Annotated in this window: 58 protein-coding genes, 6 tRNA genes and 3 rRNA genes (2 of these 67 running past the window's edge); 7 read left to right on the plus strand and 60 right to left on the minus strand. The window is 59.3% G+C overall.

Translation table 11 applies throughout. The features are described 5' to 3' along the window. Positions 1-84: the 5' portion of a single-stranded DNA-binding protein gene (gene ssb, locus AC2T4A_RS01355; RefSeq protein ID WP_081517086.1), read on the minus strand. Its footprint begins 417 nt before the window's first position; 84 of the gene's 501 nt are visible here — the first part of the coding sequence; its start codon is at positions 82-84; the stop codon falls past the left edge of the window. Positions 85-102: 18 nt separating this feature from the next. Further along, positions 103-1,491: an MFS transporter gene (locus AC2T4A_RS01360; RefSeq protein WP_416746395.1), complete on the minus strand. Its 1,389-nt coding sequence runs from the start codon at positions 1,489-1,491 to the stop codon at positions 103-105. Positions 1,492-1,705: 214 nt separating this feature from the next. Here AC2T4A_RS01360 and uvrA point away from each other — a divergent pair, with 214 nt between their 5' ends. Continuing rightward, positions 1,706-4,540: an excinuclease ABC subunit UvrA gene (uvrA, locus tag AC2T4A_RS01365; RefSeq protein ID WP_416746397.1), complete on the plus strand. Its 2,835-nt coding sequence runs from the start codon at positions 1,706-1,708 to the stop codon at positions 4,538-4,540. 220 nt (positions 4,541-4,760) lie between these two features. Here uvrA and bfr read toward each other — a convergent pair whose 3' ends face one another. The 56 genes from bfr to tyrS all read right to left on the minus strand — a co-directional run bounded on the left by bfr (position 4,761) and on the right by tyrS (position 48,507). Continuing rightward, positions 4,761-5,225 carry a bacterioferritin gene (gene bfr, locus AC2T4A_RS01370; protein ID WP_233299876.1) on the minus strand — a complete coding sequence of 155 codons (465 nt, stop codon included), beginning with the start codon at positions 5,223-5,225 and terminating at the stop codon, positions 4,761-4,763. A gap of 134 nt (positions 5,226-5,359) precedes the next feature. Then, entirely contained in the window at positions 5,360-6,808 is a 1,449-nt protein-coding gene (gene katA / locus AC2T4A_RS01375; protein ID WP_486742595.1) for a catalase KatA, read from the minus strand. A gap of 272 nt (positions 6,809-7,080) precedes the next feature. Beyond that, the gene (rplQ, locus tag AC2T4A_RS01380; RefSeq protein ID WP_169942325.1) at positions 7,081-7,470 is read right to left on the minus strand and encodes a 50S ribosomal protein L17; all 390 of its coding nucleotides are present in this window, start codon (positions 7,468-7,470) and stop codon (positions 7,081-7,083) included. A gap of 43 nt (positions 7,471-7,513) precedes the next feature. Continuing rightward, on the minus strand, positions 7,514-8,515 hold the full coding sequence (locus AC2T4A_RS01385) for a DNA-directed RNA polymerase subunit alpha (protein ID WP_009617182.1): 1,002 nt from the start codon (positions 8,513-8,515) through the stop codon (positions 7,514-7,516). A 22-nt stretch (positions 8,516-8,537) separates the two neighbouring features. Beyond that, positions 8,538-9,158, minus strand: coding sequence for a 30S ribosomal protein S4 (gene rpsD, locus AC2T4A_RS01390; protein ID WP_416746402.1), 621 nt, complete (start codon positions 9,156-9,158; stop codon positions 8,538-8,540). Positions 9,159-9,174: 16 nt separating this feature from the next. Beyond that, positions 9,175-9,564: a 30S ribosomal protein S11 gene (rpsK, locus tag AC2T4A_RS01395; protein ID WP_003093689.1), complete on the minus strand. Its 390-nt coding sequence runs from the start codon at positions 9,562-9,564 to the stop codon at positions 9,175-9,177. Positions 9,565-9,582: 18 nt separating this feature from the next. Further along, the gene (gene rpsM / locus AC2T4A_RS01400) at positions 9,583-9,939 is read right to left on the minus strand and encodes a 30S ribosomal protein S13 (RefSeq protein ID WP_024767079.1); all 357 of its coding nucleotides are present in this window, start codon (positions 9,937-9,939) and stop codon (positions 9,583-9,585) included. A 130-nt stretch (positions 9,940-10,069) separates the two neighbouring features. Further along, positions 10,070-10,186, minus strand: a complete 117-nt coding sequence (rpmJ, locus tag AC2T4A_RS01405; protein ID WP_045215308.1) for a 50S ribosomal protein L36 — start codon at positions 10,184-10,186, stop codon at positions 10,070-10,072. 24 nt (positions 10,187-10,210) lie between these two features. Beyond that, complete coding sequence (gene secY, locus AC2T4A_RS01410) at positions 10,211-11,542, minus strand: preprotein translocase subunit SecY (RefSeq protein WP_017521895.1); 1,332 nt, start codon at positions 11,540-11,542, stop codon at positions 10,211-10,213. Further along, complete coding sequence (rplO, locus tag AC2T4A_RS01415) at positions 11,543-11,977, minus strand: 50S ribosomal protein L15 (RefSeq protein WP_017521896.1); 435 nt, start codon at positions 11,975-11,977, stop codon at positions 11,543-11,545. A gap of 3 nt (positions 11,978-11,980) precedes the next feature. Beyond that, positions 11,981-12,157, minus strand: a complete 177-nt coding sequence (rpmD, locus tag AC2T4A_RS01420) for a 50S ribosomal protein L30 (RefSeq protein WP_009617174.1) — start codon at positions 12,155-12,157, stop codon at positions 11,981-11,983. A gap of 2 nt (positions 12,158-12,159) precedes the next feature. After that, entirely contained in the window at positions 12,160-12,660 is a 501-nt protein-coding gene (gene rpsE / locus AC2T4A_RS01425) for a 30S ribosomal protein S5 (protein WP_009617173.1), read from the minus strand. A 3-nt stretch (positions 12,661-12,663) separates the two neighbouring features. Next, entirely contained in the window at positions 12,664-13,014 is a 351-nt protein-coding gene (gene rplR / locus AC2T4A_RS01430) for a 50S ribosomal protein L18 (RefSeq protein ID WP_017521897.1), read from the minus strand. Positions 13,015-13,024: 10 nt separating this feature from the next. After that, positions 13,025-13,558: a 50S ribosomal protein L6 gene (gene rplF, locus AC2T4A_RS01435; RefSeq protein ID WP_015475332.1), complete on the minus strand. Its 534-nt coding sequence runs from the start codon at positions 13,556-13,558 to the stop codon at positions 13,025-13,027. A gap of 11 nt (positions 13,559-13,569) precedes the next feature. Continuing rightward, the gene (gene rpsH, locus AC2T4A_RS01440; RefSeq protein WP_015475331.1) at positions 13,570-13,962 is read right to left on the minus strand and encodes a 30S ribosomal protein S8; all 393 of its coding nucleotides are present in this window, start codon (positions 13,960-13,962) and stop codon (positions 13,570-13,572) included. 189 nt (positions 13,963-14,151) lie between these two features. After that, a complete protein-coding gene (rpsN, locus tag AC2T4A_RS01445) occupies positions 14,152-14,457 on the minus strand; it encodes a 30S ribosomal protein S14 (protein ID WP_024767384.1) in 306 nt (101 codons plus the stop codon). A 13-nt stretch (positions 14,458-14,470) separates the two neighbouring features. After that, the gene (rplE, locus tag AC2T4A_RS01450; protein ID WP_017521899.1) at positions 14,471-15,010 is read right to left on the minus strand and encodes a 50S ribosomal protein L5; all 540 of its coding nucleotides are present in this window, start codon (positions 15,008-15,010) and stop codon (positions 14,471-14,473) included. A gap of 19 nt (positions 15,011-15,029) precedes the next feature. After that, entirely contained in the window at positions 15,030-15,344 is a 315-nt protein-coding gene (gene rplX / locus AC2T4A_RS01455; RefSeq protein ID WP_045215317.1) for a 50S ribosomal protein L24, read from the minus strand. Between the two features lie 12 nt (positions 15,345-15,356). Next, positions 15,357-15,725: a 50S ribosomal protein L14 gene (rplN, locus tag AC2T4A_RS01460; protein WP_017521901.1), complete on the minus strand. Its 369-nt coding sequence runs from the start codon at positions 15,723-15,725 to the stop codon at positions 15,357-15,359. Between the two features lie 16 nt (positions 15,726-15,741). Continuing rightward, positions 15,742-16,008 carry a 30S ribosomal protein S17 gene (gene rpsQ, locus AC2T4A_RS01465; RefSeq protein WP_024767386.1) on the minus strand — a complete coding sequence of 89 codons (267 nt, stop codon included), beginning with the start codon at positions 16,006-16,008 and terminating at the stop codon, positions 15,742-15,744. Between the two features lie 2 nt (positions 16,009-16,010). After that, a complete protein-coding gene (gene rpmC / locus AC2T4A_RS01470; RefSeq protein ID WP_003093720.1) occupies positions 16,011-16,202 on the minus strand; it encodes a 50S ribosomal protein L29 in 192 nt (63 codons plus the stop codon). Beyond that, positions 16,202-16,615 (minus strand): 50S ribosomal protein L16, encoded by a 414-nt coding sequence (rplP, locus tag AC2T4A_RS01475; protein ID WP_009617163.1) that lies wholly within the window; start codon positions 16,613-16,615, stop codon positions 16,202-16,204. The genes rpmC and rplP overlap by 1 nt, the downstream gene beginning before the upstream one ends. A gap of 11 nt (positions 16,616-16,626) precedes the next feature. Further along, a complete protein-coding gene (gene rpsC / locus AC2T4A_RS01480) occupies positions 16,627-17,313 on the minus strand; it encodes a 30S ribosomal protein S3 (protein ID WP_024767387.1) in 687 nt (228 codons plus the stop codon). A gap of 13 nt (positions 17,314-17,326) precedes the next feature. After that, entirely contained in the window at positions 17,327-17,659 is a 333-nt protein-coding gene (gene rplV, locus AC2T4A_RS01485; protein ID WP_015475325.1) for a 50S ribosomal protein L22, read from the minus strand. 12 nt (positions 17,660-17,671) lie between these two features. Beyond that, positions 17,672-17,947, minus strand: coding sequence for a 30S ribosomal protein S19 (rpsS, locus tag AC2T4A_RS01490; protein WP_015475324.1), 276 nt, complete (start codon positions 17,945-17,947; stop codon positions 17,672-17,674). A 16-nt stretch (positions 17,948-17,963) separates the two neighbouring features. Next, entirely contained in the window at positions 17,964-18,785 is an 822-nt protein-coding gene (gene rplB / locus AC2T4A_RS01495; protein ID WP_024767388.1) for a 50S ribosomal protein L2, read from the minus strand. Between the two features lie 11 nt (positions 18,786-18,796). After that, the gene (rplW, locus tag AC2T4A_RS01500; RefSeq protein WP_015475322.1) at positions 18,797-19,096 is read right to left on the minus strand and encodes a 50S ribosomal protein L23; all 300 of its coding nucleotides are present in this window, start codon (positions 19,094-19,096) and stop codon (positions 18,797-18,799) included. Further along, positions 19,093-19,695, minus strand: a complete 603-nt coding sequence (gene rplD, locus AC2T4A_RS01505) for a 50S ribosomal protein L4 (RefSeq protein ID WP_017521904.1) — start codon at positions 19,693-19,695, stop codon at positions 19,093-19,095. Before rplD ends, rplW begins: the two co-directional genes overlap by 4 nt. A 14-nt stretch (positions 19,696-19,709) precedes the next feature. After that, positions 19,710-20,345: a 50S ribosomal protein L3 gene (gene rplC, locus AC2T4A_RS01510; RefSeq protein ID WP_024767389.1), complete on the minus strand. Its 636-nt coding sequence runs from the start codon at positions 20,343-20,345 to the stop codon at positions 19,710-19,712. 82 nt (positions 20,346-20,427) lie between these two features. Continuing rightward, the gene (rpsJ, locus tag AC2T4A_RS01515) at positions 20,428-20,739 is read right to left on the minus strand and encodes a 30S ribosomal protein S10 (protein ID WP_003243886.1); all 312 of its coding nucleotides are present in this window, start codon (positions 20,737-20,739) and stop codon (positions 20,428-20,430) included. A 155-nt stretch (positions 20,740-20,894) separates the two neighbouring features. Then, positions 20,895-22,088, minus strand: a complete 1,194-nt coding sequence (gene tuf, locus AC2T4A_RS01520; protein ID WP_054910987.1) for an elongation factor Tu — start codon at positions 22,086-22,088, stop codon at positions 20,895-20,897. Between the two features lie 28 nt (positions 22,089-22,116). After that, positions 22,117-24,252, minus strand: a complete 2,136-nt coding sequence (gene fusA, locus AC2T4A_RS01525; protein WP_045217356.1) for an elongation factor G — start codon at positions 24,250-24,252, stop codon at positions 22,117-22,119. 30 nt (positions 24,253-24,282) lie between these two features. Beyond that, a complete protein-coding gene (gene rpsG, locus AC2T4A_RS01530) occupies positions 24,283-24,753 on the minus strand; it encodes a 30S ribosomal protein S7 (RefSeq protein ID WP_024767125.1) in 471 nt (156 codons plus the stop codon). Positions 24,754-24,838: 85 nt separating this feature from the next. Next, the gene (gene rpsL, locus AC2T4A_RS01535; RefSeq protein WP_015475317.1) at positions 24,839-25,210 is read right to left on the minus strand and encodes a 30S ribosomal protein S12; all 372 of its coding nucleotides are present in this window, start codon (positions 25,208-25,210) and stop codon (positions 24,839-24,841) included. 154 nt (positions 25,211-25,364) lie between these two features. Then, entirely contained in the window at positions 25,365-29,564 is a 4,200-nt protein-coding gene (gene rpoC, locus AC2T4A_RS01540) for a DNA-directed RNA polymerase subunit beta' (RefSeq protein ID WP_045217354.1), read from the minus strand. Between the two features lie 65 nt (positions 29,565-29,629). Next, positions 29,630-33,703, minus strand: a complete 4,074-nt coding sequence (rpoB, locus tag AC2T4A_RS01545) for a DNA-directed RNA polymerase subunit beta (RefSeq protein WP_416746420.1) — start codon at positions 33,701-33,703, stop codon at positions 29,630-29,632. 223 nt (positions 33,704-33,926) lie between these two features. Further along, positions 33,927-34,295 carry a 50S ribosomal protein L7/L12 gene (gene rplL / locus AC2T4A_RS01550; protein ID WP_017516430.1) on the minus strand — a complete coding sequence of 123 codons (369 nt, stop codon included), beginning with the start codon at positions 34,293-34,295 and terminating at the stop codon, positions 33,927-33,929. A 76-nt stretch (positions 34,296-34,371) separates the two neighbouring features. Continuing rightward, positions 34,372-34,872, minus strand: a complete 501-nt coding sequence (gene rplJ / locus AC2T4A_RS01555; protein ID WP_416746423.1) for a 50S ribosomal protein L10 — start codon at positions 34,870-34,872, stop codon at positions 34,372-34,374. Between the two features lie 202 nt (positions 34,873-35,074). Next, positions 35,075-35,770 (minus strand): 50S ribosomal protein L1, encoded by a 696-nt coding sequence (gene rplA / locus AC2T4A_RS01560; RefSeq protein WP_015475312.1) that lies wholly within the window; start codon positions 35,768-35,770, stop codon positions 35,075-35,077. Then, entirely contained in the window at positions 35,770-36,201 is a 432-nt protein-coding gene (gene rplK / locus AC2T4A_RS01565) for a 50S ribosomal protein L11 (RefSeq protein WP_024767122.1), read from the minus strand. Before rplK ends, rplA begins: the two co-directional genes overlap by 1 nt. A 120-nt stretch (positions 36,202-36,321) precedes the next feature. Continuing rightward, positions 36,322-36,855 carry a transcription termination/antitermination protein NusG gene (nusG, locus tag AC2T4A_RS01570; protein ID WP_015475310.1) on the minus strand — a complete coding sequence of 178 codons (534 nt, stop codon included), beginning with the start codon at positions 36,853-36,855 and terminating at the stop codon, positions 36,322-36,324. A gap of 9 nt (positions 36,856-36,864) precedes the next feature. Next, positions 36,865-37,233 (minus strand): preprotein translocase subunit SecE, encoded by a 369-nt coding sequence (gene secE, locus AC2T4A_RS01575; protein ID WP_045217345.1) that lies wholly within the window; start codon positions 37,231-37,233, stop codon positions 36,865-36,867. A 44-nt stretch (positions 37,234-37,277) separates the two neighbouring features. After that, positions 37,278-37,353, minus strand: a tRNA-Trp gene (locus tag AC2T4A_RS01580). Positions 37,354-37,406: 53 nt separating this feature from the next. Next, positions 37,407-38,600, minus strand: a complete 1,194-nt coding sequence (gene tuf / locus AC2T4A_RS01585; RefSeq protein WP_054910987.1) for an elongation factor Tu — start codon at positions 38,598-38,600, stop codon at positions 37,407-37,409. A gap of 83 nt (positions 38,601-38,683) precedes the next feature. Further along, a tRNA-Thr gene (locus tag AC2T4A_RS01590) sits at positions 38,684-38,759 on the minus strand. Between the two features lie 19 nt (positions 38,760-38,778). Beyond that, a tRNA-Gly gene (locus AC2T4A_RS01595) sits at positions 38,779-38,852 on the minus strand. A gap of 25 nt (positions 38,853-38,877) precedes the next feature. Then, a tRNA-Tyr gene (locus tag AC2T4A_RS01600) sits at positions 38,878-38,962 on the minus strand. A gap of 141 nt (positions 38,963-39,103) precedes the next feature. Next, positions 39,104-39,784: an SPOR domain-containing protein gene (locus AC2T4A_RS01605; protein ID WP_478379922.1), complete on the minus strand. Its 681-nt coding sequence runs from the start codon at positions 39,782-39,784 to the stop codon at positions 39,104-39,106. A gap of 9 nt (positions 39,785-39,793) precedes the next feature. Then, complete coding sequence (locus tag AC2T4A_RS01610) at positions 39,794-40,543, minus strand: pantothenate kinase (protein ID WP_486742596.1); 750 nt, start codon at positions 40,541-40,543, stop codon at positions 39,794-39,796. Then, on the minus strand, positions 40,533-41,477 hold the full coding sequence (gene birA, locus AC2T4A_RS01615) for a bifunctional biotin--[acetyl-CoA-carboxylase] ligase/biotin operon repressor BirA (protein WP_416746430.1): 945 nt from the start codon (positions 41,475-41,477) through the stop codon (positions 40,533-40,535). Before birA ends, AC2T4A_RS01610 begins: the two co-directional genes overlap by 11 nt. 135 nt (positions 41,478-41,612) lie before the next feature. Next, positions 41,613-41,728, minus strand: a 5S ribosomal RNA gene (gene rrf / locus AC2T4A_RS01620). Positions 41,729-41,862: 134 nt separating this feature from the next. After that, positions 41,863-44,753, minus strand: a 23S ribosomal RNA gene (locus tag AC2T4A_RS01625). 229 nt (positions 44,754-44,982) lie between these two features. Next, a tRNA-Ala gene (locus AC2T4A_RS01630) sits at positions 44,983-45,058 on the minus strand. Between the two features lie 27 nt (positions 45,059-45,085). After that, positions 45,086-45,162 (minus strand) — tRNA-Ile (locus AC2T4A_RS01635). A 64-nt stretch (positions 45,163-45,226) separates the two neighbouring features. Beyond that, positions 45,227-46,763, minus strand: a 16S ribosomal RNA gene (locus AC2T4A_RS01640). The 16S, 23S and 5S rRNA genes sit together here with 2 tRNA genes alongside, the layout of an rRNA operon. Before the next feature lie 544 nt (positions 46,764-47,307). Then, positions 47,308-48,507, minus strand: a complete 1,200-nt coding sequence (gene tyrS, locus AC2T4A_RS01645; RefSeq protein WP_478378221.1) for a tyrosine--tRNA ligase — start codon at positions 48,505-48,507, stop codon at positions 47,308-47,310. A gap of 182 nt (positions 48,508-48,689) precedes the next feature. On the opposite strand from tyrS, the gene AC2T4A_RS01650 reads away from it, so the two are divergent. Together AC2T4A_RS01650 and AC2T4A_RS01655 are read left to right on the plus strand one after the other, a co-directional pair. Next, on the plus strand, positions 48,690-50,135 hold the full coding sequence (locus AC2T4A_RS01650) for a peptidoglycan DD-metalloendopeptidase family protein (RefSeq protein WP_416743318.1): 1,446 nt from the start codon (positions 48,690-48,692) through the stop codon (positions 50,133-50,135). 3 nt (positions 50,136-50,138) lie between these two features. After that, on the plus strand, positions 50,139-51,230 hold the full coding sequence (locus AC2T4A_RS01655; RefSeq protein ID WP_486742597.1) for an anhydro-N-acetylmuramic acid kinase: 1,092 nt from the start codon (positions 50,139-50,141) through the stop codon (positions 51,228-51,230). A 57-nt stretch (positions 51,231-51,287) separates the two neighbouring features. On the opposite strand, the gene erpA is transcribed toward AC2T4A_RS01655, so the two are convergent. After that, positions 51,288-51,638, minus strand: a complete 351-nt coding sequence (gene erpA, locus AC2T4A_RS01660; RefSeq protein WP_045212604.1) for an iron-sulfur cluster insertion protein ErpA — start codon at positions 51,636-51,638, stop codon at positions 51,288-51,290. 135 nt (positions 51,639-51,773) lie between these two features. Then, on the minus strand, positions 51,774-52,808 hold the full coding sequence (gene argC / locus AC2T4A_RS01665) for an N-acetyl-gamma-glutamyl-phosphate reductase (protein WP_478378223.1): 1,035 nt from the start codon (positions 52,806-52,808) through the stop codon (positions 51,774-51,776). Between the two features lie 259 nt (positions 52,809-53,067). Here argC and hemJ point away from each other — a divergent pair, with 259 nt between their 5' ends. The 4 genes from hemJ to AC2T4A_RS01685 all read left to right on the plus strand — a co-directional run. Continuing rightward, on the plus strand, positions 53,068-53,493 hold the full coding sequence (gene hemJ / locus AC2T4A_RS01670) for a protoporphyrinogen oxidase HemJ (RefSeq protein ID WP_416743323.1): 426 nt from the start codon (positions 53,068-53,070) through the stop codon (positions 53,491-53,493). A 19-nt stretch (positions 53,494-53,512) separates the two neighbouring features. Further along, positions 53,513-54,481 (plus strand): NAD(P)H-dependent flavin oxidoreductase, encoded by a 969-nt coding sequence (locus AC2T4A_RS01675; protein WP_486742599.1) that lies wholly within the window; start codon positions 53,513-53,515, stop codon positions 54,479-54,481. 105 nt (positions 54,482-54,586) lie between these two features. After that, on the plus strand, positions 54,587-55,687 hold the full coding sequence (locus AC2T4A_RS01680) for a DUF805 domain-containing protein (protein WP_416743327.1): 1,101 nt from the start codon (positions 54,587-54,589) through the stop codon (positions 55,685-55,687). A 55-nt stretch (positions 55,688-55,742) separates the two neighbouring features. Further along, positions 55,743-56,073 carry the beginning of an SDR family NAD(P)-dependent oxidoreductase gene (locus AC2T4A_RS01685; RefSeq protein WP_478378225.1) on the plus strand. It continues 458 nt past the right edge of the window, so the window shows 331 of its 789 coding nt (coding positions 1-331); it begins with the start codon at positions 55,743-55,745; the stop codon falls past the right edge of the window.

A 56,073-nucleotide genomic window follows, 5' to 3' on the forward strand; every position in this document is an offset into this window, starting at 1 on the left:
CGCGTTGCCGTTGGGCATGTAACGGGTTTCCGGATCGCCACCGACGTTACCCACCAGAATGACTTTGTTAACCCCACGGGCCATGACGCTCTCCTAAAGGCTTCAGCACGTCGCCTGCTCGGCGCCGGCGAGGCGCTCGAGGGACGTGCGATCAACTTGTTGGGAATCTACTTTGACATAAGCGGCCGCTTCTTCAACGACCACCATCACATCGCTCACACCGGGCAATGCCTTGAAACGCTCAGCCAACGAAGCATCGCGCAGGGCCTCATCGGAGAGAGGCAGGCGAATACTCGTTACATAAGGCGGTTCACGCATGGTAACAGCAATCGCCAGCCAGATGGCAGCCAGCACCGCGCAGCCGATGAACACCCCGTCGAGCCCACCATGCTGGAACATCCAGCCCCCCAGGATGCCGCCCACGGCGGCGCCGAGGAACTGGCTGGTGGAGTACACGCCCATTGCCGTGCCCTTGCCGCCCGCCGGCGACACCTTGCTTACCAGCGACGGCAGCGAGGCCTCCAGCAGGTTGAACGCGGTGAAGTAGACGACGATGCCGAACACCAGTTCCTTGAGGCTGTTGCCGAATTCCCAGAAGAACAGCTCGCAGAGCATCAGGGTCGCCACTGCGCCAGCCAGCACGCGTTTCATCTGGCGCTTCTTCTCGGCGTAGATGATGAACGGGACCATGGCGAAGAAGCCGATCAGCAGTGCGGTCAGATACACCCACCAGTGCTGCTCCTTGGGCAGCCCGGCGCGTTCCACCAGCGCCAGCGGCAGCGCAACGAAGCTCGCCATGAGAATCGCGTGCAGTACCAGGATGCCGACGTCCAGGCGCAGCAGATCGCCATTCTTCAAGGTTGGGATCAGCGACTGCTTGGCGACGCTGGACTCACGATGCTGCATGCGGTGATCGGGCACCGGCACCATGAAGAGAATGATCAGGATACCCACCAGCGCCATGCCCGAGGTGAACCAGAACAGCCCGTGCAAGCCGAACCAGTGGGTCAGCACGGGGCCGGCGACCATCGAGGCGGCGAAGGAGACACCGATACTCATGCCGATGATGGCCATGGCCTTGGTCCTGTGCTGCTCGCGGGTCAGGTCCGAAAGCAGCGCCATGACCACCGCGGAAATCGCCCCGGCGCCCTGGATCACCCGACCCGCTATGACGCCCCAGATAGTGTCGGAACTGGCGGCTACACCGGCGCCGATGGCGAATACCAGCAGGCCGACGACGATGATCGCGCGGCGACCGATTCGGTCGGACAGCGTGCCCAGCGGAATCTGCAGTACCGCCTGGGTCAGGCCGTAGGCGCCCATGGCGAAGCCGATCAGGGCCGGCGTCGCGTCGGCCAGTTCCATACCGTAGGTCATCATGACCGGCAGCAGCATGAACATGCCAAGCATACGGAAGGCATAGAGCAGGGCCAGGCCGGAGGTCGCCCGGAGTTCTGTGCCACTCATGCGCTCAGTGTGGGAATCGTGCATAGGCCCCTCGTGGGAAGACGGATGTCGGGAATGCGCTCAACAGTTCCCGTGACGGCGCGGCCTTCCAAGCCGCAAAGGGCCGGCTGTCGCCAGCGCCGAAAAATAGCCGCGCATTCTACCAGCCCAACGGTCCAAGGGCACACACGCGCTACTTTGCCGCGTGCCGGAAACGCCCCGTATAATCGATAGTTTTCGCCCGCCATGCGAGGCTGCAGTGGACAAGATCCTCATCCGTGGGGCACGTACCCACAACCTGAAGAACATCGACCTGACCCTGCCACGCGACAAGCTGATCGTGATCACCGGCCTGTCCGGTTCCGGCAAGTCTTCCCTGGCCTTCGACACGCTCTACGCCGAGGGCCAGCGCCGCTATGTGGAATCCCTGTCGGCTTATGCCCGGCAGTTCCTCTCGATGATGGAAAAGCCCGACGTCGACACCATCGAGGGTCTGTCGCCGGCGATCTCCATCGAGCAGAAATCCACTTCCCACAACCCGCGTTCCACCGTGGGCACCATCACCGAGATCTACGACTACCTGCGCCTGCTCTATGCGCGCGTCGGTATTCCGCGCTGCCCGGATCACGACATCCCGCTGGAAGCGCAGACCGTCAGCCAGATGGTCGACCAGGTGCTGGCGTTGCCCGAAGGCCGCCGGCTGATGCTGCTGGCCCCGGTGATCCGCGAGCGCAAGGGCGAGCACCTGGCGGTGTTCGACGAGATGCGCGCCCAGGGTTTCGTCCGCGCCCGCGTCAACGGCAAGCTCTACGAGCTGGACGAAGTGCCGAAGCTGGACAAGAAGCTCAAGCACTCCATCGACGTGGTGGTGGACCGCTTCAAGGTGCGCGGCGACCTGCAGCAGCGCCTGGCCGAGTCCTTCGAGACGGCGATCAACCTGGCGGATGGCATCGCCCTCGTCGCGCCCATGGACGATGAAGAGGGCGAGGAAATCATCTTCTCCGCGCGCTTCGCCTGTCCGATCTGCGGCCACTCGATCAGCGAGCTGGAACCCAAGCTGTTCTCCTTCAACAACCCGGCCGGCGCCTGTCCGACCTGTGACGGCCTGGGCGTGAAGCAGTTCTTCGATGCACGCCGAGTGGTCAACGGCGAGCTGACCCTGGCCGAAGGCGCAATCCGCGGCTGGGACCGGCGCAACGTCTACTACTTCCAGATGCTCGGCTCGCTGGCCGGACATTTCGGCTTCAGCCTGGAAGAGCCCTTCCAGAATCTCGATCCGGAGCACCAGAAGTTCATCCTCAACGGCTCGGGCCGCGAGAACGTCGAGTTCCGCTACCTCAACGACCGGGGAGACATCGTCAAGCGCGCGCACCCGTTCGAAGGCATCCTGCCGAACCTGGAACGTCGCTACCGCGAAACCGAGTCGGCCACCGTGCGCGAAGAGCTGGCCAAGTTCCTCAGCACCCAGCCCTGCCCGGACTGCCACGGCACCCGCCTGCGCCGCGAAGCGCGCCACGTATGGGTCGGCGACAAGACCCTGCCGGCGATCACCGCAATGCCGGTCGGCACCGCCTGTGACTATGCAGAAAGCCTGACCCTGACCGGTCGCCGCGGCGAGATCGCCTCGAAGATCCTCAAGGAGATCCGCGAGCGCCTGCAGTTCCTGGTCAACGTCGGTCTTGACTACCTGACCCTGGACCGTAGCGCCGACACCCTCTCCGGCGGCGAGGCCCAGCGCATTCGCCTGGCCAGCCAGATCGGTGCCGGCCTGGTGGGCGTCATGTACATCCTCGACGAGCCCTCCATCGGCCTGCACCAGCGCGACAACGAGCGCTTGCTGGGCACCCTTACCCACCTGCGCAACCTCGGCAATACGGTGATCGTCGTCGAGCACGACGAGGACGCCATCCGTCTCGCCGACTACGTCGTGGACATTGGCCCCGGTGCCGGCGTGCACGGCGGACAGATTGTCGCCGAGGGCACGCCGCAGCAGGTCATGGATCATCCGGACTCGGTCACCGGTGCCTACCTGTCTGGCCGCACCAAGATCGTCGTGCCGGCCGAGCGCACCCCGCGCAACAAGAAGCAGTTGCTCAAGCTCAAGGGCGCGCGCGGCAACAACCTGCAGAACGTCAACCTGGAAATCCCGGTCGGCCTGTTCACCTGCATTACCGGCGTTTCCGGTTCGGGCAAGTCGACGCTGATCAACAACACCCTGTTCCCGATCACCGCCACCGCGCTCAACGGCGCTACCACGCTGGAGGTCGCACCCTACGACTCGTTCGACGGCCTACAGCACCTGGACAAGGTGGTGGACATCGACCAGAGCCCGATCGGCCGCACCCCGCGCTCCAACCCGGCGACTTACACCGGGCTGTTCACACCGATCCGCGAGCTGTTCGCCGGCGTGCCGGAAGCCCGCTCGCGCGGCTATGGCCCCGGGCGCTTCTCGTTCAACGTCAAGGGCGGCCGCTGCGAGGCCTGCCAGGGCGACGGCGTGATCAAGGTGGAGATGCACTTCCTGCCGGACATCTATGTCCCCTGCGACGTCTGCAAGGGCAAGCGCTACAACCGCGAGACCCTGGAAGTCCGCTACAAGGGCAAGAGCATCACCGAGGTGCTGGACATGACCATCGAGGACGCTCGCACGTTCTTCGACGCCGTGCCGGCTATCGCTCGCAAGCTGCAGACACTGATGGACGTCGGCCTGTCGTATATCAAGCTGGGCCAGAGCGCGACCACGCTGTCCGGTGGTGAAGCACAGCGGGTGAAGCTGTCTCGCGAGCTGTCCAAGCGTGATACCGGCAAGACCCTGTACATCCTCGACGAGCCGACCACCGGCCTGCACTTCGCGGATATCCAGCAACTGCTCGACGTGCTGCATCGCCTGCGCGACCACGGTAATACCGTGGTGGTAATCGAGCACAACCTGGACGTGATCAAGACAGCCGACTGGCTGGTCGACCTCGGCCCCGAGGGCGGCTCCAAGGGCGGCCAGATCATCGCCACCGGTACGCCGGAGCAGGTTGCGGAGATGGCGGTGTCGCACACCGGGCACTTCCTCAAGCCACTGCTGGAGCGTGACCGGGCCTGATCCGCAACGGCGGGAAAAAAGCCCCTGTCGCCGATCGGCGCAGGGGCTTTTTCTTGTGCTCTTCGTAGGAGCGAGCTTGCTCGCGAACAGCGTCGCCGGGCGACTCCGCGGCTGGGCGGTTCGCGAGCAAGCTCGCTCCTACGAAAACAGTGGCCGCGCGCGCAATTGAAAAAGCCCCCGACGCGTTGGCGCCGAGGGCTTTTTCAGACCGAGCCGCAACTCAGATCTGCGACTGCAGATAATTCTCCAGGCCCATCTTGGCGATCAGGCCCAGCTGCTGCTCCAGCCAGTAGGCATGGTCTTCCTCGGTATCGGTGAGCTGCACACGCAGGATGTCGCGGGTGACGAAGTCCTTGTGCTTCTCGCACAAGGCGATGCCCTTGGCCAGCGCGGCGCGTACGTGGCGCTCCAGCTTCAGATCGGCTTCCAGCATCTCCGGCACGGTCTTGCCCGGGTGGATGTCGTCCGGGCGCATGCGCGGCGTCCCTTCAAGCAGCAGGATGCGGCGCAGCAGCGCGTCGGCGTGCTGGGTTTCCTCTTCCATCTCGTGGTTGAGACGCTCGTAGAGCTTGGTGAAGCCCCAGTCCTCGTACATGCGCGAATGGATGAAGTACTGGTCGCGAGCGGCCAGCTCACCGGTCAGCAGCGTGTTGAGATAATCGATAACCTCGGCGTGGCCTTGCATCAGCCTTCTCCCTGGGACGTGACAGCAAATTAAACGGCGCAACGGTCGCGACTGGCCATGACCGGGGTCAAGTCCGCAATGCCCCATAAATGCAACCGCCCTCCGAAGAGGGCGGTTGGTGGAACGCTTTGAGTTTAGTCCAGCTTCAGGCCCAGAGCCTTGGCGACCCCTTCGCCATATGCCGGGTCGATCTTGAAGAACAGCGCCAGCTGGCGACGCTGGATGGCTTCCGGCACGCCCGCCATATCGCCGGCAATGTTCTCGTACAGACGTTGCCGCTGAGCTTGGTCGAACAGGCGGAACAGCGCAGCCGGCTGGCTGTAGTAGTCATCGTCGGCGCGGTGGTTCCAGTGGTCGGCGCTGCCTTCCAGAGTCAGCGGCGGCTCGGAATAGTCCGGCTGTTCCTGCCACTGGTTGAAGCTGTTCGGCTCGTAGGTGACAGTCATGTCGCCGTTGTTGCCGTCCACCCGCATGGCGCCGTCGCGGTGATAGATACGCGGATTGTTGCGCGCGGCGTTCACCGGGATCTGGTGGTGGTTCACACCCAGGCGGTAGCGGTGCGCATCACCGTAGGAGAACAGGCGCCCCTGGAGCATCTTGTCCGGCGAGAAGCCGATTCCGGGGACGATGTTCGCCGGGGAGAAGGCGGACTGCTCGACCTCAGCGAAGTAATTCGCCGGGTTGCGATTCAGCTCGAAGTAGCCCACCTCGATCAGCGGGTAGTCGCCGTGTGGCCAGACCTTGGTCAGGTCGAACGGGTTGTATCGGTAAGTCGCCGCGTCCTTCTCCGGCATCACCTGCACGTACATCTTCCAACGCGGGAAGTCGCCCCGATCGATGGCGTCGTACAGGTCGCGCTGCGAGCTTTCGCGGTCTGCGCCCACCAGCTTGGCCGCCTCCTCGTTGCTCAGGTTTTCGATACCCTGCTGGGTCTTGAAGTGGAACTTCACCCAGAAGCGCTCATTGCTGGCGTTGATGAAGCTGAAGGTATGGCTGCCGAAGCCATGCACGTGACGGTAGCTGCGCGGCAGGCCGCGATCACCAAAGTCGATGGTCAGTTGGTGCAGCGCTTCAGGCAGATGCGAGAAGAAGTCCCACTTCATCGTGGCGTTGCGCAGGTTGGTGCGCGGATCACGCTTCACCACATGGTTCAGGTCGGGGAATTTCAGCGGATCGCGGAAGTAGAAGACCGGGGTGTTGTTGCCCACCAGATCCCAATTACCTTCCTCGGTGTAAAACTTCAGGGCAAAGCCACGGATATCTCGCTCGGCATCCGCCGCACCACGCTCGCCGGCAACGGTGGAGAAACGCAGGAACAGCGGGGTCTGCTTGCCCACCAGGGAGAACAGCTTCGCGCGGCTATAGCGCGTGATGTCGTGGGTGACGGTGAAGGTGCCGTAGGCGGCGGAGCCCTTGGCGTGCATGCGACGCTCGGGGATCACCTCACGGTCGAAGTGCGCCAGCTTCTCCAGGAACCAGACGTCCTGCAGCAGCATCGGGCCCCGCGGGCCGGCGGTCTGGACGTTCTGGTTATCGGCGACCGGCGCTCCGGCAGCGGTCGTCAGGCGGGTGTTGTCACTCATCGTTACTCTCCTCAACGGCGGGGTGTTCGTTAGCCGGCGAATCACGAAGGCTGTGAGCGCGGCCCGACATCCCAATCGGACAATTAAGCGCCTCCACCGGCGTTCTGGCTGTTGATCCAGCTCAGCAAGCAGTAGAAGTCGGCGTCGTTAAGGATCGGTGACAACGGTATTGATCAGCCAATTTATTGATTCGAGCCGATCGATAGAGAAAAACTTTTCTTCAGACGATAAAAAACCGGGCACAGGGCCCGGTTTCTTATAAGGCGTAAACCTTACTCTGCAGCTTCTACTGCTTGGCCGCCAACAGCGCGGTCAATCAGTTCGACGTATGCCATGGGGGCATTGTCGCCGGCGCGGAAGCCGCACTTCAGGATGCGCAGGTAGCCGCCCGGACGGTTGGCGTAGCGCTTGCCCAGCTCGTTGAACAGCTTGCCTACGGCTTCTTTCGAACGGGTACGGTCGAAAGCGAGACGACGGTTGGCAACGCTATCCACTTTAGCCAGGGTGATCAGCGGCTCGGCAACGCGACGCAGTTCCTTGGCCTTGGGCAGGGTGGTTTTAATCAGCTCGTGCTCGAACAGCGACACAGCCATGTTTTGGAACATGGCCTTGCGGTGCGAGCTGGTACGGCTCAGGTGACGACCACTTTTACGATGGCGCATGGTTCAATTCCTTTCCAAACTTTACGTTCGGTAGCTACGACGATCAGGCAGTAGCCTTGTCGTCTTTCTTAAGACTTGCCGGCGGCCAGTTGTCAAGGCGCATACCGAGGGACAGACCGCGAGAAGCCAGAACGTCCTTGATTTCGGTCAGGGACTTCTTACCCAGGTTCGGCGTTTTGAGCAGCTCTACTTCGGTGCGCTGAATCAGGTCACCGATGTAGTAGATGTTCTCTGCCTTCAGGCAGTTGGCCGAACGGACGGTCAGCTCAAGATCATCGACCGGACGCAGCAGGATCGGATCGATCTCGTCTTCCTGCTCTTCAACGACGGGTTCGCTGTCACCTTTGAGGTCCACGAACGCTGCCAGCTGCTGTTGCAGGATGGTAGCGGCGCGACGGATGGCCTCTTCAGGATCCAGGGTGCCGTTGGTTTCCAGATCAAGGACCAGCTTGTCCAGGTTGGTACGCTGTTCGACACGGGCGTTCTCGACCACGTAGGCAACACGACGTACGGGGCTGAACGAGGCATCGAGCTGAAGACGGCCAATACTGCGGCTTTCGTCTTCATCACTCGAGCGGGCATCAGCCGGCTCGTAGCCACGGCCACGAGCGACTTTCAGCTTCATGTTCAGCGCGCCGTTATCGGCCAGGTGGGCGATAACATGGTCACCGTTGACGATCTCGACATCATGATCCAGCTGAATATCGGCAGCGGTCACCACACCCGAGCCCTTTTTCGCCAGGGTCAGCGTCACTTCGTCACGGCCGTGCAGCTTGATGGCCAGGCCTTTCAGGTTGAGCAGGATCTCGATGACGTCTTCCTGCACACCTTCGATGGCGGAGTACTCGTGGAGAACACCGTCGATCTCGGCCTCGACTACTGCACAGCCAGGCATGGAGGACAACAGGATGCGACGCAGCGCGTTGCCCAGGGTATGGCCGAAACCACGCTCGAGGGGCTCGAGGGTGATCTTGGCGCGGGTTTGGCTGACCACCTGCACATCGATGTGGCGGGGGGTCAGGAACTCATTTACCGAACTCTGCATGGATGCACCTATTTTCTAGCCCTTACTTGGAGTAGAGCTCGACAATCAGGTTTTCGTTGATGTCGGCGGACAGATCGGCACGAGCCGGGACACTTTTGAAGGTGCCAGCTTTCTTCTCCGAGTCCACGTCGACCCACTCAACGCGACCGCGCTGGGCGCACAGGTCCAGAGCTTGAGCGATACGCAGCTGGTTCTTCGATTTCTCGCGAACAGCAACGACGTCGCCAACTTTGACCTGGTAGGACGGTACGTTTACGGTCTGACCGTTGACGCTGATGGTCTTGTGGGACACCAGCTGACGGGATTCGGAACGAGTGGAACCGAAGCCCATACGGTAGACGACGTTGTCCAGACGGCACTCAAGCAGCTGCAGCAGGTTTTCACCTGTGGAGCCCTTGCGGCGGGACGCTTCCTGATAGTAGCCACGGAATTGACGTTCCAGAACGCCGTAGATGCGGCGAACTTTTTGCTTCTCGCGCAGCTGCAGGCCGTAGTCGGACAGGCGACCACGACGCTGGCCATGCTGGCCGGGAACTTGTTCTGCCTTGCACTTCGAGTCGAGGGCACGAACGCCGCTCTTCAGGAAGAGGTCAGTGCCTTCGCGGCGGGACAGTTTGCACTTGGGACCAATGTAACGAGCCATTTCTCACTGTCTCCTATTACACGCGACGCTTTTTCGGCGGACGGCAGCCGTTATGCGGGATCGGGGTTACGTCGGTGATGCTGGCGATCTTGTAACCGCAGGCATTCAGCGCACGAACAGCCGACTCGCGGCCCGGGCCCGGGCCCTTGACGTTTACGTCAAGGTTCTTCAGACCGTATTCCAGAGCAGCCTGGCCGGCACGCTCGGCCGCTACCTGGGCAGCGAACGGAGTGCTCTTACGCGAGCCGCGGAAACCCGAACCACCGGAAGTGGCCCAGGACAGAGCGTTGCCCTGACGGTCGGTGATGGTAACGATGGTGTTGTTGAAGGACGCGTGGATATGCGCGATCCCGTCAACCACCGTCTTTTTGACTTTCTTGCGAGGACGAGCAGCAGGTTTTGCCATGACTATATTCCTAAGCGATTACTTGCGGATCGGCTTACGCGGGCCCTTACGGGTACGCGCGTTGGTCTTGGTACGCTGACCGCGAACCGGCAGACCACGACGATGACGCAGACCGCGGTAGCAACCGAGGTCCATCAGACGCTTGATATTCATGTTGATTTCGCGACGCAGGTCACCTTCGGTGGTCAGTTTGGCCACTTCGGTACGCAGCGAATCGATCTGCTCTTCGCTCAGCTCTTTGATCTTTACAGCCGGGCTGATGCCGGTGGCTGCACAGATGCTCTGTGCGGTAGTGCGACCAACACCATAGATGTAGGTCAGCGAGATAACAGTGTGCTTGTTATCCGGAATGTTTACGCCTGCAATACGGGCCATTCAGAAAAACTCCAATTGACAGCTACCCGGCGCCCAGGGAGCCAAGAAAGGGCGCGGATATTAGCGCTGTAAAAACAAATAATCAACCCGGCAGCACACTAGCTGCCGGGCTATCACGCGTGAATCACACTCAGCCTTGGCGCTGTTTGTGACGCGGCTCCGAGCTGCAGATCACGCGTACGACGCCTTCGCGACGGACGATCTTGCAGTTACGGCACAGCTTCTTAACCGATGCACGAACTTTCATCAGTGACTCCTCGAACCTTACGGGTCAGCGCAGCAGACCGCTGCCATAGCCCTTCAGGTTGGCTTTCTTCATGAGGGATTCGTACTGGTGAGAAACGAGGTGCGATTGTACTTGGGCCATAAAGTCCATCACAACCACGACCACGATCAGCAACGAGGTCCCGCCAAGGTAGAACGGTACGTGAGCAGCTACGACCAGGAACTGGGGCAGCAGGCACACAGCCGTCATGTACAGGGCACCGAACATGGTCAAACGGGTCAGTACGCCATCGATATAGCGAGCCGACTGTTCGCCCGGACGAATACCCGGAATAAATGCACCGGACTTCTTGAGGTTTTCCGCCACGTCCTTCGGGTTGAACATCAGCGCCGTGTAGAAGAAGCAGAAGAAAACGATCCCTGCACTAAACAGCAGAATGTTCAGCGGCTGCCCCGGAGCGATCGCTTGCGCGACGTCCTGCAGCCAACCCAGGCCTTCCGACTGACCGAACCAGGCACCCAGGGATGCCGGGAACAGCAGAATGCTGCTGGCGAAGATCGCGGGAATCACACCCGCCATGTTCACTTTCAGCGGCAGATGGCTCGTTTGGGCAGCAAACACCTTGCGACCTTGCTGGCGCTTGGCGTAATGCACGGCAATACGACGCTGACCACGCTCGATGAACACCACGAACGCGATGATGGCCACGGCCAGCAGGCCGATGGCGATCAGGGCGAAGATGTTGATGTCACCTTGACGCGCGGACTCGAAGGACTGGCCGATTGCTCGGGGCAGACCCGCGACGATACCGGAGAAGATCAACATGGAGATGCCGTTGCCGACACCCCGCTCGGTGATCTGCTCACCCAGCCACATCATGAACAGTGCACCCGCCACGAAGGTGGTGACCGACACGAAGTAGAAGCCGAAGTCGTTGGAGAAGGCCACACCCTGACTACCCAGACCAATGGACATGCCAATGGCCTGGACGAGTGCCAGGGCGAGAGTTGCGTAGCGGGTGTACTGGCTGATCTTGCGACGCCCAGACTCACCCTCTTTCTTCAACTGCTCCAGCTGCGGGCTGATAGCGGTCATGAGCTGCATGATGATCGACGCCGAGATGTACGGCATGATCCCCAGTGCAAAGATACTCATGCGCTCCAGCGCGCCGCCGGAAAACATGTTGAAGAGGCTAAGAATGGTCCCCTCGTTCTGCCGGAACAGTGCCGCCAAGCGATCGGGGTTGATGCCCGGGACTGGGATATGCGCGCCGATCCGATAGACGATGATCGCCAGGAACAGGAAACGCAGACGTGCCCAGAGCTCGGACAAACCACCACCGTTGCTCAGCGCAGAGAGAGCACCTTGCTTAGCCATTTAGTCCTCGATTTTGCCGCCAGCTGCTTCGATAGCCGCACGAGCGCCCTTGGTGGCGCCGATGCCTTTCAGAGTGACCGCGCGAGTAACGTCGCCCGACAGCATGACTTTCACACGCTGTACGTTCTGGTTAATCACGTTGGCATCCTTCAGGGCCTGCACGGTTACGACATCACCCTCAACCTTGGCCAGTTCGGAAGTGCGCACTTCTGCGCGATCCATGGCTTTCAGCGAGTTGAAGCCGAACTTCGGCAGACGACGGTGCAGCGGCTGCTGACCACCCTCGAAGCCCGGAGCAATGGAGCCACCGGAGCGGGAGGTTTGACCTTTGTGACCACGGCCACCGGTCTTGCCCAGACCGCTACCGATGCCACGGCCCGGACGGTGCTTTTCGCGACGGGCACCCGGCGCGGAACGCAGATCGTTCAGTTGCATGGATTAACCCTCCACACGCAGCAGGTAGTAGGCCTTGTTAATCATGCCGCGGTTTTCAGGAGTGTCCTGAACTTCGACGGTGTGATTAATGCGACGCAGGCCGAGGCCTTTGACGCAAGCCTTGTGATTGGCCAGACGGCCGTTCAGGCTCTTGATCAGGGTAACTTTGACAGTTGCCATGGTTAGAGAATCTCCTCGACGCTCTTGCCACGCTTGGCCGCTACCGACTCAGGGGACTGCATGTTCTTCAGGCCCTTGAAGGTTGCGTAGACCACGTTCACCGGATTGGTGGAGCCGTAGCACTTCGCCAGAACGTTCTGCACACCAGCAACTTCCAGGACAGCGCGCATGGCGCCGCCGGCGATGATGCCGGTACCTTCGGAAGCCGGCTGCATGTACACCTTGGAGGCGCCATGGGCGGACTTGGTCGGGTACTGCAGGGTGGTGCCGTTCAGATCAACCTGGATCATGTTGCGGCGAGCAGCTTCCATTGCCTTCTGGATAGCGGCCGGCACTTCACGCGCCTTGCCACGACCGAAGCCAACACGGCCCTTGCCATCGCCAACCACGGTCAGCGCGGTGAAGGCGAAGATACGGCCACCTTTTACGGTTTTGGCGACGCGGTTCACTTGAACCAGCTTCTCGATGTAGCCTTCGTCGCGCTTTTGATCGTTGTTTGCCATAACTTAGAACTCCAGACCGCCTTCACGAGCGGCATCAGCCAGGGCCTTGATACGACCGTGGTACTTGAAGCCAGAACGGTCGAACGCCACCTGAGTGACGCCGGCAGCCTTGGCGCGTTCCGCGACCAGTTGACCAACTTTCTTGGCTGCGTCGACGTTGCCAGTGGCAGCTTCGCGCAGTTCTTTGTCCAGGGTCGAGGCGCTGGCCAGGACCTTGCCGCCGTCGGCTGCAATGACCTGGGCGTAGATGTGCTGGGAGGAGCGGTACACGCAGAGGCGTACGGCTTCCAGTTCGCGCATCTTCAGGCGAGCCTTGCGAGCGCGGCGCAGACGGGTTTCTTTCTTGACGCTCATTTGCTATGCCCTACTTCTTCTTGGCTTCTTTACGAAGGACGACTTCGTCGGCGTAACGCACGCCCTTGCCTTTGTACGGCTCCGGCGGACGGAAGTCGCGGATTTCCGCGGCAACCTGGCCAACCAGCTGCTTGTCGATACCCTTGATCAGGATGTCGGTCTGGCTGGGGGTTTCCGCGACGATGCCGGCAGGCAGTTCGTAATCAACCGGGTGGGAGAAGCCGAGAGCCAGGGACAGCACTTGGCCTTTGGCCTGCGCTTTGTAACCAACACCAACCAGCTGGAGCTTGCGCTCGAAGCCCTGGCTGACGCCGATTACCATGTTGTTGACCAGAGCGCGGGTGGTACCGGCCATGGCACGGGTCTGCTGGTCGCCGTTACGCGCAGCGAAACGCAGCTCACCGTTGTCCTGAATGACTTCGACGGACGGATGTACTTTCAGCTCGAGAGCGCCTTTGGCACCCTTGATCGAAAGTTCCTGACCAGCCAGCTTGATTTCAACGCCGGCGGGCAGAATGACGGGGTTCTTAGCAACGCGAGACATGCTGATTCCCCTTAGAACACAGTGCAGAGCACTTCGCCACCGACGCCAGCGGCACGGGCAGCACGGTCAGTCATCACACCTTTGTTGGTGGAGACGATCGAAACGCCCAGGCCGCCGCGAACTTTCGGCAGCTGGTCTACGGATTTGTACTGGCGCAGGCCAGGACGGCTGATTCGCTTCACTTCCTCGATGACAGGCTTGCCTTCGAAGTACTTCAGCTCGATCGACAGCAGAGGCTTGGCCTCGGCGGTGACTTGGAAATCCGCAATATAGCCTTCGTCCTTGAGGACTTTGGCGACTGCCGCTTTCAGCTTGGAAGACGGCATGCTCACGACGGTCTTCTCAGCCATCTGGGCATTACGGATGCGAGTTAGCATGTCTGCTAACGGGTCCTGCATACTCATGGGCTTAATGCTCCTGATACAAAAGATAAGCCTTCAACTTCATAACTCGCCCTCAAAACGCCAGGCGAGATAAAACCCGGGCTCGGGGGAGCCGGGTATTCTAGAGATCGCTCAAAAACGAATCAAGCCCCACAAGGGGGCTTGCTTCGCAAAGCGATCAACGGAGCCGTTACCGACTCCGCCTATCACTTACCAGCTGGCTTTCACCAGGCCCGGTACGTCACCGCGCATAGCCGCTTCACGCAGCTTGTTACGGCTCAGGCCGAACTTGCGGTAGTAACCGTGCGGACGACCGGTCAGACGGCAACGGTTACGCAGGCGGCTGGCGCTCGCGTCACGCGGTTGCTTCTGCAGGGCGACCTGGGCGTTCCAACGATCTTCCGCAGTGGTGCTCGGATTAACGATGATCGCTTTCAGCTCGGCACGCTTTTTGGCGTACTTGGCTACCGTGCGCTGACGCTTCAGCTCACGGTTCTTCATGCTCTCTTTAGCCATGGTCCTACTCCAATCAGTTGCGGAACGGGAATTTGAAGGCGCGCAGCAGCGCACGACCTTCATCATCCGAACGCGCGGTAGTGGTCAGAGTGATATCCATACCGCGGAGGGCATCGATCTTGTCGTAATCGATTTCCGGGAAGATGATCTGCTCTTTGACGCCCATGCTGTAGTTGCCACGGCCGTCGAAGGACTTGGCATTCAGACCGCGGAAGTCACGAACGCGCGGCAGGGAGATCGACAGCAGACGGTCCAGGAACTCGTACATGCGATCGCCACGCAGGGTGACTTTAACGCCGATCGGCCAGCCTTCACGAATCTTGAAGCCAGCGATTGACTTACGAGCGTAAGTCACGACCGGCTTCTGACCCGCGATCTTTTCCAGATCAGCTACGGCGCTCTCGATGACTTTTTTGTCGCCGACAGCTTCGCCAAGACCCATGTTCAGGGTGATTTTGGTAACGCGCGGAACTTCCATCACGTTCGCCAGCTGAAGCTCTTGCTTCAGCTTGGGAGCGATTTCCTTCCGATAAATTTCTTTCAATCGTGCCATGGTGATCTACCTAGCTCCCTCAAGCCTGAACCGGTTTCTGGGTCGACTTGAAGACACGAATCTTCTTACCGTCTTCGACTTTGAAACCAACGCGGTCAGCCTTGTTGGTTTCAGCGTTGAAGATGGCGACGTTGGAGACGTGCAGAGGCGCCTCCTTCTCGACGATCCCGCCTTGCTGGTTGAGCATGGGGTTGGGCTTGGTGTGGCGCTTGACCAGGTTCACACCGCCAACAACCAGACGGTCATCAGCCAGAACCTTGATCACTTTGCCACGCTTGCCCTTGTCCTTGCCGGCAATGACGATGACTTCGTCGTCACGACGAATTTTTTGCATGACGGCTACTCCTTACAGCACTTCAGGGGCAAGGGAGACGATCTTCATGAACTTCTCAGTACGAAGTTCACGAGTCACCGGCCCGAAGATACGGGTGCCGATCGGCTCCTGCTTGTTGTTCAGCAGGACGGCGGCGTTGCCGTCGAAGCGAATGATGGAACCGTCGGTACGACGTACGCCGTGCTTGGTGCGAACGACCACGGCAGTCATTACCTGGCCCTTCTTCACCTTGCCACGCGGAATTGCTTCCTTGACGGTGACCTTGATGATGTCGCCAATGCCGGCGTAACGGCGGTGGGAACCGCCGAGCACCTTGATGCACATTACGCGACGCGCGCCGCTGTTATCAGCGACTTCGAGCATGGATTGAGTCTGAATCATCTTCTATCTCCGACCCTTAGACTTCAACCGCGCGCTCAACGACATCAACCAGGGTCCAGGCCTTGGTCTTGGCCAGCGGACGAGTCTCGCGAATGGTGACCAGGTCACCAATGCGGCACTGATTGGTTTCGTCGTGTGCGTGCAGTTTGGTCGAACGCTTCACGTATTTGCCGTAGATCGGGTGCTTAACGCGGCGCTCGATCAGAACGGTGACGGTCTTGTCCATCTTGTCGCTGACGACGCGGCCAGTCAGCGTACGGACGGTTTTCTGAGCTTCAGCCATGATTACTTACCTGCTTGCTGGTTGAGCACAGTTTTCACGCGAGCGATGTCGCGCTTAACCTGCGAGAGCAGGTGAGACTGCCCCAACTGGCCAGTTGCTTTCTGCATGCGCAGATTGAACTGGTCGCGCAGCAGGCCGAGCAGTTGCTCGTTCAGCTGCTCAACGGATTTTTCACGAAGTTCATTCGCTTTCATCACATCACCGTCCGCTTAACAAAGGAGGTGGCGAGCGGCAGCTTTGCAGCAGCCAGGGCGAATGCCTCACGCGCCAGCTCTTCGGATACACCCTCGATCTCGTACAGGACCTTGCCCGGTTGAATCTGGGCTACCCAGTACTCGACGCCGCCCTTACCTTTACCCATACGTACTTCCAGGGGCTTCTTGGTAACAGGCTTGTCGGGGAATACGCGAATCCAGATCTTGCCGCCACGTTTAACGTGACGGGTCAGCGCACGACGTGCGGACTCGATCTGACGCGCGGTGAGACGGCCACGGCTGGTTGCCTTGAGGGCAAACTCGCCGAAGCTGACTTTAGAACCGCGATGAGCCAGGCCACGGTTGTGACCGGTCATTTGCTTGCGGAACTTCGTACGCTTGGGTTGCAGCATTTGCGTACTCCTTACTTAGCAGCTTTTTTACGAGGAGCGGGCGCTTGGGGCTTCAGCTCTTCCTGGCGGCCACCAATGACCTCGCCTTTGAAGATCCAAACCTTCACACCGATCACACCGTAGGTGGTGTGCGCTTCGTAGGTTGCGTAGTCGATGTCGGCACGCAGGGTGTGCAGGGGCACACGACCTTCGCGATACCACTCGGTACGAGCGATTTCAGCGCCGCCCAGACGACCGCTTACCTGGATCTTGATGCCTTTGGCACCAATGCGCATGGCGTTCTGTACAGCGCGCTTCATGGCGCGACGGAACATAACGCGACGCTCCAGCTGCTGAGCTACGCTTTGCGCAACCAGCATACCGTCGAGTTCCGGCTTGCGGATCTCTTCGATGTTGATGTGCACCGGCACACCCATTTGCTTGGTCAGGTCCTGACGCAGCTTCTCAACATCTTCACCTTTCTTGCCGATCACGATGCCGGGACGAGCGGTGTGGATGGTGATACGTGCAGTCTGAGCCGGACGATGGATATCGATACGGCTTACGGACGCGCTTTTTAGTTTGTCTTGGAGATACTCACGTACCTTCAGGTCGGCGAACAGATAATCGGCGTAAGTGCGCTTATCTGCGTACCAAACGGAGGTGTGCTCCTTGACGATACCCAGGCGGATGCCATTGGGATGTACTTTCTGACCCATCTGATCGACTCCGTTACTTGTCCGCAACCTTGACAGTGATATGGCAAGACCGCTTGACGATGCGATCAGCACGGCCTTTGGCACGCGGCATGATGCGCTTGAGCGAACGACCTTCGTTGACGAAGACGGTGGAGACTTTGAGATCGTCTACATCGGCGCCTTCGTTGTGCTCGGCGTTGGCAACGGCCGACTCCAGCACTTTCTTCATGATCTCGGCGGCTTTCTTGTTGCTGAAAGCCAGGAGGTTGAGCGCATCGCCCACCTTCTTCCCGCGGATCTGGTCGGCGACCAAGCGGGCTTTCTGGGCGGAGATACGAGCGCCCGAGAGCTTAGCGGCTACTTCCATCTTCCTTACCCCTTAACGCTTGGCTTTCTTGTCCGCAGCGTGCCCACGATAAGTGCGGGTAGCAGCGAACTCGCCGAGTTTGTGACCGACCATGTCTTCGTTGACCAGGACCGGCACGTGTTGACGGCCGTTGTGGACAGCGATGGTCAGACCAACCATGTGCGGCAGAATCATCGAACGGCGCGACCAGGTCTTGATCGGCTTGCGGTCGTTCTTTTCCACCGCCACTTCGATCTTCTTCAGCAGGTGAAGATCGATAAAAGGACCTTTTTTCAGAGAACGTGGCACTGTCGTATCCCTCTATTTACTTGCGGCGACGGACGATCATGTTGTCGGTACGCTTGTTCGCGCGAGTCTTCTTACCCTTGGTCTGAAGACCCCACGGCGATACCGGATGACGACCAGCAGAGGTACGACCTTCACCACCACCATGCGGGTGGTCGACCGGGTTCATGGCAACACCACGAACGGTCGGGCGAACGCCACGCCAGCGTTTGGCACCGGCTTTACCCAGCGAACGCAGGCTGTGCTCGGAGTTCGAGACTTCGCCCAGGGTCGCACGGCAGTCAGCCAGGACTTTACGCATCTCACCGGAACGCAGACGTACGGTTACGTATGCACCTTCACGGGCAACCAGCTGAGCCGAAGCGCCAGCGGAGCGAGCGATCTGAGCGCCTTTGCCAGGCTTCAGTTCGATACCGTGGATGGTGCTACCAACCGGGATGTTGCGCAGCGGCATGTTGTTGCCGGCCTTGATCGGAGCGCCGATACCGGAGATCAGTTGATCGCCAGCCACCACGCCTTTGGGGGCGATGATGTAACGACGCTCGCCGTCCGCGTATTTCAGCAGAGCGATGTGAGCAGTACGGTTCGGATCGTATTCGACGCGTTCAACGATGGCAGGGATGCCATCCTTGTTGCGACGGAAGTCGACCAGACGATAGTGCTGCTTGTGGCCACCACCGATATGACGGGTGGTGATACGACCGTTGTTGTTACGGCCGCCCGACTTGGACTTCTTCTCGAGCAGGGGAGCGAACGGAGCACCTTTGTGCAGGTCCTGGTTCACTACCTTGACGACGAAACGACGACCAGCGGAAGTCGGTTTGCATTTAACGATTGCCATGATGCACCCCTTTACTCAGCGCCAGCTGCGAAATCGAGATCCTGGCCCGGCTGGAGAGCGATGTACGCTTTTTTCCAGTCGTTACGCTTGCCCAGGCCGCGAACGGTACGCTTGGTCTTGCCCTGAACGTTCAGGGTGGTGACGCGACGTACTTTCACGCCGAACAGGCTTTCTACGGCCTTCTTGATTTCCAGCTTGGTTGCATCAGTGGCAACCTTGAAAACGAATTGGCTGTTGCCGTCCGCCAGGCCAGTGGCCTTCTCGGAGATATGCGGGCCCAGCAGCACTTTGAATACGCGTTCCTGGTTCATGCCAGCAGCTCCTCGAACTTCTTCACGGCGGACACGGTGACCAGCACCTTGTCGTAGGCGATGAGGCTGACCGGATCGGAAGCCTGGACGTCACGCACATCGACGTGGGCCAGGTTGCGAGCTGCCAGGTACAGGTTCTCATCGACGCCTTCGGTGACGATCAGTACATCTTTCAGGCCCAGGCCTTCCAGCTTGCTGACCAGACCTTTGGTCTTCGGTGCATCGACAGCGAAGTCGGCAACGACAACCAGACGGTCCAGACGAACCAGCTCAGAGAGGATGGAGCGCAGAGCAGCGCGGTACATCTTCTTGTTGAGCTTCTGGGAGTGATCCTGGGGCTTGGCCGCGAAGGTCGCGCCGCCGCCACGCCAGATGGGGCTACGAATGGTGCCAGCACGAGCACGACCAGTGCCCTTCTGACGCCACGGCTTCTTGCCACCACCGGAGACTTCGGAACGAGTTTTCTGAGCCTTGGTGCCCTGACGGCCGCCAGCCATGTAGGCTACGACTGCCTGGTGAACCAGGGTCTCGTTGAATTCGCTACCAAAAGTACGCTCGGAAACTTCGATCGCCTGAGCGCCATTTACATTCAGTTGCATCTCAGCTTCCTCTCTTAACCGCGAGCCTTGGCTGCCGGACGCACCAGCACATCACCACCGGTAGCGCCGGGAACGGCACCTTTGACCAGCAGCAGATTGCGCTCTGCATCGACACGCACGACCTCAAGGGATTGAACGGTTACACGCTCAGCACCCATGTGGCCCGACATTTTTTTGCCCTTGAACACTCGACCAGGAGTCTGGCACTGGCCGATGGAACCCGGGACGCGGTGGGAAACGGAGTTACCGTGGGTGTTATCTTGACCACGGAAGTTCCAGCGCTTGATGGTACCGGCGAAGCCTTTACCCTTGGACTCGCCAGTAACGTCTACCAGCTGACCGGCCTGGAACAGGTCGACAGAAATGGAATCGCCTGCCTTGAACTCCTCTTCACCCAGACGGAATTCCCACACGCCGCGACCGGCGGCGACATTCGCCTTGGCAAAGTGACCGGCTTGCGCCTTGGTCACGCGAGAAGCACGACGCTCGCCAGCAGTTACCTGCACAGCGCGATAGCCATCGCTTTCTTCGTTTTTGAACTGGGTGACGCGATTCGGCTCGACCTCAATGACCGTGACCGGAATAGAGACACCATCTTCGGTGAAGATGCGGGTCATGCCGCACTTACGACCGACAACACCAATTGTCATCTTTAGAACCTCTTTAGTGTACGGGGCTTTCACCCGCTATGGCCGCCCATTTCAGAGCGTTACACGACCAATGCCGAAGGCATTAGCCGAGGCTGATCTGTACTTCGACGCCAGCAGCAAGGTCGAGCTTCATCAGCGCGTCGACGGTTTTGTCGGTCGGCTGAACGATGTCGAGAACACGCTTGTGGGTACGAATTTCGTACTGGTCACGAGCGTCCTTGTTGACGTGCGGGGAAATCAGCACGGTGTAACGTTCCTTGCGGGTCGGCAGAGGAATCGGACCACGCACCTGAGCGCCAGTACGTTTCGCGGTTTCCACGATTTCCTGGGTAGATTGGTCGATCAGGCGGTGATCAAAAGCCTTCAACCGAATACGGATTTGTTGATTTTGCATTTGACCTCAGACTCCAAGTTGCCATTCCCAACGGACGGACTCCGCCCGTTAAAAGGAGGCGCAATTGTACGGATGCGCCTGGAGGGTGTCAATATTTAACCAACTCAACGAAAAAGGGACCCCGAAGGGTCCCTTTTTCTGGAGCAGATCAGCGATTACTCGATGATCTTGGCAACCACGCCGGCGCCAACGGTACGGCCGCCTTCGCGAATCGCGAAGCGCAGACCATCTTCCATGGCGATCGGAGCGATCAGGGTGACAACCATTTTCACGTTGTCGCCCGGCATTACCATTTCAACGCCTTCCGGCAGTTCGCAGTTGCCGGTTACGTCGGTGGTACGGAAGTAGAACTGCGGACGGTAGCCTTTGAAGAACGGGGTGTGACGACCACCTTCTTCTTTGGACAGCACGTACACTTCGCACTCGAACTTGGTGTGCGGCTTGATGGTGCCCGGCTTGGCCAGAACCTGGCCACGCTCTACGTCTTCACGCTTGGTACCACGCAGCAGGACGCCAACGTTCTCACCAGCACGACCTTCGTCGAGCAGCTTGCGGAACATTTCAACGCCGGTGCAGGTAGTTTTGGTGGTCGCCTTGATACCAACGATTTCCACTTCTTCCTGGATCTTGACGATGCCACGCTCAACACGGCCAGTTACCACGGTGCCACGACCGGAGATCGAGAATACGTCTTCGATCGGCATCAGGAACGGCTTGTCGATGGCGCGCTCGGGCTCAGGGATGTACGAGTCCAGGGTTTCTACCAGCTTGCGCACGGCGGAAACGCCCATCTCGTTGTCGTCCTGGCCGTTCAGGGCCATCAGAGCGGAACCGATCACGATCGGAGTGTCGTCGCCCGGGAAGTCGTAGGTGTTCAGCAGATCGCGAACTTCCATTTCGACCAGTTCCAGCAGCTCGGCGTCGTCAACCATGTCGGCCTTGTTCAGGAACACGACGATGTAAGGAACGCCTACCTGGCGGGACAGCAGGATGTGCTCGCGGGTCTGCGGCATGGGGCCGTCAGCAGCCGAGCAAACCAGGATCGCGCCGTCCATCTGGGCAGCACCGGTGATCATGTTCTTCACGTAGTCGGCGTGGCCCGGGCAGTCTACGTGAGCGTAGTGGCGTACCGGCGAGTCGTATTCAACGTGAGAGGTGTTGATGGTGATACCACGAGCCTTCTCTTCCGGCGCGTTGTCGATCTGGTCGAAAGCGCGAGCGGAGCCACCCCAGGTCTCGGAGCAGACCTTGGTCAGAGCAGCGGTCAGAGTGGTTTTTCCGTGGTCAACGTGACCGATGGTGCCGACGTTGACGTGCGGTTTGTTACGTTCAAATTTTTCTTTAGCCACGAGAGTAACCTCTACTAAAAGAGCTGAATCAAGCTTGTTTTTTAGCCAGAGCTTCGACGACGTTCGCCGGAGCTTCAGCGTACTTGGAGAATTCCATGGAGTAGCTAGCGCGACCCTGGGACATGGAACGCACGTCGGTTGCGTAACCGAACATCTCGCCCAGCGGAACCTCGGCACGGATAACCTTACCGGAAACCGAGTCTTCCATCCCCTGAATCAGACCACGACGACGGTTCAGGTCACCCATCACGTCACCCATGTAGTCCTCAGGAGTCACCACTTCCACTTTCATGATCGGCTCCAGAACCTTGCCGCCGCCCTTCTGGGCCAGCTGCTTGGTCGCCATGGAGGCGGCGATCTTGAACGCCATCTCGTTGGAGTCGACGTCGTGGTAGGAACCATCGAAGACGGTCGCCTTCAGGCCGATCAGCGGATAACCGGCGACAACGCCGTTCTTCATCTGCTCTTCGATGCCTTTCTGGATGGCCGGGATGTATTCCTTCGGAACCACACCGCCCACGACTTCGTTGGTGAAGACCAGGCCTTCGGTGATGTTGCCCTTGTCGTCCACATCCGGAGTCGAGAAACGAATCCAGCAGTGACCGAACTGACCACGACCACCGGACTGACGAACGAACTTGCCTTCGATCTCGATGTTGTCCTTCGAGATGGTTTCGCGGTACGAAACCTGCGGCTTGCCGATGTTCGCCTCAACGCCGAATTCACGCTTCATGCGGTCGACGAGGATGTCCAGGTGCAGCTCACCCATACCGGAGATGATGGTCTGGCCGGTTTCTTCGTCGGTCTTCACGCGGAACGACGGGTCTTCCTGAGCCAGCTTGCCGAGGGCGATACCCATCTTCTCCTGGTCAGCCTTGGTCTTCGGCTCAACAGCTACCGAGATTACCGGCTCCGGGAAGTCCATACGCTCGAGGATGATCGGCTTCTCGATGTCGCACAGGGTGTCACCAGTGGTGACGTCCTTCATGCCGATCAGAGCAGCGATGTCGCCAGCGCGTACTTCTTTGATCTCGTCACGCTGGTTGGCGTGCATCTGCACCATACGACCAACGCGCTCTTTCTTGCCTTTCACGGAGTTGATAACCGAGTTACCAGACTCCAGAACGCCCGAGTAGACGCGAACGAAGGTCAGAGTACCTACGAACGGGTCAGTGGCGATCTTGAATGCCAGAGCCGAGAACGGAGCATTGTCGTCAGCAGGACGATCGTCCTTCGGAGCTTCGTCGCCGTCGTCAATGTGATCCGGGTGGATACCCTGGATTGCAGGGATCTCGGTCGGAGCAGGCAGGAAGTCGATCACGGCGTCGAGAACCAGGGGCACGCCCTTGTTCTTGAATGACGAGCCGCAGACAGCCGGTACGATTTCGCAGGCGATAGTACGCAGACGCAGGCCAGCCTTGATCTCTTCGATCGACAGCTCACCCTCTTCCAGGTACTTGTTCATCAGCTCTTCGTTGGCTTCGGCAGCAGCCTCGACCATGTTGTTGCGCCACTCGGTGGCCAGCTCAACCATATCCGCAGGAATTTCTTCCTCGCGGTAGGAAGTGCCTTTGTCGTCTTCGTTCCAGTAGATGGCCTTCATCTTCAGCAGGTCAACCTGACCCTGGAAGTCATCTTCTGCACCGATAGCCAGCTGAACCGGGACCGGGGTGTGACCCAGGCGATTCTTGATCTGACCGACGACGCGCAGGAAGTTGGCGCCGGCGCGGTCCATCTTGTTCACGTAAACGATACGCGGAACACCGTATTTGTTGGCTTGACGCCATACGGTTTCGGACTGCGGCTCAACGCCGGAGGTGCCGCAGAACACAACGACAGCGCCGTCCAGTACGCGCAGGGAGCGCTCAACTTCAATGGTGAAGTCTACGTGGCCGGGGGTGTCGATGACGTTTACGCGGTACTTGTCGTACTGGCCGCGCGAACCTTCCCAGAAGGTCGTGATCGCAGCGGAGGTGATGGTGATACCACGCTCCTGCTCCTGCACCATCCAGTCGGTGGTAGCAGCGCCGTCGTGCACCTCACCCATCTTGTGGCTGAGACCTGTGTAGAACAGGATCCGCTCGGTAGTGGTGGTCTTGCCCGCGTCAACGTGGGCACAGATACCAATGTTCCGGTAGCGGTTGATTGCTGTGTTACGAGCCATAAAGCCCTCGCAGAAGTGTTGTTGCCGTAATTAGAAGCGGTAGTGCGAGAACGCTTTGTTGGCCTCGGCCATACGGTGCACGTCTTCGCGCTTCTTGACAGCAGCGCCTTTGCCTTCAGCGGCATCCAGCAGCTCGCCAGCGAGGCGCAGAGCCATGGACTTCTCGCCACGCTTGCGGGCGAAGTCCACCAGCCAGCGCATGGCCAGTGCATTACGACGGGACGGACGTACTTCGACCGGAACCTGGTAAGTAGCACCGCCGACACGGCGGGACTTCACTTCGACCAGCGGAGCGATGGCGTCGAGTGCTTTTTCGAAGATTTCCAGGGGGTCGCCTTTACCGCGCTCTTTGACCTTGTCCAGAGCACCGTAAACGATACGCTCGGCAACGGCTTTCTTGCCGCTTTCCATCACGTGGTTCATGAACTTCGCCAGAATCTGGCTTCCGTATTTCGGATCGGCCAGGATCTCACGTTTGGCCGCTACACGACGTCTTGGCATTGATAAGCCCTCAAACGGTCTTCAGGTAATCCGGGACTTGATGCCCGACCTTACTCTTATCGACTCAGCAAATAGGAAAACAAAATTACTTCGGACGCTTCGCGCCGTACTTCGAACGACCCTGCTTACGGTCTTTGACACCGGAGGTGTCCAGCGAACCGCGCACGGTGTGGTAGCGAACACCCGGAAGGTCCTTTACACGACCGCCACGGATCAGCACTACGCTGTGCTCTTGCAGGTTGTGACCTTCACCGCCGATGTACGAGGAAACCTCGAAACCGTTGGTCAGGCGAACACGGCACACTTTACGCAGTGCGGAGTTCGGCTTCTTCGGGGTGGTGGTGTATACGCGGGTGCATACGCCGCGACGCTGAGGGCAGTTCTGCAGGGCAGGAACGCCGCTCTTGTCGACCAGGCGCTTGCGCGGCTTGCGCACCAGCTGGTTGATAGTTGCCATCTATAGCTCCACTGATTGTCTTACGACACTTAAAAACGAAAATGGACAGAGCAAGCGCCCTGCCAATTTTCGGGGTACAAGATACTAAAGAGCTTACGGATTCCAGTCAAGACAAAGCCCCGGTTGTCAAGACAACCGGGGCTTCGTTTGAGGCTTAGTTACCGCTCAGATTGAGCGCTTCGGCCAATGCTGCTTCGGCCTCGCTCGCGCTCACACGCTGCGGTTTGCCGAGTTCACGCTGACGCTTGCGCTCGCTGTGGTAAGCCAGACCGGTACCTGCCGGGATCAGACGACCCACGACCACGTTTTCCTTCAGGCCGCGCAGGAAGTCGCGCTTGCCGGTGACCGCTGCCTCGGTGAGGACGCGAGTGGTCTCCTGGAAGGATGCCGCCGAGATGAACGACTCGGTGGACAGCGAGGCCTTGGTGATACCCAGCAGAACGCGCTCGTACTTGGCCGGGAACTTGTCCTGGGTACCCAGTACTTCGTTCTCTTCCAGCACGTGAACCAGTTCGACCTGGTCGCCCTTGATGAAGGACGAATCGCCCGACTCGGCCACTTCGACCTTGCGCAGCATCTGGCGCAGGATGGTCTCGATGTGCTTGTCGTTGATCTTCACGCCCTGCAGACGGTAAACGTCCTGGATCTCGTTGACGATGTACTTGGCCAGCGAGCTCACGCCCAGCAGACGGAGGATGTCGTGCGGGTTGCTCGGGCCGTCGGAGATCACTTCACCACGGCTTACCTGTTCACCTTCGAACACGTTCAGGTGACGCCACTTCGGAATCAGCTCCTCGTACGGATCGCTACCGTCGGTGGGAGTGATGACCAGGCGGCGCTTGCCCTTGGTTTCCTTGCCGAAGGAGATGGTGCCGCTGATTTCCGCCAGGATCGAAGGCTCTTTCGGACGACGAGCTTCGAACAGGTCGGCAACGCGCGGCAGACCACCGGTAATGTCGCGGGTCTTCGAGGTTTCCTGCGGGATACGCGCGATAACGTCACCGATTCGCACTTTCGCGCCATCGTTGAGGTTGACCAGGGCGTTCGCCGGCAGGAAGTACTGGGCCGGTACGTCGGTACCCGGCAGCAGCAGATCCTTGCCTGCGGCGTCGATCAGCTTCACGGCCGGACGAATGTCCTTGCCGGCAGCCGGACGATCCTTCGGATCCATCACTTCAATGTTGGTCAGACCGGTCAGTTCGTCGGTCTGGCGCTTGATGGTGATGCCCTCTTCCATGCCCACGAAGGCCACGGTGCCGTCCATCTCGGTGACGATCGGGTGGGTGTGCGGGTCCCACTTGGCGACGATGGCGCCCGGGTCGACCTTGTCACCTTCCTTCACGGAAATCACCGCACCGTACGGCAGCTTGTAGCGCTCGCGCTCACGACCGAAGTCGTCGGCTACCGCCAGCTCGCCGGAACGGGAAACCGCTACCAGGGCGCCGTCTGCACGCTCTACGTGCTTCAGGTTGTGCAGGCGGATGGTGCCACCGTTCTTGACCTGTACGTTGTCCACGGCAGAAGTACGGCTCGCCGCACCACCGATGTGGAAGGTACGCATGGTCAGCTGGGTACCCGGTTCACCGATCGACTGGGCAGCGATAACGCCGACAGCCTCACCGATGTTCACGCGGTGACCACGAGCCAGATCGCGGCCGTAGCACATGGCGCAGATGCCGTGACGGGTTTCGCAGGTGATCGGCGAACGTACAACGACTTCGTCGACGCTCATCTGCTCGAGGAAATCGACCCACTTCTCGTCGATCAGGGTACCGGCTTCGACGATCACGTCGTCGCTGCCCGGCTTGAACACGTCGCGAGCAATTACGCGGCCGAGGACGCGCTCACCCAGCGGCTCTACCACGTCGCCGCCTTCGATGTGCGGGGACATGACCAGGCCATGCTCGGTACCGCAGTCGATCTCGGTGACGACCAGGTCCTGGGCCACGTCGACGAGACGACGGGTCAGGTAACCGGAGTTCGCGGTCTTCAGTGCGGTATCCGCCAGACCTTTACGAGCACCGTGAGTGGAGATGAAGTACTGGAGTACGTTCAGGCCTTCACGGAAGTTCGCGGTGATCGGGGTCTCGATGATGGAGCCGTCCGGCTTGGCCATCAGGCCACGCATACCGGCCAGCTGACGGATCTGGGCCGCGGAACCCCGCGCACCGGAGTCCGCCATCATGTACATGGAGTTGAAGGACTCCTGGTCGACCTGTTTGCCTTCGCGATCGGTCACCTTCTCTTTCGAGAGGTTGGCCATCATCGCCTTGGACACTTCGTCGTTGGCCTTGGACCAGAGGTCGATCACCTTGTTGTACTTCTCGCCCTGGGTTACCAGGCCGGAGGCGTACTGGCTCTCGATCTCCTTCACTTCCTCGGTGGCGGCATCGATGATGCGAGCCTTTTCGTCCGGGATGACGAAGTCGTTCACGCCGATCGACACACCGGAGATGGTCGAGTAGGCGAAGCCGGTGTACATCAGTTGGTCAGCGAAGATGACGGTGTCCTTCAGACCCACCACGCGGTAGCAATGGTTGATCAGCTTGGAGATCGCCTTCTTCTTCATCGACTGGTTGACCACGTCGAAGGGCAGGCCGGCCGGGACAACCTGGAACAGCAGCGCACGGCCGACGGTGGAGTCGACGATACGGGTGTTGGCGGTCAGGGAGCCGTCTTCGTTCTTGATCTTCTCGTTGATGCGCACTTTTACGCGGGCGTGCAGGGACACTTGGCCGCTGCGGTACGCGCGGTCAACTTCCTGCAGGTCTGCGAAAGCCATGCCCTCGCCCTTCGCGTTGATCGCTTCACGGGTCATGTAGTACAGACCCATTACCACGTCCTGCGACGGAACGATGATCGGCTCGCCGTTGGCGGGCGACAGAATGTTGTTGGTGGACATCATCAGCGCGCGCGCTTCCAGCTGAGCCTCGAGGGTCAGCGGAACGTGCACGGCCATCTGGTCACCGTCGAAGTCGGCGTTGTACGCGGCGCAGACCAGCGGGTGCAGCTGGATGGCTTTACCTTCGATCAGTACCGGCTCGAACGCCTGGATGCCCAGACGGTGCAGGGTCGGCGCTCGGTTCAGCAGTACGGGGTGTTCGCGGATGACTTCAGCGAGAACGTCCCATACTTCCGGCAGCTCGCGCTCGACCATCTTCTTGGCGGCCTTGATGGTGGTGGCCATGCCACGACCTTCCAGCTTGCCGAAGATGAACGGCTTGAACAGCTCCAGGGCCATTTTCTTCGGCAGACCGCACTGGTGCAGACGCAGGGTCGGACCTACAGTAATTACCGAACGACCGGAGTAGTCCACGCGCTTGCCGAGCAGGTTCTGACGGAAGCGACCTTGCTTGCCCTTGATCATGTCGGCCAGGGACTTCAGCGGGCGCTTGTTCGAGCCAGTGATGGCACGGCCGCGACGACCGTTGTCCAGCAGGGCGTCGACGGCTTCCTGCAGCATGCGCTTTTCGTTACGCACGATGATGTCCGGAGCTGCCAGGTCGAGCAGGCGCTTCAGACGGTTGTTACGGTTGATCACGCGGCGATACAGATCGTTCAGATCCGAGGTCGCGAAGCGGCCGCCATCCAGCGGAACCAGCGGACGCAGGTCCGGCGGCAGCACCGGCAGGACGGTCAGCACCATCCACTCGGGATGGTTGCCGGAGCCCTGGAAGGCTTCCATCAGCTTCAGGCGCTTGGACAGCTTCTTGATCTTGGTTTCCGAGTTGGTCTGCGGAATCTCTTCGCGCAGGCGGCCAATCTCGTGTTCCAGATCGATAGCGTTGAGCAGCTCGCGAACGGCTTCTGCACCCATGCGGGCGTCGAAGTCGTCACCGAACTCTTCGAGGGCTTCGAAGTACTGCTCGTCGTTCAGCAGCTGGCCCTTCTCCAGGGTGGTCATGCCCGGATCGATTACCACGTAGCTCTCGAAGTAGAGCACGCGCTCGATGTCACGCAGGGTCATGTCCAGCAGCAGGCCGATACGGGACGGCAGGGACTTCAGGAACCAGATGTGGGCGACCGGCGAGGCCAGCTCGATGTGGCCCATGCGCTCACGACGCACCTTGGCCAGCGCGACTTCCACGCCGCACTTCTCGCAGATCACACCGCGGTGTTTCAGGCGCTTGTACTTACCGCACAGGCACTCGTAGTCCTTCACCGGGCCGAAGATCTTGGCGCAGAACAGGCCATCGCGCTCCGGCTTGAAGGTACGGTAGTTGATGGTCTCCGGCTTCTTGACTTCACCGAAGGACCAGGAACGGATCATCTCGGGCGAGGCCAGACCAATACGGATGGCATCGAACTCTTCGATCTGACCCTGGTTTTTCAACAGATTAAGCAAGTCTTTCAAGGCCTTTCCTCCTCACGGACCCGGTGCGACCGGCCTTGACCAGCCGCACCGTTTGACGTCACGTGTTATTCGGTTTCCAGTTCGATATCGATGCCGAGCGAGCGGATCTCTTTGATCAACACGTTGAAGGACTCGGGCATGCCGGCCTCCATGCGGTGATCCCCGTCCACGATGTTCTTGTACATCTTGGTACGGCCGTTCACGTCGTCCGACTTCACGGTCAGCATTTCCTGCAGGGTGTAGGCGGCACCGTAGGCTTCCAGCGCCCAGACCTCCATCTCCCCGAAACGCTGGCCACCGAACTGCGCCTTACCACCCAGCGGCTGCTGGGTAACCAGGCTGTAGGAGCCGGTGGAACGTGCGTGCATCTTGTCATCGACCAGGTGGTTCAGCTTGAGCATGTACATGTAACCAACAGTGGTCGTACGCTCGAACTGGTTGCCGGTGCGGCCATCGAACAGACGCATCTGACCGCTCTCCGGCAGATCGGCCAGCTTCAGCATGGCCTTGATCTCGCGCTCCTTGGCACCGTCGAACACCGGGGTCGCCATGGGCACGCCGCCCTTGAGGTTGTTGGCCAGAGCGAGGATCTCGTTATCGTTCAGCTCGTCCAGGCTTTCCTGGCGGCCGCCGATTTCGTTGTAGATCTCGTTCAGGAACACACGCAGCTCGGCGATCTTGCGCTGCTCTTCGAGCATGCGGTTGATCTTCTCGCCCAGACCCTTGGCCGCGAGGCCCAGGTGGGTTTCGAGAATCTGGCCAACGTTCATACGCGACGGTACGCCCAGCGGGTTCAGAACGATGTCGACCGGAGTGCCATGCACGTCATGCGGCATGTCTTCGACCGGCATGATCACCGAGACCACACCCTTGTTACCGTGGCGGCCTGCCATCTTGTCGCCCGGCTGGATGCGGCGCTTGATAGCGAGGTAGACCTTGACGATCTTCAGTACGCCCGGAGCCAGGTCGTCGCCCTGCTGCAGCTTGCGCTTCTTGTCTTCGAACTTGTCGTCCAGCATCTGACGGCGATCGCTGATATAGGCCTGGGCCTTCTCCAGCTGCTCGTTCAGAGCATCTTCCGCCATGCGCAGCTTGAACCACTGGCCGCGCTCGAGGCCGTCCAGGTACTCGTCGGTGATCTCTGCGCCTTTCTTCAGGGCAGGACCGCCGTCGGCCTTGGCACCGACCAGAGCGGAACGCAGACGCTCGAAGGTTGCGCCTTCGACGATGCGGAACTCTTCGTTCAGATCCTTGCGGATCTCGTCCAGCTGCATCTTCTCGATGGACAGGGCACGGCTGTCGCGCTCTACGCCATCACGGGTGAAGACCTGTACGTCGATGACGGTGCCCTTGGTGCCGGTCGGCACACGCAGGGAGGTGTCCTTCACGTCGGACGCCTTCTCACCGAAGATCGCGCGCAGCAGCTTCTCTTCCGGAGTCAGCTGGGTCTCGCCTTTCGGGGTGACCTTGCCGACCAGGATGTCGCCGGCCTGTACTTCGGCGCCGACGTAGACGATGCCCGCTTCGTCCAGCTTGTTCAGCGCAGCCTCACCCACGTTCGGGATGTCCGCGGTGATTTCTTCTGGGCCGAGCTTGGTATCACGGGCAACGCAGGTCAGTTCCTGGATGTGGATCGTGGTGAAACGATCTTCCTGGACCACGCGCTCGGACAGGCAGATGGAGTCTTCGAAGTTGAAGCCGTTCCAGGGCATGAACGCTACGCGCATGTTCTGACCCAGAGCCAGTTCACCCATGTCGGTGGACGGGCCGTCGGCCAGGATGTCGCTGCGCGAGACCTGATCACCCTTCTGCACCAGCGGACGCTGGTTGATGCAGGTGTTCTGGTTGGAACGGGTGTATTTGGTCAGGTTGTAGATGTCGACACCGGCTTCGCCAGTCTCGACTTCGTCGTCGTTCACGCGAACCACGATACGGCTGGCGTCAACCGAGTCGATCACGCCGCCTCGACGGGCAACCACGCAGACGCCGGAGTCACGGGCGACGTTGCGCTCCATGCCGGTACCTACCAGCGGCTTGTCGGCGCGCAGGGTCGGTACAGCCTGACGCTGCATGTTCGAACCCATGAGTGCACGGTTGGCGTCGTCGTGCTCGAGGAACGGAATCAGCGAGGCAGCGACGGAAACGACCTGCTTCGGCGAAACGTCCATGAGAGTGACGTCTTCCGGCGCCTTCACGGTGAATTCGTTCAGGTGACGTACGGCGACCAGTTCGTCGATCAGTTGGCCTTTTTCGTTCAGGGTCGCGGACGCCTGAGCGATGACATGGTCAGCTTCTTCGATCGCGGACAGGAAGACGATGTCGTCGCTGACCAGACCTTCCTTCACCACGCGGTACGGGCTTTCCAGGAAGCCGTACTTGTTGGTGCGGGCGTAGGTAGCCAGGGAGTTGATCAGACCGATGTTCGGACCTTCAGGGGTTTCGATCGGGCACACGCGACCGTAGTGAGTCGGGTGTACGTCACGAACCTCGAAGCCCGCGCGCTCACGGGTCAGACCACCCGGGCCGAGTGCGGAGACGCGGCGCTTGTGGGTAATCTCTGAGAGCGGGTTGTTCTGGTCCATGAACTGCGACAGCTGGCTGGAACCGAAGAACTCCTTGATCGCGGCAGCCACCGGCTTGGCGTTGATCAGGTCCTGCGGCATCAGGCCTTCGCTTTCGGCCATCGACAGACGTTCCTTGACCGCGCGCTCTACACGCACCAGGCCAACACGGAACTGGTTCTCGGCCATCTCGCCGACGCAACGGACGCGACGGTTACCCAGGTGGTCGATGTCGTCGACGATGCCTTTACCGTTACGGATGGCAACCAGGGTCTTGAGAACCTCGACGATGTCTTCCTTGCTCAGGACGCCAGCGCCTTCGATCTCGGTACGACCGATACGACGGTTGAACTTCATGCGGCCGACGGCGGACAGGTCGTAACGCTCGGCGCTGAAGAACAGGTTGCCGAACAGGGTCTCGGCAGCTTCCTTGGTCGGCGGCTCACCGGGACGCATCATGCGATAGATCTCGACCAGCGCTTCCAGTTGGTTGCTGGTGGAGTCGATCTTCAGCGTGTCGGAGATGAACGGACCGCAGTCGATGTCGTTGGTGTACAGGGTTTCCAGACGCGCAACCTGGGCCTTGGCAATCTTCGCCAGGGCATCGACGGTCAGCTCGGTGTTGCACTCGGCGATGATCTCGCCAGTAGCCGGGTGCACGACAGCCTTGGCCACGGTACGGCCAATCAGGTAGTCGAACGGCACTTCCAGCTGGCTGATGCCGGCCTTCTCGAGCTGGTTGATGTGGCGCGCGGTGATACGGCGGCCCGCTTCAACGATGACCTTGCCGGCAGCATCCTTGATATCGAAGCTGGCGATCTCGCCACGCAGACGCGACGGCACCAGCTCCAGATTCAGGGTCTCGCCCTTGATCTCGTAGACGTTGGTGTCATAGAACGCGTTGAGGATTTCCTCGGTGCTGTAGTTCAGCGCGCGCAGCAGGACGGAAGCCGGCAGCTTGCGGCGACGGTCGATACGAACGAACACGCAGTCCTTCGGATCGAACTCGAAATCGAGCCAGGAGCCGCGGTAAGGAATGATGCGAGCGGAGTACAGCAGCTTGCCGGAGCTGTGGGTCTTGCCACGGTCGTGGTCGAAGAACACACCCGGGGAGCGGTGCAGCTGGGAAACGATGACGCGCTCGGTACCGTTGATGATGAAGGTACCGTTCTCGGTCATCAGGGGGATTTCCCCCATGTAGACTTCTTGTTCCTTGATGTCCTTGATCGCTTTGTTCGACGATTCCTTGTCGAAAATGATCAGGCGCACTTTCACACGCAGCGGGACCGCAAAGGTCACACCGCGCAGCACGCATTCCTTGACATCGAAGGCCGGCTCACCCAGACGGTAGCCGACGTATTCCAGGGCAGCATTGCCGGAATAGCTGATAATCGGGAAGACGGACTTGAAGGCCGCATGCAGGCCGATATCTCGGACCTGGTCCTTGCTTGCACCCGCCTGCAGGAATTCGCGATAGGAATCCAGCTGGATGGCCAGCAAATACGGCACATCCATGACGTCCGGCAACTTGCTAAAGTCCTTGCGGATACGTTTTTTCTCAGTGTATGAGTAAGCCATCAGCGTTCCCCAGCTTGGTCACCTGCTTGTTTGGCCTCTCCCGCACAGGGGAGCAGCCCAAAAATCGTGCAAACCCTAGGTTTGCGCCGCCACGCGTGGCGGGATTTTCACGTTATGGGAGGCACCTACGGCACCCCACCCATAACGGAAAAAGGCCGGTGGCAATTGCCACCAGCCATCAGCCTGTCGCTTAACGCTCGGGCTGTCGACGCAAGGTACGAACTTACTTGAGCTCGACCTTGGCGCCTGCTTCTTCCAGGGCTTTCTTGGCAGCTTCGGCTTCTTCTTTCGAAGCGCCTTCCTTGACCACGCCCGGGGCGCCGTCAACGACAGCCTTGGCTTCTTTCAGGCCCAGACCGGTCAGTTCACGAACGACCTTGATCACGTTCACTTTCTTGTCGCCAGCTTCGGCCAGGACGATGGTGAACTCGGTTTGCTCTTCAGCAGCGGCAGCAGCCGGGCCAGCAGCAGCAACGGTAGCGGCAGCAGCGGTAACGCCGAACTTCTCTTCCATCGCCTTGATCAGTTCAACGATCTGCATGACGGACATTTCGGATACGGCGGAGATGATGTCTTCGTTGGTCAGAGCCATGACTCTAATTCCTGTATTGGGTGACGGCCTAAGGCCATCGAATTAAACAAAAAAGGTTGAAAGGAGATGCCGAGCCTTAGGCTGCAGCTGCTTCTTTCTGATCGCGAATTGCCGCCAGAGTACGAGCCAGCTTGCTGGTAGCGCCTTGGATCACGCTCATCAGCTGTGCAACAGCTTCGTTGTAGGTCGGCAGGGTCGCCAGCACGTCGATCTGATTGGCTGCGAGGAACTGACCCTCGAACGCGGCCGCCTTGATCTCGAACTTGTCCTGACCCTTGGCAAACTCCTTGAAGATACGAGCGGCAGCGCCCGGATGTTCGTTGGAGAAAGCAATCAGGGTCGGGCCCTTGAACACGTCGTTGAGCACTTCAAACTGAGTGCCTTCAACGGCGCGCTTGAGCAGGGTGTTACGTACGACTTTCACGTACACACCAGCTGCGCGGGCCTCTTTACGGAGTCCGGTCATTGCGCCGACAGTCACGCCGCGTGCATCAACCACGACAGCGGACAGACCGGCTTTGGCAGCCTCGTTGACTTCAGCGACGATGGCCTTCTTGTCTTCGAGTTTAATTGCCACGGGTTTACTCCTGGATGTTACCGATTCGTCCAGCCGGAGCCGGACGGCGTTTTGGTGTCTGATTCGGTAAACGAATCGGGAGCACCATCTGCGTAGGCTTGAGGTTTAAGGCTTGCGCCGCCTACGGTCTTGGATAGCCCCCGCCAGGCAGGGACCCCAATACCTGCGAGCAGTGGGCGAACCCACTGCTCGACTTAGTTCATCAGCCTTCCAGCGAAGCCTGATCGATCTGCAGACCCGGGCCCATGGTGGTGCTCAGGGTTACGCGCTGAACGTACACGCCCTTCGAGGAGGACGGCTTCAGACGCTTCAGATCGCTCAGCAGCGCTTCCACGTTCTGCTTCAGCTTGACCGGCTCGAAGTCGATCTTGCCAACGGAAGCGTGGATGATGCCGTTCTTGTCGGTACGGAAACGCACCTGACCGGCTTTAGCGTTCTTGACGGCGGTAGCGACGTCCGGAGTCACGGTGCCGACTTTCGGGTTCGGCATCAGACCGCGCGGGCCCAGTACCTGGCCCAGCTGGCCAACAACACGCATTGCGTCCGGGGAAGCGATGACGACGTCATAGTTCAGGTCACCGGCCTTCATTTCGGCAGCCAGCTCGTCCATGCCAACCTTGTCTGCACCAGCAGCCAGGGCAGCTTCAACACCAGGACCCTGGGTGAAGACGGCAACGCGTACGGATTTGCCGGTACCGTTCGGCAGAACGGTGGCGCCACGTACGACCTGGTCGGATTTACGCGGATCTACGCCCAGATTGATGGCGATGTCCACGGACTCCTTGAACTTGATGGTCGACAGCTCGGCCAGCAGCTTGGCGGCATCTTCGAAGCCGTATTGCTTGCCCGCTTCGATTTTCTCGGCGATAGCCTTTTGACGCTTGGTCAGCTTAGCCATTACACACCCTCCACGTTCAGGCCCATGCTGCGCGCGGAGCCAGCAATGGTGCGTACGGCAGCGTCCAGGTCAGCAGCGGTGAGGTCAGCCTGCTTGGCCTTGGCGATCTCTTCCAGCTGAGCACGGGTAACGGTGCCGACTTTCTGAGAGTTCGGACGAGCGGAACCGCTGGTGATGCCAGCTGCTTTTTTCAGCAGGACGGCAGCGGGGGTGCTCTTGGTTTCGAAGGTGAAGCTACGGTCGCTGTAAACGGTGATGATCACAGGAGTCGGCAGACCCGGCTCTTGGCCTTGGGTCTTGGCGTTGAACGCCTTGCAGAATTCCATGATGTTCACGCCGTGCTGACCCAGAGCCGGACCAACGGGCGGCGACGGGTTGGCCTGGCCGGCCTTAACTTGCAGCTTGATGTAAGCCGTGATTTTCTTAGCCATTTGCTACTCCAAATGCGGGTCAAGCGCCCTGGCGGGCTCCCCGGTTGCTTTCGCGTTTTATCCCAAGGACGACAAAACCCCGCAGCCTAGGGCTGCGGGGTGTGGGATTCAGTGTGCCAGTTAAACTTTCTCTACCTGGCTGAACTCCAGCTCTACCGGAGTAGAGCGACCGAAAATGAGCACAGCGACCTGGATGCGGCTCTTTTCGTAGTTAACTTCTTCGACGACACCGTTGAAATCAGCGAACGGACCATCGATCACACGAACGGTCTCACCCGGCTCAAACAGAGTCTTCGGCTTCGGCTTGTCGCCGCTATCGGCAACACGACGCAGAATGGCATCAGCTTCCTTGTCGGTGATCGGTGCCGGCTTATCGGCAGTACCACCAATGAAGCCCATGACGCGAGGAGTGTCCTTGACCAGGTGCCAAGTACCCTCGTTCATTTCCATCTGCACCAGGACATAACCCGGGAAGAATTTGCGCTCACTCTTGCGCTTCTGGCCGTTCCGCATCTCCACGACTTCTTCGGTGGGGACGAGAATCTCACCAAACCCATCCTCCATGCCGGCCAGTTTGACCCGCTCGATCAGCGAGCGCATGACATGCTTCTCGTAACCCGAGTAGGCATGCACAACGTACCAACGCTTAGCCACGGAACACCCTTAACCTACGATCATGGAAACCAGCCAACCTAGCAGGGAGTCGAGCCCCCAGAGCACCAGCGCCATTACAAGCACTACTGCCACTACGATCAGCGTGGTCTGAGTTGTCTCTTGACGAGACGGCCATACAACCTTGCGAATCTCGGCGCGCGCTTCCTTAGCAAGAGTAAAGAATGCACGCCCCTTGACGGTCTGCAGCGAGACGAAACCTGCGACAGCCGCCATCACGAGGATACCGAGAACGCGATAGAAGATCGGTTGCGCGGAGTAATACTGGTTGGCAACCACAGCCACCACCACCAGCACTGCAACCACAAGCCACTTCAAGAGATCAAGACGCGACTCTTTGGCTTCTACCTTCGCATTCATCTGCTAGGAATCCCGTTTAAAGAAGTGCCAGATCTTGAAAAATCTGGCAGGCCAGGAGGGAATCGAACCCCCAACCTGCGGTTTTGGAGACCGCCGCTCTGCCAATTGAGCTACTGGCCTAGAACAAAGTCAGGCCGACCATTATGCCGGCCCGAGAGGGAAAGATCAATCGATTATTCGATGATCTTGGCAACCACGCCGGCGCCAACGGTACGGCCGCCTTCGCGAATCGCGAAGCGCAGACCATCTTCCATGGCGATCGGAGCGATCAGGGTGACAACCATTTTCACGTTGTCGCCCGGCATTACCATTTCAACGCCTTCCGGCAGTTCGCAGTTGCCGGTTACGTCGGTGGTACGGAAGTAGAACTGCGGACGGTAGCCTTTGAAGAACGGGGTGTGACGACCACCTTCTTCTTTGGACAGCACGTACACTTCGCACTCGAACTTGGTGTGCGGCTTGATGGTGCCCGGCTTGGCCAGAACCTGGCCACGCTCTACGTCTTCACGCTTGGTGCCACGCAGCAGGACGCCAACGTTCTCACCAGCACGACCTTCGTCGAGCAGCTTGCGGAACATTTCAACGCCGGTGCAGGTAGTTTTGGTGGTCGCCTTGATACCGACGATTTCCACTTCTTCCTGAATCTTGACGATGCCACGCTCAACACGGCCAGTTACCACGGTGCCACGACCAGAGATCGAGAATACGTCTTCGATCGGCATCAGGAACGGCTTGTCGATGGCGCGCTCGGGCTCGGGGATGTACGAGTCCAGGGTTTCTACCAGCTTGCGCACGGCGGAAACGCCCATCTCGTTGTCGTCCTGGCCGTTCAGAGCCATCAGAGCGGAACCGATCACGATCGGAGTGTCGTCGCCCGGGAAGTCGTAGGTGTTCAGCAGATCGCGAACTTCCATTTCGACCAGTTCCAGCAGCTCGGCGTCGTCAACCATGTCGGCCTTGTTCAGGAACACGACGATGTAAGGAACGCCTACCTGGCGGGACAGCAGGATGTGCTCGCGGGTCTGCGGCATGGGGCCGTCAGCAGCCGAGCAAACCAGGATCGCGCCGTCCATCTGGGCAGCACCGGTGATCATGTTCTTCACGTAGTCGGCGTGGCCCGGGCAGTCTACGTGAGCGTAGTGGCGTACCGGCGAGTCGTATTCAACGTGAGAGGTATTGATGGTGATACCACGAGCCTTCTCTTCCGGCGCGTTGTCGATCTGGTCGAAAGCGCGAGCGGAGCCACCCCAGGTCTCGGAGCAGACCTTGGTCAGAGCAGCGGTCAGAGTGGTTTTGCCGTGGTCAACGTGACCGATGGTGCCGACGTTTACGTGCGGCTTGTTACGCTCAAACTTTTCTTTAGCCATCTTGACCGCCTCCCGTAAGGATTTGAGAAAGTCACGTCACCATTAAAACAAAGGCAGATATTTTCATATCTGCCTTTGCGAGATGGAGCTCATGAGCGGATTTGAACCGCTGACCTCACCCTTACCAAGGGTGTGCTCTACCAGCTGAGCTACATGAGCAAGACATAAGCAACAAACTTGGAGCGGGTAGCGGGAATCGAACCCGCATCATCAGCTTGGAAGGCTGAGGTTCTACCACTGAACTATACCCGCGGAGCTTGCAGCTCACGCTTGAAACTGGTGGAGGGGGAAGGATTCGAACCTTCGAAGTCTGAGACGTCAGATTTACAGTCTGATCCCTTTGGCCGCTCGGGAACCCCTCCGAGTGAGGCGGCATTCTACAGCCTGCCACCGCGTTGTCAACTGTTTTTCTTTAAAAAACTTGAGCTTAGCTCTTCGACAACGGCTTCCAGTGCTTGACCTTTTCAGGTCACCCCTGTGAAGCGGGCGCCATTCTATTCAAACTATTGAGGGCTTGCAACGTTTTTGCACGGCATTGTTTGTTTTTGCAGTTCAGGGAAATCCGGAGCCAATTGGCGCACCAGGGCATCGTCCACCAGACGCCCGCTTTCCGCGGTTATCTGCGCCCAATAATCATGCTGCGAACGAGCCAGCTCGCGCACCAGAGCATCGTAACCAGCGGACTTCAGACGCTCCACGACACTGTCAGCGGAATCCTTGCGCTGGAAGATCCCCAGGGATATTCCGTCAGTCAGGTCGCCCTCCGTGATGATATAGCTATCGATCTTGCGCGCCTGCAGCTCGCGAAGCTGCCACAGCGAAGCCTGGCGCGACGCCAGAGGCGGCAGATACACCCAGTAATCGACACCAGCCGTGGCATCCACCGACTGCACCGAAGCCTGGACATCCAGGCTCAGCAAGCGCTGAACCAATTGCCGAGCACGATCTTCAGCCGGAAAGCTCCCCAGGTACACGCAAGCGGACGCAGGGGCAGTCGCTGGCCTCTCTTCTGCCTGCCGGCGCTTTGGCGCCTCGGCTGACTCACTGAGCAGGCGGATATTCTTCTGCTCGCTGTGGAACAAACTCAGCGGCGCAATCTCCTTGGGACGCAATGGCGCCTGCTGTTGATGCCAGACGAAATAGAAGACGTTAAGAGCAAGCAGGAAAAGGAAGAACCAACGCATCGATCAGACTCACTCGATCGGACAGGCGAGCGCCAGGCCGAGAAACACCAGGTCCGGAAGCACGACGGCGCGAGCGGACTCATCCTTGACGAGCTCGGCATCGCCCCCGGTCAGATAGACAGCACAATCCTCGCCCAGCAGCTTGTTGGCCAGCGCAATCTGCTCACGAACGAATCCGCGCAACATCAACACACAACCACGCTCCACAGCCTCGGAGGTTTCCTGTCCTGGCAGCAGGTTCTGCAATGCCTCATGGGCAGCCTCGTCGTCATAGCGAATGCGGCGCGTGTGCGTACGCAGCTGACTGCGCATCAGCGGCATACCGGGCGCAATATACCCACCCAGGTGCTTGCCGCCGGCATCAACGAGATCCGAAGTCACCGCGGTGCCGAGATCAATCACCAGGCAACCGCGACCGGCCAGGCAGTGACCAGCCACAAGAGCCAGCCAGCGATCCATACCAAGTCGCTGATACTCCCGATAGCCGTTGACTACGCCACTGAGCTCAATTGCGGGCGCAGCAATCTGCACCGTAATGGAAAATGCGCTCTCCAGACCGATCCGAAGCTCGTCCGTCTCCTGCTCACTGCGCACACTGACCATACGGCAGTAGTGAATATCCACTACCTCGCTGGCCTTCAACTGTTCGAGCAGCGCCTGGTCGGAGTCAGCCACACCACCAGCGACGGTCACCAGGTCGTGTTTTCTGACCACTCGCCACTTGATCAGGCTATTTCCGCAATCCAACTCAAGAATCATCCGACAACCTCAGACTCAGCTCGCCTCCGCTGTAGCTCTGCTCCTTACCATCGACCAGCAGGCGCAGCGCGCCCCTCTCATCAATGCCAAGCGCAAGCCCAACGATATTATTGGCGGCAGTGGACAACGTGACCTGCCGCCCCTGCCATAGATGAAGGGATTCCCACTCTTCGCGGCTGGCGGCAAATCCGCGCTCACGGTGGCGGGAAAGAACATGTGCAAGCTGCGACTCCAGCGCCTGCAGCAACTCATTCCGGTTAACCAGTCGCCCCAGCGACTCGCGCATTGAGGTCCAGGGCTGGTCAATGGCCTCCGCCTTGCGCATGTTCACATTGATTCCGACGCCAATGGCGACACTGCAGATATCGGCGGGATCACCCGTGAGTTCCAGCAGGATGCCGGCAATCTTCTTGCCGCCAACCAGAACATCGTTGGGCCACTTGAGGCCGACACTCTGCACACCCAGCGCCTGGATGGCCCTGGCGACCGCAAGACCAACGACAAGGCTCAACCCCTCCAGCTCCTGAGCTCCTCCACGGACGGCGATACCCAGGGTGTAATAGAGGTTGGCGCCGAAAGGACTCTCCCACTGGCGCCCTCGCCTGCCCCGCCCGGCAGTCTGCCGCTCCCCCAGGATAGCGAAGGGCGCCGCGGCTCCGGCGGAGAGGCGCCGCAGCACCTCGGCATTGGTGGAGTCGATGGAAAACAGGACATCGAGCGGCCATGGACCGGAATCAGACCTGGGCGCAACGATACTGAACGGCTCCTCAAGGCGATAACCACGGCCGCGCACGCGCTGCACGACCACTCCGTAGTCACGCTCGAACCCTTCAAGACGTTTCCAGACGGCGCTGCGACTTACTCCGAGCAGAGCACCCAGCTCCTCTCCAGAATGAAAGCGGCCATCGCTCAGCAATTTCAGCAAGGTCTGCATATCACCCCCGCAACAGTCAGGCACGCATCATATAGAGGCATGCCTGAATTGCCTACGCAGCAATTGGCTCAGTTTTCCCGCGCGCAAAAGCAAAACCCCCGGCCAGCGATGCTGACCAGGGGTCTTGGGATAGGAGCTTGACGATGACCTACTCTCACATGGAGAAACTCCACACTACCATCGGCGATGCGTCGTTTCACTACTGAGTTCGGGATGGGATCAGGTGGTTCCAACGCTCTATGGTCGTCAAGCAATTCTTTATGGACGCTCGTGGCAGGTGCACACGCTCATCCAGATTCGGGTATGTGACAGGTATTTGCGGTTCACACGAACTTTCGGTTCGTTACGTCTTCACCGTACAACACGCAAATTGTTTGGGTGTTATATGGTCAAGCCTCACGGGCAATTAGTATCGGTTAGCTCAACGCCTCACAGCGCTTACACACCCGACCTATCAACGTCGTAGTCTTCGACGGCCCTTTAGGGGAATCAAGTTCCCAGTGAGATCTCATCTTGAGGCTAGTTTCCCGCTTAGATGCTTTCAGCGGTTATCTATTCCGAACATAGCTACCCGGCAATGCCACTGGCGTGACAACCGGAACACCAGAGGTTCGTCCACTCCGGTCCTCTCGTACTAGGAGCAGCCCCTCTCAAATCTCAAACGTCCACGGCAGATAGGGACCGAACTGTCTCACGACGTTCTAAACCCAGCTCGCGTACCACTTTAAATGGCGAACAGCCATACCCTTGGGACCGGCTTCAGCCCCAGGATGTGATGAGCCGACATCGAGGTGCCAAACACCGCCGTCGATATGAACTCTTGGGCGGTATCAGCCTGTTATCCCCGGAGTACCTTTTATCCGTTGAGCGATGGCCCTTCCATACAGAACCACCGGATCACTAAGACCTACTTTCGTACCTGCTCGACGTGTCTGTCTCGCAGTCAAGCGCGCTTTTGCCTTTATACTCTACGACCGATTTCCGACCGGTCTGAGCGCACCTTCGTACTCCTCCGTTACTCTTTAGGAGGAGACCGCCCCAGTCAAACTGCCCACCATACACTGTCCTCGATCCGGATAACGGACCAGAGTTAGAACCTCAAGCATGCCAGGGTGGTATTTCAAGGATGGCTCCACGCAGACTGGCGTCCACGCTTCAAAGCCTCCCACCTATCCTACACAAGCAGGCTCAAAGTCCAGTGCAAAGCTACAGTAAAGGTTCACGGGGTCTTTCCGTCTAGCCGCGGATACACTGCATCTTCACAGCGATTTCAATTTCACTGAGTCTCGGGTGGAGACAGCGCCGCCATCGTTACGCCATTCGTGCAGGTCGGAACTTACCCGACAAGGAATTTCGCTACCTTAGGACCGTTATAGTTACGGCCGCCGTTTACCGGGGCTTCGATCAAGAGCTTCGCTTTCGCTAACCCCATCAATTAACCTTCCGGCACCGGGCAGGCGTCACACCCTATACGTCCACTTTCGTGTTTGCAGAGTGCTGTGTTTTTAATAAACAGTCGCAGCGGCCTGGTATCTTCGACCGGCATGGGCTTACGGAGTAAATCCTTAACCCTCGCCGGCGCACCTTCTCCCGAAGTTACGGTGCCATTTTGCCTAGTTCCTTCACCCGAGTTCTCTCAAGCGCCTTGGTATTCTCTACCCAACCACCTGTGTCGGTTTGGGGTACGGTTCCTAGTTACCTGAAGCTTAGAAGCTTTTCCTGGAAGCATGGCATCAACCACTTCATCATCTGAAAGATGACTCGTCATCAGCTCTCGGCATTAAGATCCCGGATTTACCTAAGATCTCTGCCTACCACCTTAAACTTGGACAACCAACGCCAAGCTGGCCTAGCCTTCTCCGTCCCTCCATCGCAGTAACTAGAAGTACAGGAATATTAACCTGTTTCCCATCGACTACGCTCTTCAGCCTCGCCTTAGGGACCGACTAACCCTGCGTCGATTAACGTTGCGCAGGAACCCTTGGTCTTTCGGCGTGGGAGTTTTTCACTCCCATTGTCGTTACTCATGTCAGCATTCGCACTTCTGATACCTCCAGCAAGCTTCTCAACTCACCTTCACAGGCTTACAGAACGCTCCTCTACCGCGCATCTTGCGATGCACCCGTAGCTTCGGTGTATGGTTTGAGCCCCGTTACATCTTCCGCGCAGGCCGACTCGACTAGTGAGCTATTACGCTTTCTTTAAAGGGTGGCTGCTTCTAAGCCAACCTCCTAGCTGTCTAAGCCTTCCCACATCGTTTACCACTTAACCATAACTTTGGGACCTTAGCTGACGGTCTGGGTTGTTTCCCTTTTCACGACGGACGTTAGCACCCGCCGTGTGTCTCCCACGCTGACACTTCCAGGTATTCGGAGTTTGCATCGGTTTGGTAAGTCGGGATGACCCCCTAGCCGAAACAGTGCTCTACCCCCTGGAGTGATACGTGAGGCGCTACCTAAATAGCTTTCGAGGAGAACCAGCTATCTCCGAGCTTGATTAGCCTTTCACTCCGATCCACAAGTCATCCCCTACCTTTTCAACGGGAGTGGGTTCGGTCCTCCAGTCAGTGTTACCTAACCTTCAACCTGCTCATGGATAGATCGCCCGGTTTCGGGTCTATACCCAGCGACTAAAACGCCCTATTAAGACTCGCTTTCGCTACGCCTTCCCTATACGGTTAAGCTCGCCACTGAATATAAGTCGCTGACCCATTATACAAAAGGTACGCAGTCACCTAACAAGTAGGCTCCCACTGCTTGTACGCATACGGTTTCAGGTTCTATTTCACTCCCCTCTCCGGGGTTCTTTTCGCCTTTCCCTCACGGTACTGGTTCACTATCGGTCAGTCAGTAGTATTTAGCCTTGGAGGATGGTCCCCCCATATTCAGACAAAGTTTCTCGTGCTCCGTCCTACTCGATTTCACTTCAAAGAACCTTTCACATACGGGGCTATCACCCACTATGGCCGCACTTTCCAGAGCGTTCTGTTAGATTCAAAGAAGCTTAAGGGCTAATCCCCGTTCGCTCGCCACTACTAAGGGAATCTCGGTTGATTTCTTTTCCTCAGGGTACTTAGATGTTTCAGTTCCCCTGGTTCGCCTCTTACACCTATGTATTCAGTGCAAGATACCCAGGTTATCCCGGGTGGGTTTCCCCATTCAGAGATCTCCGGATCAAAGTCTGTTTGCCGACTCCCCGAAGCTTATCGCAGGCTACCACGTCTTTCATCGCCTCTGACTGCCAAGGCATCCACCGTATGCGCTTCTTCACTTGACCATATAACCCCAAGCAATCTGGTTATTGTCTCGAACGTGAAGACGACATTCGCCGAAAATTCGCGCTTGAACTCGCAAATTTTACCTTGACTTGAATAATCACCAGTGAAAGAGATTATTCAGTCTACTTCTATCACATACCCAAATTTTTAAAGAACAGTTCTGGCACAAAGACCAGACATCAATGTTCGTTCAACTTGAACATTCATGTCTGAGCTTTCGACGATTAATGGTGGAGCCAAGGAGGATCGAACTCCTGACCTCCTGCGTGCAAAGCAGGCGCTCTCCCAGCTGAGCTATGGCCCCATCGGATCAGCAGCACACCACAACAATTGGTGGGTCTGGGCAGATTCGAACTGCCGACCTCACCCTTATCAGGGGTGCGCTCTAACCAACTGAGCTACAGACCCAATCGTCTAACCAGTGAATCAAGCAATTCGTGTGGGAGCTTATGAAGAAGCTGAGATCTTCGATTAAGGAGGTGATCCAGCCGCAGGTTCCCCTACGGCTACCTTGTTACGACTTCACCCCAGTCATGAATCACTCCGTGGTAACCGTCCCCCTTGCGGTTAGACTAGCTACTTCTGGAGCAACCCACTCCCATGGTGTGACGGGCGGTGTGTACAAGGCCCGGGAACGTATTCACCGTGACATTCTGATTCACGATTACTAGCGATTCCGACTTCACGCAGTCGAGTTGCAGACTGCGATCCGGACTACGATCGGTTTTATGGGATTAGCTCCACCTCGCGGCTTGGCAACCCTCTGTACCGACCATTGTAGCACGTGTGTAGCCCTGGCCGTAAGGGCCATGATGACTTGACGTCATCCCCACCTTCCTCCGGTTTGTCACCGGCAGTCTCCTTAGAGTGCCCACCATAACGTGCTGGTAACTAAGGACAAGGGTTGCGCTCGTTACGGGACTTAACCCAACATCTCACGACACGAGCTGACGACAGCCATGCAGCACCTGTGTTCCGATTCCCGAAGGCACTCTCGCATCTCTGCAAGATTCCGGACATGTCAAGGCCAGGTAAGGTTCTTCGCGTTGCTTCGAATTAAACCACATGCTCCACCGCTTGTGCGGGCCCCCGTCAATTCATTTGAGTTTTAACCTTGCGGCCGTACTCCCCAGGCGGTCGACTTATCGCGTTAGCTGCGCCACTAAGATCTCAAGGATCCCAACGGCTAGTCGACATCGTTTACGGCGTGGACTACCAGGGTATCTAATCCTGTTTGCTCCCCACGCTTTCGCACCTCAGTGTCAGTATCAGTCCAGGTGGTCGCCTTCGCCACTGGTGTTCCTTCCTATATCTACGCATTTCACCGCTACACAGGAAATTCCACCACCCTCTACCGTACTCTAGTCAGGCAGTTATGGATGCAGTTCCCAGGTTGAGCCCGGGGATTTCACATCCATCTTACCAAACCACCTACGCGCGCTTTACGCCCAGTAATTCCGATTAACGCTTGCACCCTTCGTATTACCGCGGCTGCTGGCACGAAGTTAGCCGGTGCTTATTCTGTTGGTAACGTCAAAACAGCAAGGTATTAACTTACTGCCCTTCCTCCCAACTTAAAGTGCTTTACAATCCGAAGACCTTCTTCACACACGCGGCATGGCTGGATCAGGCTTTCGCCCATTGTCCAATATTCCCCACTGCTGCCTCCCGTAGGAGTCTGGACCGTGTCTCAGTTCCAGTGTGACTGATCATCCTCTCAGACCAGTTACGGATCGTCGCCTTGGTAGGCCTTTACCCCACCAACTAGCTAATCCGACCTAGGCTCATCTGATAGCGCAAGGCCCGAAGGTCCCCTGCTTTCTCCCGTAGGACGTATGCGGTATTAGCGTTCCTTTCGAAACGTTGTCCCCCACTACCAGGCAGATTCCTAGGCATTACTCACCCGTCCGCCGCTGAATCATGGAGCAAGCTCCACTCATCCGCTCGACTTGCATGTGTTAGGCCTGCCGCCAGCGTTCAATCTGAGCCATGATCAAACTCTTCAGTTCAATACTGCTTGGGTTTTGAGAAAACCCTAAACTTGGCTCAGCAATCGCATGCTCTATTTAAAGAGCTAAAACTCTCGAATTCACGAGTGTTACTTGCGTTGCTGATAATCAGTCGATCATCAGTCTTACATCACAAGCACCCACACGAATTGCTTGATTCAACTTGTTAAAGAGCAGTTGGTTAAGGCTTTCGTCTCAACCGAGGCGCGCATTCTACGCCAACCTCATCTTTCGTCAAGCTTTATTTTTCGAAAATCTCTTTTCTACTCAATCGCTTGTGCTTCAGTGAAGGAAACCTTCTCATCAGCGGGAGGCGCATTCTACAGCGATCAAACTCGCTGTCAACCACCTCGGCGATCTTCTTTTCAGCTCGCTGCCGGGCAGCTAATGAAAAGCGGCAAGTGAATCACCTGCCCGACCACCACTCTCAACTTCGAATCTCTGTAAGTACTTGATTTTCAAGTTCTTTCAGCGCTTCGTCGCTGGGAGTGGTGCGCATTATAGGGAGTTTAAATGGGCCGTCAACGACTAATTTAAACTTTCTTCACTCAGCGACCAGGGAGACGCGAGCGAAGGCCTTCTTGCCCGCCTGCAGCACATGGGTAGCGCCGATCTTGAAGACAAAGCTGCGATCCACGACCTCACCATCCACACGCACACCGCCAGACGACAGCAGATCGCGGGCGACGGCAGAGTTCTTCACCAGGCCTGCCTTATTAAGGACAGCGCCAATCGGCAGGTCTTCTGCAGCAGCGACTTCCACTTCCGGCAGATCTTCCGGCAGCTCGCCCTCTTTAAGACGGTTACCTGCGGACTTGTGCGCCGAAGCAGCCGCCTCTTCACCATGGAAGCGAGCCACAATCTCTTCGGCCAGTTTGATCTTGATGTCGCGCGGGTTGGCGCCAGCCTCGACGTCTTTCCTGAAGCCTTCGATCTCTTCCATGGAGCGGAAGCTCAGCAGCTCGAAATAGCGCCACATCAGAGTGTCCGGGATGGAGACCAGCTTGCTGTACATGACGCCCGGCGCTTCCTGGATGCCGATGTAGTTCCCCAGGGACTTGGACATCTTCTTGACGCCATCCAGGCCTTCGAGCAGCGGCATGGTCAGGATGCACTGAGGCTCCTGCTCATAGGCGCGCTGCAGCTCGCGCCCCATCAGCAGGTTGAATTTCTGGTCGGTGCCGCCGAGCTCGACATCTGCACGCAGGGCCACCGAGTCGTAGCCCTGAACCAGCGGATAAAGGAACTCGTGAATGGCGATGGACTGATTACTGGCATAGCGTTTGCTGAAATCATCGCGTTCCAGCATACGAGCAACGGTGTACTGGGAAGCCAGACGAATGAAATCAGCGGGGGAAAGCTGGTCCATCCAGGTGGAATTGAAGGCTACTTCAGTCTTCGCGGGGTCAAGAATCTTGAAGACCTGGGCCTTGTACGTTTCAGCGTTGTCGAGAACCTGCTCGCGAGTGAGGGGTGGGCGGGTAACACTTTTCCCGCTGGGGTCACCGATCATCCCAGTGAAGTCGCCGATCAGGAAGATGACCTGATGGCCCAGGTCCTGGAACTGACGCAGCTTATTAATAAGGACGGTATGACCCAGGTGCAGGTCCGGAGCGGTCGGGTCGAAGCCGGCCTTGATACGCAGGGGCTGGCCGCGCTTGAGCTTTTCGATCAGCTCGGCTTCCACGAGAATTTCGTCTGCTCCACGCTTGATCAGCGCCAGCTGCTCTTCGACCGACTTCATTGCAGGTTCCTGTACGTTGCGAATTGCGAAAGGGAACCAACGATACAAGAACAGGCACTAAAAACAAGTTTTGCCCAGCGCCAGAGGACAGGACGTCAGAAGCCCGACATCAGGGTTGCTTCAGAGGGAATTTGGTTATATTTTAGGCAGTTATTTCACATTCCAAAAACACCACTCACGCCATGACGCAATCCGATCAGAAAGCGCCGTACTACCCGAAGAGCCATCTGCTGGCCGCAAGCGGTGTAGCAGCGCTCCTCAGCCTGGCTCTGCTGGTGTTCCCCTCGGCCGAGGTCGAGGCGAAGAAGACCACGCTCAATCTTGAGCTGGAAAACGGCACCGAGCAGATTCTCCAGGAAAAAGACGATCTTCGACCCAATTCGGTCACGGAAGACGACGGCTCTTCGCCTTTTGCACAGATAGAAGGCCAGCCGGACGACCAGAACAGCGCCGGAAAAGACGCGGAAAAGAAGAACGATCTCGCCGATTCGAAGCAGCAACCCTCCCCCTCCGCTCCCGCAGATCCTGCGTGGAAGAGCGTGACCGTGGGCAAGGGCGACACTCTTTCCAACGTGTTCGCGAAGGCCGGCCTGCCGGCGAACGCCGTGCACGACATGCTTGCCGCCAACAAGGACGCCAAGCAGTTCACCCGTCTTGATGTCGGCCAGGACGTGGACTTCCTCATCGGCTCCAACGGCGAGTTGCAGGGCCTGAAGGTCAAGCGCAGCGATCTTGAAACCATCAGCCTGGCCAAGTCCGCCAAGGGCTATGACTTCAAGCGCGACCTGGTGAAGCCCTCGGTCCACGCCAACTATGCCCACGGTCGCATCGACAGTTCGCTGTTCGTTGCTGGCCGTAATGCCGGCCTGTCCCATGACCTGATCATGTCGATGGCCAACGTTCTGGGCTACGACATCGACTTCGCCCAGGATATTCGCGAGGGCGACGAGTTCGATGTGATCTACGAATCCCAGCAGGTGAAGGGCAAGCAGGTCGGCACCGGCAGCATCCTGGCTGTACGCTTCGTCAACCGCGGCAAGGAATACACCGCGGTGCGCTACACCAACAAACAGGGCAACACCAGCTACCTGCGCGCCGACGGCAGCAGCATGCGCAAGGCGTTCATCCGCACTCCGGTGGACTTCGCTCGCATCAGCTCGCGCTTCTCGATTGGGCGTTTCCACCCGATCCTGAACAAGATTCGTGCACACAAGGGGGTGGATTACGCAGCCCCCATCGGCACGCCGATCAAGGCAACTGGCGACGGCAAGATTCTCGAAGCCGGCCGCAAGGGTGGTTACGGCAACGCCGTGGTGATCCAGCACGGCCAGCGCTATCGCACCGTTTACGGCCATATGAGCCGCTTCGCCAAGGGCATCCGCTCCGGCGTGGCAGTGAAGCAGGGGCAGATCATCGGTTATGTCGGCATGACTGGCCTGGCCACCGGCCCGCACCTGCATTACGAGTTCCAGGTCAACGGCCAGCACGTCGACCCGCTGAGCGCCAAGCTGCCCACAGCCGACCCGCTGAGCGGTCCGGAGCGCAAGCGCTTCCTGGCTCAGACCCAACCGCTGATCGCGCGCATGGACCAGGAGAAAGCAACCTTCCTGGCCCTGAACAAGCGCTGAGCCATGCCGCTCTATCTGGGGGTGATGTCCGGTACCAGTCTCGACGGACTGGACATTGCCCTGATCGAGCAGGGCGAGCAGACCACCCTGCTCGCCTCCCACTACCTCCCGATGCCTGCGGCACTCCGCGCCGACCTCCTGGCACTCTGCTCCTCCGGCCCTGACGAAATCGCCCGCTCCGCCCTCGCGGAAAACAGCTGGGTACGCCTGGCTGCACAGGGCATCAACGAACTCCTCGCCCGCGAGAAGCTGAGCGCCAGCGCCATTCGCGCCATTGGCAGCCACGGCCAGACCATTCGCCATGAGCCGCATCTGGGCTTCACCGTGCAGATCGGCAACCCGGCGCTGCTCGCCGAGCTGGCCGGCATCGACGTAGTGGCCGACTTCCGCCGTCGCGACGTAGCCGCCGGCGGCCAGGGCGCACCATTGGTACCCGCCTTTCACCGCGCACTGTTCGGTAGCGATGATCGAGAGTGCGCCATCCTCAACGTGGGCGGATTCAGCAACGTATCGCTGCTCGGGCCTGGCAAGCCGGTTCGCGGATTCGACTGCGGCCCCGGCAACGTGCTGCTGGATGCCTGGATTCAGGAGCAGCGTGGCGAAGCCTACGACCGCGACGGCGCCTGGGCTGCCAGTGGCAGTATCGATCAGGCGCTGCTGCGAAAGATGCTGGCTGATGACTTCTTTGCCGCCAAAGGCCCGAAGAGCACCGGGCGCGAGCGCTTCAACCTGAATTGGCTGAACGCGATCCTGGCCAAGCATGGTCCCGTCAAAAGCGAGGATGTACAGGCATCCCTGCTTGAGCTGACCGCCCAAAGCATCGCCGCGGCACTATTGGATGCGCAGCCCGGCTGCGAAGAAGTGGTGGTTTGCGGTGGCGGCGCCTTCAATACGACGCTGATGCAGCGACTGGCCGCGCACATGCCTGGCGCCAGCGTGATCAGCAGCCTCGATCGCGGCGTTCCGCCGGAGTGGATGGAAGCCATGGCCTTCGCCTGGCTGGCCCATCGTTTTCTCGAGCGCGAGCCCGGAAACTGCCCGGAAGTCACAGCCGCGACGGGGCCGCGCATTCTTGGCGCGCACTATCCAGCCTGATCCGACGGCACCAACAAAAACGCCGCGCAATTGCGCGGCGTTTTCATATCAACGGCATCAGATCGAGAAGGACTGACCGCAGCCGCAGGTGGTCGCTGCGTTCGGGTTCTTGATGACGAACCGCGAACCTTCGAGGCCTTCCTGGTAGTCCACTTCCGCACCGGCGAGGTACTGGAAGCTCATCGGGTCGACCACGAGGTTGACGCCATCGCGCTCGACGATGGTGTCGTCGTCCGCGGTGTCTTCATCGAAGGTGAACCCGTACTGGAAGCCCGAACAGCCACCGCCCGTGACGAACACCCGCAGCTTGAGGCGCGGATTGCCTTCTTCGTCGATCAGGTTCTTCACCTTGTTCGCAGCGCCTTGCGAGAACATCAGCGGAGTGGGGGTGAAGGTTTCGATGGTCATGGTGAAAACTCTCCCGGCCGAAGCCGTACGTTACAACATTGCGGACCATTATCCGCTTACCCCAGAAAAACGGTCAACTAATCCGACTCATCCATTGGTCCAGATCAATTGGCCGTCTCCCGGGGCAGTCTTTCCTCAAGGCAGCAGCGCGACGTTGGACAGGCCCAGGTGCTCGTCCAGGCCGAACAGGATGTTCATGTTCTGGATCGCCTGGCCGGACGCGCCCTTTACCAGGTTGTCGATCACCGACAGGATCACCACCAGGTCGCCGCCCTGCGGACGGTGCACCGCGATGCGGCAGACATTGGCGCCACGCACGCTGCGGGTTTCCGGATGGCTGCCGGCCGGCATCACGTCGACGAACGGCTCGTTGGCATAGCGCTCTTCATACAGCTTCTGCAGATCGATACCACGGTCGGCCACGCGTGCGTACAACGTCGCGTGGATCCCGCGGATCATCGGGGTCAGGTGCGGCACGAAGGTCAGGCCGACATCGCCCTTGGCCGCGCGACGCAGGCCCTGGCTGATTTCAGGCAGGTGACGGTGGCCTTTCACCGAATACGCCATCATGCTCTCGCCGGCTTCGCAGAACAGCGAACCGACCTTGGCACCACGGCCGGCACCGCTGACGCCGGACTTACAGTCGGCGATCAGTTGACTGGCATCGGCCAGGCCATTCTCCAGCAGCGGAATGAAGCCGAGCTGAGTGGCAGTCGGGTAGCATCCTGGAACGGCGATCAGGCGTGCGGATTTGATGGCCTCGCGGTTCACTTCCGGCAGGCCGTAGACGGCCTCGGGCAGCAGATCCGGAGCGCCGTGGGGCTGGCCGTACCACTTGGCCCATTCCTCGGCGTCCTGCAGGCGGAAGTCCGCGGAAAGGTCGATCACGCGGGTACCCGTTGCCAGCAGTTCGCCGGCCAGCGCATGAGCCACGCCGTGCGGAGTGGCGAAGAACACCACATCGCATTCGCCCAGACGCTTCACGTCGGGCACGCTGAAGGCCAGGCCGTCATAGTGGCCTCGCAGGTTCGGGTACATATCGGCGACTTTCACGCCCTCCTCGGAACGCGAGGTAATCACCTCGACGCGAGCCTGGGGATGCTGCGCCAGCAGGCGCAGCAGTTCCACGCCCGTATAACCCGTACCGCCTACGATACCGACCTTGATCATCTGCCTGTCACTCCACCTATGGGGCCAAATTCAGGGGCAGTCATGATATGAGCCGCTGCCCCCGCTGAACAGAGCGAATCAGCCTGAATTGAGGGTTACGCGGCGCGAGCGTTTCGTCTTTCCGATCAGGGGCAACTGGCCGCTCTGCGATACCGATTGACGCAGGCAGGCGATCTTTCCTACGCAGCCGCCGCCACAGGGATGACGGCATTGCACGGCGCCACTACTATCGGCTCTACCGTGATCCGAGGAAGTCCCGATGCTTTATCTGTGGTTGAAAGCCTTTCACATCATTGCCGTGGTCTGCTGGTTCGCCGGCCTCTTCTACCTCCCGCGCCTGTTCGTCTACCACGCCATGAGCGAGGACGCCGCCAGCCGCGAGCGCTTCTGCATCATGGAGCGCAAGCTTTACCGCGGCATCATGGGGCCGTCGATGATCCTCACCCTCGTGCTTGGTGCCTGGATGCTTTACCTCAATCCGGCTTGGCTGACCCAGGGCTGGATGCACGCCAAGCTGACCCTGGTCGTCCTGCTGATCGGCTACCACCACGCCTGCGGCGCCATGCTCAAGCGCTTCGCCCGTGGCGAGAGCGGCCGCAGCCATGTGTTCTACCGCTGGTTCAACGAAGTGCCGGTGCTGTTCCTGCTCGCCATCGTGATCCTGGTGGTCGTCAAACCCTTCTGACCCCGACAAGGAGACTGTCATGTCCCTGCCCGCCCTGCTCGACCGCCGCCTGCGCATTCCCCTGGTGGCGGCACCGATGTTCCTGGTCTCCAACCCGCAACTGGTGCTGGCCTGCTGCAAGAGCGGCATCGTCGGCAGCTTCCCGGCGCTGAACCAGCGCGAGAGCAGCGGCTTCAAGGCCTGGCTGGAAGAGATCGAGGCGGGGCTGGCCGTCGACCCGCAGGCCGCGCCCTATGCGGTGAACCTGATCGTCCACAACACCAACCCACGCCTGCAGGAGGACCTGAAGCTCTGCGTAGAGCACAAGGTGCCCATCGTCATCACCAGCCTGGGCGCGGTGCGCGAGGTGGTGGACGCCGTGCACAGCTATGGCGGCCTGGTGTTCCATGACGTGACCACTCGCCGTCACGCGGAAAAAGCAGCGGAGGCCGGGGTCGACGGCCTGATCGCCGTGGCCGCCGGTGCCGGTGGCCATGCTGGCACCTGGAGCCCCTTCGCACTGATCGCCGAAATCCGCCAGTTCTTCGACAAGACCCTACTGCTGGCCGGCTGCATCAACCATGGCCACGAAATCCTCGCCGCCCAGGTATTGGGGGCCGACCTGGCCTACCTTGGCACCCGTTTCATCGCCACCCGCGAAAGCGCCGCGTCCGAGGACTACAAGCACATGCTGCTCGACGCCCGCGCCTCTGACATCATCCACACGCCCGCCGTTTCCGGCGTGCCGGCCAGTTTCATGCGGCAGAGCCTGGAGGCCGCCGGCTTCGACATGCAACGGCTGAACGACAAGGGCGCGCTCAACTACGGTGAAAAGCTCAAGCCGGTGAGCGACGAGGCCAAGGCATGGAAGACTGTGTGGTCCGCCGGCCAGGGTGTCGGCGATATCCGCGACCTGCCGGCGGTGGGCGATCTGATCGCCCGGCTCGATCACGAGTACCGTCAGGCCCTGACCCGCAGCGCCGGCCTGTCCAACCAACTGCTGGTCTGAGCTGCGGCACCGCTCACGATATATCCGCCGGGGCTGCTTGTTGGCCCTCGGCGGCCCGATTACGCTGTAGCGATTCCAACATAGCCAGAAGACAAGGATGCCCCGATGGATCAATCCCGCTTCAAGATCGTGTTCGACGGCGCGCTGATGCCGCAGACCCCTCTGGAAACCGCCAAGGAAAACCTCGCCCGCCTGTTCAAGAGCGACGCCTCGAAAATCGAAGCGCTGTTCAGCGGCCAGCCGGTCGTGCTCAAGCGCGATCTGTCCGGCGACGAAGCCGACAAGTACCTGCGCGCGCTCCATGGTGCCGGCGCCAACGCCCGCAAGGAAGCCGAAGGCGTTGCCGGTTTCAGCCTGGTGGAAACCGACGACCACCCCAGCGAGTCGACTCTGGCGGCCCGCGCCGCCGGTGAAGCTGCCAGCAACGAGCGGATGACCTGCCCCAAGTGTGGGCATGAACAGGCCAGCTCTATCGAGTGCAGCGCCTGCGGCATCGTCATCGAGAAGTATCTGGCGCGTCAGGCAGAACTGGCAGCCAATCCGGTGCCCACCACCGCGGCGCCAACCGCGAACGCAACGGCCTCTCCCTACGCTCCGCCCCAAGCACAGGTCGGCGACGACCTACCGGAATTCGGCGAACTGAAGGTCCGCAGCCTGTCCGGCCGGATCGGCCGCGTGCGCTACCTCGGCTGGTCCGCCGCACTGTCCTTCATCGTCTTTGGTGCTTACCTGGTCGCCAGTCTGCTGATGGCCGTCTCGCTGCCACTGGGCGTAGCCGCCATTGCTGCGGTGGTCATCGCCGCCATGGTCTTCAGCGTGCCCATCGGCGTGCAGCGCCTGCATGACCTGGGCTGGTCCGGCTGGCTCTGGCTCGCCCTGCTGGTGCCCTTCGTCAACGTGGTCCTCAGCCTGCTGATGCTGTTCATGCCCGGCGAGCAGACCGCCAACCGCTTCGGTCCGCCGCCGCCGCCCAACAGCACCGGCGTCAAGGTCCTGGCCTTCTCCTGGCTGCTGTTCCCGGTGTTTGGCGGTATCCTCGCCGCCATCGCGATCCCCGCCTACCAGAGCTACGTCGAGCGCGCCCAAGCAGCGCAAGCCTCGCAGTACCAGCAAGGCGACGAAGCTGCCGATCCGGCAGCCACCGCGGAGCCCTCCGACGGCGACTTCAGCAGTGGCGATACCGAAGGCGGCGACTCGGATCAGTAATGCAACAACCCGTGGCGGGCGTGGTCGAACGCCACCCCGTCACAGAGACTCCTGAATGCCTCGTTTTGCCCTCATCACCGGCGCTTCCAGCGGTATCGGCCTGGCCCTGGCCGAAGCGCTCGCCCGCCGCGGCCAGGCACTGATCCTGGTAGCACGCCAGCGCGATGCACTGGACACGGCCGCCTGCGAGTTGTCTCAGCGTTTCGGGGTGGAAGTGCTGTTCCGCGTCTGCGATCTGTCCGAGCCGTTGCAGATTTCCGGCCTGCTGCACGAGCTGGAGCAGAGCGGGCGGCAAATCGAGCTGCTGGTGAACAATGCGGGCATCGGCACCTCCGGCGCCTTCCTCGACCAGGACTGGTCGCGCGAGCAGGAACTGCTGGAGCTCA

It is taken from the genome of Pseudomonas sp. PVC-3-1, assembly GCF_057444315.1.

What these genes read in the sequence shown, in the direction of transcription:
- AC2T4A_RS01360 (WP_416746395.1), bottom strand. Translation starts at nt 1,491, where the DNA reads ATGCACGATTCCCACACTGAGCGCATGAGTGGCACAGAACTCCGGGCG.
- bfr (WP_233299876.1), bottom strand. Translation starts at nt 5,225, where the DNA reads ATGCAAGGCCACGCCGAGGTTATCGATTATCTCAACACGCTGCTGACC.
- katA (WP_486742595.1), bottom strand. Translation starts at nt 6,808, where the DNA reads ATGAGTGACAACACCCGCCTGACGACCGCTGCCGGAGCGCCGGTCGCC.
- rplQ (WP_169942325.1), bottom strand. Translation starts at nt 7,470, where the DNA reads ATGCGCCATCGTAAAAGTGGTCGTCACCTGAGCCGTACCAGCTCGCAC.
- AC2T4A_RS01385 (WP_009617182.1), bottom strand. Translation starts at nt 8,515, where the DNA reads ATGCAGAGTTCGGTAAATGAGTTCCTGACCCCCCGCCACATCGATGTG.
- rpsD (WP_416746402.1), bottom strand. Translation starts at nt 9,158, where the DNA reads ATGGCTCGTTACATTGGTCCCAAGTGCAAACTGTCCCGCCGCGAAGGC.
- rpsK (WP_003093689.1), bottom strand. Translation starts at nt 9,564, where the DNA reads ATGGCAAAACCTGCTGCTCGTCCTCGCAAGAAAGTCAAAAAGACGGTG.
- rpsM (WP_024767079.1), bottom strand. Translation starts at nt 9,939, where the DNA reads ATGGCCCGTATTGCAGGCGTAAACATTCCGGATAACAAGCACACTGTT.
- rpmJ (WP_045215308.1), bottom strand. Translation starts at nt 10,186, where the DNA reads ATGAAAGTTCGTGCATCGGTTAAGAAGCTGTGCCGTAACTGCAAGATC.
- secY (WP_017521895.1), bottom strand. Translation starts at nt 11,542, where the DNA reads ATGGCTAAGCAAGGTGCTCTCTCTGCGCTGAGCAACGGTGGTGGTTTG.
- rplO (WP_017521896.1), bottom strand. Translation starts at nt 11,977, where the DNA reads ATGCAACTGAACGATCTGCGTTCCGCGCCGGGTGCCCGTCGCGAAAAG.
- rpmD (WP_009617174.1), bottom strand. Translation starts at nt 12,157, where the DNA reads ATGGCAACTGTCAAAGTTACCCTGATCAAGAGCCTGAACGGCCGTCTG.
- rpsE (WP_009617173.1), bottom strand. Translation starts at nt 12,660, where the DNA reads ATGGCAAACAACGATCAAAAGCGCGACGAAGGCTACATCGAGAAGCTG.
- rplR (WP_017521897.1), bottom strand. Translation starts at nt 13,014, where the DNA reads ATGAGCGTCAAGAAAGAAACCCGTCTGCGCCGCGCTCGCAAGGCTCGC.
- rplF (WP_015475332.1), bottom strand. Translation starts at nt 13,558, where the DNA reads ATGTCTCGCGTTGCTAAGAACCCCGTCATTCTGCCCGCCGGCGTTGAA.
- rpsH (WP_015475331.1), bottom strand. Translation starts at nt 13,962, where the DNA reads ATGAGTATGCAGGACCCGTTAGCAGACATGCTAACTCGCATCCGTAAT.
- rpsN (WP_024767384.1), bottom strand. Translation starts at nt 14,457, where the DNA reads ATGGCTAAAGAGAGCATGAAGAACCGTGAGCTGAAGCGTCAGCGCACG.
- rplE (WP_017521899.1), bottom strand. Translation starts at nt 15,010, where the DNA reads ATGGCACGATTGAAAGAAATTTATCGGAAGGAAATCGCTCCCAAGCTG.
- rplX (WP_045215317.1), bottom strand. Translation starts at nt 15,344, where the DNA reads ATGCAAAAAATTCGTCGTGACGACGAAGTCATCGTCATTGCCGGCAAG.
- rplN (WP_017521901.1), bottom strand. Translation starts at nt 15,725, where the DNA reads ATGATTCAGACTCAATCCATGCTCGAAGTCGCTGATAACAGCGGCGCG.
- rpsQ (WP_024767386.1), bottom strand. Translation starts at nt 16,008, where the DNA reads ATGGCTGAAGCTCAGAAAACCGTCCGTACGCTGACTGGCCGCGTCGTC.
- rpmC (WP_003093720.1), bottom strand. Translation starts at nt 16,202, where the DNA reads ATGAAAGCGAATGAACTTCGTGAAAAATCCGTTGAGCAGCTGAACGAG.
- rplP (WP_009617163.1), bottom strand. Translation starts at nt 16,615, where the DNA reads ATGCTGCAACCCAAGCGTACGAAGTTCCGCAAGCAAATGACCGGTCAC.
- rpsC (WP_024767387.1), bottom strand. Translation starts at nt 17,313, where the DNA reads ATGGGTCAGAAAGTACATCCCAATGGCATCCGCCTGGGTATCGTCAAG.
- rplV (WP_015475325.1), bottom strand. Translation starts at nt 17,659, where the DNA reads ATGGAAGTAGCCGCTAAGCTCTCGGGCGCTCGTATCTCCGCCCAGAAA.
- rplB (WP_024767388.1), bottom strand. Translation starts at nt 18,785, where the DNA reads ATGGCAATCGTTAAATGCAAACCGACTTCCGCTGGTCGTCGTTTCGTC.
- rplW (WP_015475322.1), bottom strand. Translation starts at nt 19,096, where the DNA reads ATGAACCAGGAACGCGTATTCAAAGTGCTGCTGGGCCCGCATATCTCC.
- rplD (WP_017521904.1), bottom strand. Translation starts at nt 19,695, where the DNA reads ATGCAACTGAATGTAAATGGCGCTCAGGCGATCGAAGTTTCCGAGCGT.
- rplC (WP_024767389.1), bottom strand. Translation starts at nt 20,345, where the DNA reads ATGACAATTGGTGTTGTCGGTCGTAAGTGCGGCATGACCCGCATCTTC.
- rpsJ (WP_003243886.1), bottom strand. Translation starts at nt 20,739, where the DNA reads ATGCAAAATCAACAAATCCGTATTCGGTTGAAGGCTTTTGATCACCGC.
- fusA (WP_045217356.1), bottom strand. Translation starts at nt 24,252, where the DNA reads ATGGCTCGTAACACAGCAATCAACCGCTACCGGAACATTGGTATCTGT.
- rpsG (WP_024767125.1), bottom strand. Translation starts at nt 24,753, where the DNA reads ATGCCAAGACGTCGTGTAGCGGCCAAACGTGAGATCCTGGCCGATCCG.
- rpsL (WP_015475317.1), bottom strand. Translation starts at nt 25,210, where the DNA reads ATGGCAACTATCAACCAGCTGGTGCGCAAGCCGCGCAAGCGCCTGGTC.
- rpoB (WP_416746420.1), bottom strand. Translation starts at nt 33,703, where the DNA reads ATGGCTTACTCATACACTGAGAAAAAACGTATCCGCAAGGACTTTAGC.
- rplL (WP_017516430.1), bottom strand. Translation starts at nt 34,295, where the DNA reads ATGGCTCTGACCAACGAAGACATCATCTCCGCCGTATCCGAAATGTCC.
- rplA (WP_015475312.1), bottom strand. Translation starts at nt 35,770, where the DNA reads ATGGCTAAGCTGACCAAGCGTCAAAAGGCTATCGCCGAGAAAATCGAA.
- rplK (WP_024767122.1), bottom strand. Translation starts at nt 36,201, where the DNA reads ATGGCTAAGAAAATCACGGCTTACATCAAGCTGCAAGTTAAGGCCGGC.
- secE (WP_045217345.1), bottom strand. Translation starts at nt 37,233, where the DNA reads ATGAATGCGAAGGTAGAAGCCAAAGAGTCGCGTCTTGATCTCTTGAAG.
- tuf (WP_054910987.1), bottom strand. Translation starts at nt 38,600, where the DNA reads ATGGCTAAAGAAAAGTTTGAGCGTAACAAGCCGCACGTAAACGTCGGC.
- AC2T4A_RS01605 (WP_478379922.1), bottom strand. Translation starts at nt 39,784, where the DNA reads ATGCGTTGGTTCTTCCTTTTCCTGCTTGCTCTTAACGTCTTCTATTTC.
- AC2T4A_RS01610 (WP_486742596.1), bottom strand. Translation starts at nt 40,543, where the DNA reads ATGATTCTTGAGTTGGATTGCGGAAATAGCCTGATCAAGTGGCGAGTG.
- birA (WP_416746430.1), bottom strand. Translation starts at nt 41,477, where the DNA reads ATGCAGACCTTGCTGAAATTGCTGAGCGATGGCCGCTTTCATTCTGGA.
- tyrS (WP_478378221.1), bottom strand. Translation starts at nt 48,507, where the DNA reads ATGAAGTCGGTCGAAGAGCAGCTGGCGCTGATCAAGCGTGGAGCAGAC.
- AC2T4A_RS01650 (WP_416743318.1), top strand. Translation starts at nt 48,690, where the DNA reads ATGACGCAATCCGATCAGAAAGCGCCGTACTACCCGAAGAGCCATCTG.
- AC2T4A_RS01655 (WP_486742597.1), top strand. Translation starts at nt 50,139, where the DNA reads ATGCCGCTCTATCTGGGGGTGATGTCCGGTACCAGTCTCGACGGACTG.
- erpA (WP_045212604.1), bottom strand. Translation starts at nt 51,638, where the DNA reads ATGACCATCGAAACCTTCACCCCCACTCCGCTGATGTTCTCGCAAGGC.
- argC (WP_478378223.1), bottom strand. Translation starts at nt 52,808, where the DNA reads ATGATCAAGGTCGGTATCGTAGGCGGTACGGGTTATACGGGCGTGGAA.
- hemJ (WP_416743323.1), top strand. Translation starts at nt 53,068, where the DNA reads ATGCTTTATCTGTGGTTGAAAGCCTTTCACATCATTGCCGTGGTCTGC.
- AC2T4A_RS01675 (WP_486742599.1), top strand. Translation starts at nt 53,513, where the DNA reads ATGTCCCTGCCCGCCCTGCTCGACCGCCGCCTGCGCATTCCCCTGGTG.
- AC2T4A_RS01680 (WP_416743327.1), top strand. Translation starts at nt 54,587, where the DNA reads ATGGATCAATCCCGCTTCAAGATCGTGTTCGACGGCGCGCTGATGCCG.